This is a genomic window from Streptomyces sp. A2-16 (assembly GCF_018128905.1).
GTDB lineage: Bacteria > Actinomycetota > Actinomycetes > Streptomycetales > Streptomycetaceae > Streptomyces.
The window spans coordinates 9,449,841-9,507,511 of sequence record NZ_CP063808.1 but is presented as its reverse complement, the minus strand read 5'-3'; the positions used below and the strand labels follow the sequence as shown (position 1 = coordinate 9,507,511).

The window sequence follows — 57,671 nt, the reverse complement described above, 5'->3', positions numbered from 1 at the left end:
TCCTGGAGCCGTGAGGCATGGTCTCGGGGTCGGTGAGCCGGGCGGCGATGGCGTCGACCAGGCCGAGCGTGGGGTGCGCGTTCACGAGGCCCTCCCCTTGGTGCGGGCGGTCCAGGCCAGGGCGGCGGCGCGCGCCAGGTAGAGGCACACCTCTTCCTCCGGGAAGTTCACGGCGACGTGGCGCACGAAGTGGACGTGCAGCAGGGATGTCAGGACGTCGTCGACGGCGATGCCCTGGGTGTCCGGGCCGGGCAGGTGCGGCCGGTACGTGGCGAGTGCCGCTTCCCGGTCGACCCATCCGGACACGATGGCGTCTCCGCCAGGGACACTGCGCAAGACCGACCAGTCGTCGCTCGGGTCGGCGAGCCGTACTGCTTCGGTGAACTGCGGGCGCGGAACGGGCACGGGTGCGGTTGGCGAGACATGGTCGATCAGCCACCGCATCCCGGCCTCGGTGGTGCCGAGAAACGCGGAAGCGATGGCGATCGTGTGGGCCGCCACCAGCGTGCGCTGACTGGGGCGCTGTGGCTGTGCGAGCTGGGCCAGGACGGCGCGCGAGTCCGCCCGGAAGACCTCCTCGGCCGCCTCCCATGCGATGGCGGAGCCCCAGCGGCCCATCTCCCGGTACGAGGTGGGATAGCGCAGGTCGGCCAGCAGGCCGATGCCTCGTAGCTCGTCGGCCCAGGCGCTCACCGTTCGGGCCGTGTCGGCGAAGGCTTCCGGGTCGGGGAGGGCGATGCGTACGCGGAGGTGTTGGTCCGGGTCTCGGAAGCGGATGAACCACCACGGCGGGTTGCCGAGCTGTTCGAGGAGGCCGGGCAAATGCCGGGAGAGCAAGACGTCTTGGCGGCGGGGGTCGCCGTACAGGGCCGCCAGAAGAACTGAGGAAGCGGCAGGCGTCTGCATCTGGGGCGAAGACAGGGCACGGGCCCGGCTGGGGTCGGGCAGTGGCGGCCAGGTCGGCGGTCGGGTGGCCTTGAGCGGAACTACGACCTCGTGAGCTCGCCCGCCGCACCAGCCGTACGCTTCCGGTTCCGGGTCCTCGACCAGCACGGCCAGACGCGTGCGGTCGAGGTGCTGACGCAGGAGCGTCCGGTGGCCGGCCTCGTCGAGGTCGAGGAAGAGACGTCGGTCGTCCTCAACGAGATGGACATGGCGCGGCAGCCTCCGCCGGGCACGCCAGTCGGCGAGCGCAGCATCCCACTCGTCCCGAGGGCGGACGTGGCCGGGCAGTTCGGGCGCTTCCAGCCGCCAGCGTGCCGGGGCCAGCACGATGCGGCCGTACCGCAGACGTGGAAGGAACGGCATGGCCGCTGCGGCGCCCCAGTCGAAGACGGTGACCTGCGCGCACTGGGCGCGGGACAGTTCGGTGAGGAACCGCACCAGTGGCGGGGTGTGGGTGCGGAGGTTCAGGGCATGCATCCCGATGGCCTCGATGCGGTGGCCTCGCTCGGGGACGGCGAGGTAGATGCGGCGGCCGTCGCATCCCACGGCCAAGTCCTCCGGGGTGAGGACGGTGCCCTGCGGGGCGCGGTGCTCCTGAAGGCTGATCACGTTGGGTAGAACCTGTGGGGAGCGAGTGACATGGGCACTCGCGGGGAGCAGGGGCGGGAAAGAGAGCTGCGCGGGCATGGTGTTGCCGTCTGCGGCCGGGAGGTCGGCAAGCTCGGCGGCCAGGGCCTTCCGCTCGGCGGGGGCCAGCACGCTGAGGAACCGGCCCGCGGAGACGCCGGCGCCTCGGGACACGCTCATGACCTCCAGCCGGAACCGCCCGCGCTGCAACTCCTCCAGGCTGACTGCATGCACCCGCACCCCGATCTCCAAGTGCGGCGGCAGCCGAGGCTCGTCGGGCCCCACGTCCAGGGCCTCAATCTGTTCGTCCGTGAGGATCGCTTCGTCACGGCCGTCGAGCGCCGCGGCCTGAGCCAGCCGAACGAGGGCATCGTCCCGAGCGGAGACGCGGGGCCTGCGTGCGCCGGCCGGAGCGCCTGGGTAGCTGTCGGGATAGCCGGTGCCGCTGTCCGCCACGACCTCCGCGAGCGGCACCATCGTGCCGATGCCGTACCGCTCGTAGAACCGCTGGTGGTACTCGTTCCAGGCAGCGGTCCCGTACGGGCGGCTGCTCAAGCGGGTCAGGATGAGAGCGGCGCGCTCGATCTCGCGTGCGACCGCTTCCGGCAGAACGATCTGCGCGTCCAAGCGGAGGTCGAGCGCGACGGGGTGGCGGCGCAGGCCGGGGACGAGGTCTCGCATCTGCGCCGCCACGGTGTCCCGGCCGCCGTGCGTGGCGTAATCCTCCAGGCCCGCCCGAGCCGCGTGGAGTTCGCGTACGGTCTCCGCGACCGGGGCGAGGCTTCGGGCGTCGATCGCGTCGAGTTGGCCCAGTAAATACCCGAGGGCGTCGGTCTCGGTGCTTGGTGCGTGCAAGCTCGTGATCAGTACCCGTCGCCGGATCAGCTCCGTCAGCAGTTGACGTGCCTTCTCGGGACCGGCCTCGGGGAACTCCGCTCGGAGCTTGTCCACGAGAGTGCCGAACCGGATCGGCGCCCGGGTCGCGGCAAGGACCGCGCGCACCGGTCCGCTCAGGGCTAGGGACGCCTCGACCGCGCGAGTCCGGTCGTCCTGGACGTCGGGCTGGAACGGCACGATGAGCCGGTCTCCCCGGGACGTCACGGTGTTGTTGATGACGACGGGCAGCCGTTCGAGGAGGTCCAGGCAGGACTCCAACCGTTCGACCAGGGCCGCCAGCCACTCTGCCCCCGCGCGGCCCACGGCCACGTGCTCCTCGCCCCAGTCTGCTTGCGCCTGCGGGCCGAACTCCGCGGTGGCCACGCCGGCGAACAGGCCGAAGGGTGTCGCGCGGTGCTGGGCCCGCAGCAGGTAGCGGGCCACGGACAGCGCCGCACGCTGCACATCCCGGAGGGCGGGATGCTCGGCCGCACACAGGGCCCCTACTTGCGCGGCCAGGACCGGGCTGGAGTGCTGGAGTGCCTCGGCGACGTCCTTGTCCGCCCAGACCGCGCGTAGCCACGCCACACGGGCAGACGAACCATTGGGCGAGCGGTCGTCGAGGTCAGGGCATGGAGGAAACGGCAGCGAGGGTCGGACCACGGCGCGCACGAGAGCAGTGGAACCGGTGCGGAACGCTGCGGGCGGAGCAACCACCAAGTACCTCCGTAGGCGAGGGGGCGGGCGGCTGGTGCCGCCGCGTGGAGACGCGGCGGCACCAGACCGGGATGGCTTGGGGCCGGATCAGGCGACGTTGGTGGTGCAGGCGCCGCAGGTGGACCCGCAGTTGTCGTCGGTCAGGTTGACCAGGCCCGCCGGGTCGGCGATCTCGACGAGGGAGACGTCCAGGTCGAAGCCGTCCGATGCCCCCGGGATCTGCGGGCGTACTTCGGTGCGGCTGGGAACTACGGTGCTGCGCGTCATGCTTCAACTCCTCGTAATCGTTGTGGTGTTACTGGGCTGGAGCGCCCACCAGGTGCCGCCACGGGAGCGTTGCCAGACGGCTGCTCCCCGACGGCTCCTGGCCGCCCGGCACGAGAGGACGGCCTCCGCGTAGGAAGTCCTCGCGGGGTGGCTGCCTCACGCCGGGAAGTCGTGTGCCGGGAGTCTGATCAAGCGGATGCCGGCCGCCGCTCCATGAAGTAGGCGAGCGCCTGGGCCTTGAGGCGATCGAGGCACGGCTCGCACGCGTAGAAGGGGGCGTGCTGCCCGTCCCACTGCACCGGGCCGAGCCAGATCACCAGGACTCCGGTACGTCCGCAGCCGAGCCAGCAATCACCGGTGGTCCACGGCCACTCCATGGAAGGACTTCCCCTTTCTCAGCTGGTCGGGATGGTCGATCTGGCGGCCTGGCAGTGGGGAGCGCAGGCCCAGAGCTGGAACAGCAGGTCCCGGTGGCGTATCTCGCCCAGCCGTCGACCGCTCGCTCCCAGCAGCCGGGCGCAGAGGGCGCAGTCCGTGGCCATCTGCTGCCGGGGCCGGAGTCGAGCGAGATCCGGAAGGGGCAAGGGTGCCGTGGCCGGGCTGCTCACTTGCCGCCCTCGGTACGGAGTTCCGCCCAGACCTCTTTGCCCCAGGGGCGTCTGCCCGAGCCTTGCAGGTCGTAGCCCCAGCGGTCGGCGACAGCATCGACGAGGAGCAGCCCGCGCCCCGACTCGTCGTCGTCAGCCGCCTGGCTGAGTATGGGCAGACGCGCTGGTTCCCGGTCCATGACCCCGACACGCAGTCGTGTCGCGCTCGGCCGCCCAACCGTGAGGCGGATCTCGGAGCACGGAGTGTGCCTGGAGGCGTTCGCGATCAGCTCCGTGACGATCAGCGCGGCACGGTCGGCGAGGCCGTCGAGGTGCCACACACCGAGGACGTCTCGGACGAGTTCGCGGCCGAGCTCGGCCGTGGACGGCTCGCACGGGAAGGTCTGGCTGTACGTGGGGTGGCCGACGGAGAGGGCCTCAACTGGTGTTCTCAGACTCGTCATTGGGGTGGAGCCTTCGTGTCGTCTCGGCGCCCGGCCCGCCCCCGCGGGGGAACCTCAGGGGCGGGCCGGGCCGTCAACAGCCGCCCGCACGGTGGGGCGCGGCGGGCGACCAGCACCCAGACAACTCCCTTTCTCACCAAGCTGGTTAGGGCGTTCAGGCATTCAGCCGACGGACCCGCCTAGGGCGTTTTGACCTGCCCTTTACCTGGTGGGGAGGGATCGCGCGGACTACCGTGCCCGCATGGACACCACCCGCAACACCGTTCTTGAGGCGTGGATGACCGAACACGGCTACAGCTCCAACAGCCTCGCCGAGGCCGTGAACAGCGCCATTGAACGGTTGACCGGGCGCCCTGGAGGACTCGACGGCTCATCGGTCCGGGCATGGAAAGCGGGCCGGGTCACGTGGCCAAAGTCAGCCGCCCGCAAGGCACTTGAGGACGTCACCGGACTACCCGCCGTCGCTTTAGGGTTCGTGCCACGGAGCCGGCCTTCGTCCACCCCGGCCCCACCGCAGCAGGAGGACCCCGACATGAAGCGCCGCACCCTCGTCGGCAGCATCGCGGCGGCTGCCGCAGCAGCAGCCGCACCCGGCACCACATCGCCGCGCCGTATCGGCATGAGCGACGTCAACCGCCTCAACAAGCGCTTCGCCGAGATCATCGCCAGCGACCACCGCCACGGCGGACAACTCGGCATCGAACAGCGGGCCGCCGCCCTCGCCGACGAGGCACTCAACCTCCAGAACGCCGGCAGCGCCACCCAGCGCGTACGCAGCAACCTCTACGCCTCCGCAGCCGCCTTCCGCTCCTCCGCGATGTGGGCCGCCATCGACGGCCGCCGCTACGACATCGCCAAAGCGCACATGCGCGAGGCCCAGGCCCTCGCCGAGATGTCCGGCGACCAGGCAATCAAGTTCCGCATCTGGAGCCACGCGGGCACCATGTACCGGCACATGGGCCGCCCCGCCGACGCGTTCGCCGCCAACGACGTCGCCCGCAACCTGCACCTCACCCGCCGTGACCCTCTGTTCGCGTCCCTCGGCCTGGCCCGTCAGGGCGCCATCCACGGCACGGCACAGGACCGCACGGGCACCCGCCGTGCCTTCGAGCAGGCTCAGGACGCCATGCTGCGCGCCGATCCCGCCGACTACCGGCCGGTGTGGATGCTCGCCTTCTACGACCAAGCCGAGCTGGACTCCCTGGCCCTCTCCGCGCACTTGGCGCTCGGCGACTACTCGACCGCCGAGTACCACGCCCACCGCTGCCTGTCCGCCCTCCGGCCCCACATGATCCGGTCCCGGGCCATCACCACCACCCGACTCGCCCACGCCCAGCTCGCCCAGGGCGCCCCCGACGCCGCCACGGTCACCGCGATGAAGGTCCCCGCCGAAGCCGCCACCCAGCACGCCCGGGTCACGCGCATGCTGCAGGAGTTCGGGGCCGCACTGCGCGCCACCGCACCGGGCAGCTCCACCGTGCAGACCTGGACCGAGCACACCGCCACCTGGAGGATGGCTGCATGACCACGGCTCCCGCCATCGAACTACGCACCTTCACCACCCTCGACACAGCCCGCGGCGACCTCCTCGACGTGTACGCCGACGTACGCGCCCCACTCCTCCACCTGCCGAACTACGCGGTCACCGCGTTCGGCGAGCGCCTGGACCGGCACGGCACCGAGCCGGGGTTCACGGCCGTCCTCGCGTACGCGGACGGCCACCCAGTCGGCTATGCCTACGGCAACACCATCGAGCACGGCGACCGCTACTGGCAGCGCACCAGCCCGACGCCGGCCGAGAAGTACACCCAGCGCCCGGTCGTGGCCCTGAAGGAGATCGGCGTCCGGCCGACCTGGCGGAAGACCGGCACCGCCCGCCGCATCCACGACGCCCTTCTCAGCACGCGCGACGAGCCGTACGTCACGCTCATGGTCAACCCGGCCGCCGGCGATGGAAAGGTTCACGCGCTCTACAAGTCGTGGGGGTACGAGGACATCGGGCAGAGCCAGCCGTCACCGGCTTCGCCAGTCCTCACGGTGATGATCCGCATCATTCGCTGATCCCGACGTCTCTCCATTCGTTACAGAGCCGATCGCAGTAGATCTTGACCGTCAGTTTGGGATCGCTACTCGCTCCTCGGGTCATGGTCTGCTGATCTGCGGGACAATGAACCAGGTCTGCAAGTAGCGCGCATTGCGTGCCCGATCCGTCCGGAGCGAGTCATTTCTGTTCGCGAATCACGAGCCGGGGATGATTTCCACCTTCTATGGGCAGCCCGGCGTGCATTGCAACTCCTGATGCCCCACGCCGACCTGAGGATTCTGCGGTTGGAGGGGCTATCACCAGCTGACGCAGCCGAAGAAGATGATCGCTACTTGGGCTGCGACCTGAGTGAATACTACGGCGGAGACACCTTCGCGACAGCGAATCGTCTGGTTTTGGCTCAGCTGAAATACAGCGTCAAGCACTCAGGTCGAGCCTGGACGGCGGCCAGACTGTGCCAGGCCAAGGCCACTGGCGGTGCACCTCCCCTTCGCCGCTTGGCAGACATGTTCAGCGGGCTAGCAGAAGACTGGGATGCGTCGACCGTAGTAAGCAAGGTCAATGTCGCACTGGTGAGTAACCAGCCAGCCGACGCCGACCTCCTCAATGCGCTGAAATCGGCCCAGGCAGCGCTGGCGGACCGACCGCTAGGTGCGCACGCGGGACGCGCCTTTGCTTCACTGGCCAAGCCTCACCAGCAGATCTTGACCAAGTTGCGTTCGGCGTCCGGGCTGAAGAGTGGTCGGTTCACTGATTTTGTTCGGGTATTGGACCTTTCTGGCTGTGGCGCTGACAGTCGGGCACTGCAGACGCTGACGCTCCACCAGGAGGCATCCGCCTTCCTCGTCGGCTCGTCCCGTCCTGGAGTCATCGGGCTGATAGAACTCATGCGCCAGCAGATGCTCCCAGAAACAGCGGGTGACCCTGGGCTGAGTCGCGCTGACATCATCGTCGCGTTGGGTGCAAGCGGGGAACGATCGCTATTTCCCTATCCCACACTTGTGGCGAAGCCTAAGAAGCTTGTACCAACGGCCCAGCCGCAGAGTCTGGCCGCAGCTGTAACGGGTGCACCGGCCGGAAAGCTTCTGGCGCACGGTGGGCCGGGTGTCGGCAAGACAACCGTTCTGACTGCGTTGGAAGCCGAACTGCCGCCAGGATCGATCCTCGTTGCGTACGACTGCTACGGCGACGGCCAGTACCTCAATCCGGCCAACGACCGGCACAGCGAACGGGCCGTTGTCCAGATCGCAAACGACGTCGCGGTTCGAGGCGGCGCTCTGCCCGTTGTGGTGCCGGATGGGCCAGTCGTCCACAGTGAGCTTTGGCGAGGTCTTGAGAGAACGCTCACCGTGGTGGCAGACGCAATGCCAGAGTCCGCCCTCCTCGTTGTCGCAGTCGATGCTGCCGATAACGCCGTTTTCGCGGCGCACCGTAGTGGAGCTGAACCGTTCGTGCGTGGGCTGTGGCACATGCAACTGCCACCTAACGTGCGAGTGCTGATGACTGCACGCAGCGCTCGTCGCTCGGACGTCCTGGCTGGAGCCGAAGAGACAGGTATCACTGAGACAGCACTTGGCGCATTCGATGCCTCGGCCAGCGCGGCGATGTTGCGTTCGATGTATCCGAACGCAACGGAGAACCAATGCGCGGCCTTCCATGCCGCCAGCAACGGAGTGGCGCGCGTCCAGACATACGCACTGGGCGCTGGGGAGCAGCGGTCACAAGGCACGAGCGAAACCCCAGCCATGCTGGATATCGAGGACGTACTCGTACGCGCGGAAGCCGGCCTGGCAGCCATCTTCGACGAGGTCCTAGATAGCGCCTTCTCCACTGTCCATGACCGCGACGTGCGGCAGCAGCACATGGGCGTCCTTGCTGCCATGGCCCGCCCTGCGCGGCCCTCGACACTCGCCCGGGTACTGAAGACCAACGAAGGCCGCGTGCGGCAGCTGTGCGACGACTTGTTTCCGGCGCTGCGAATTTCCGACGGCGCCGTCGGTTTCGCCGACGAGGACTTCGAGAATCATTTGCGTCAAGAGTTGTCAGTGTCCGATGTACGCCAGGCCCACGATCTCTTTGCTGAGGACTTCCTTCACCACCGCCATGTCGACGAGGAAGCAGCACGACTGGTTGGTGAGCATCTTTTTAACTCCGGCCGCCACGAAGAACTGCTCGCCATAGCACTTGATGAAGGCGCGCCAGCGGCGATCACAGACGGCATAGCACGTGCCCAAGCTCAACGGACCCGGCTCACGCTGGCGCTGCGCGCGGTCATGGAGCGCAATGACAACAACACATCCGGAGATGCGGTCCGACTCCTGCTGGCTGCAGGGGACGCAGCCCGCACCGATTCCAGCCTCGTTGACACGGTCCGTCAGCGGCCGGAACTCGCATTGCTACATGCAGATGCGAGCACAGTCGCCGAGATCTTGTTGCGAGAAGAATCGGGCACTTGGCGAGGCCGCGCTCACTTCCGGGCCGCAGCCATGCTTGCATGGCTGAACGGACGTACGGCAGAGGCGGTCGAGCAACTCGACCTTGCCTACGCGTGGCTGCGGGCCTGGTCGCGGCAGGACGCGGGCTGGGAACTGAGCGCAGAGGACATCGCCTACGGCGTGCATGCAGCATACGTGTTGCGTGGCCTAAATCGCGCCCATCGCCTGGCGGCCGGCTGGAATCCGCCCCAATTCGTTGACAAGGTAACGTGGCACGTGGCCCAACATGCACCTGCGCATGTGCCCGTCAAGCAGGCAATTCGGGACCTGAATCAGGTACGAGCCAGCGCATGGACCCAGGCCCAGTTCGTAGTCGCCTACGCACGGGCTGGGGAAAGTCTGCCCGTCAGGTGGGTACTGCAGGTTGCGAACCGGCTAGACCGGTTGCCTCTGCGCCCGGTGAGCCATCCAGCCGAGTGGGGTATGCCGTTCTGTGAGATCGCGCTGGCGCATGGTGCCGCCAAATCCAAGGTGAGACGTCTACTCCGGCGCTTTGCGCCGCCAGTACCGTCTCACCTCAATAGTTACACCGGCAGCAGCGAGATGCTTAGTCCGTTGAAGGCGGCATGCCTGGAAGCCGCCATCCGCGGCTCCAAAATCACAGCTGAGAAGCTGCTCCCAGACAATTTGCGGCCACCGACCAATAATGACCGCAGTTATGACAAGAATGAGTCCACACGCCGGCTTTTCTTGCAGATTGCTAATGACTTGCTGCCTGTAGTAACTACACAGGCCGAATGTGTGAAAGTTGCTGCCGATCGTAAATCCCGCGCTGACGATGTCGAGCTGACAACTGCAGAGGTCGTACAGGTCGTGCGTAGTCGGGTGGAGGCCCAGGGATCAGAGCATAGATTCGACCGGCCTGGTAATCGCCAACGCGTCTGGTTCATGGCTGCGGTCGAGGCATTGGTATCAGCTGCACGGGCCATGGCCGCGTTCACCAGCATAGAGGCAAATGCCATGCAGATGCAGATCGAAAATCTGTTGGCAGACGTAGGGAAGAGCATCGGACAGCAGTTGGCCGACGGGTCGGCATACGCGTGGGTGCAAATGAGCCGTATCCTCCTTGAAAATGGGGTCGCCCGAGAAGTTGCTCTTCAGCTACTTCAGCGGGTGGGAGACGTCATGGGTGCAGCGACGGTCCCGCCAACAGAACGGCGGGACGTACTCCTGGACGCAGCGGCGGCAGCGCAACACGCTGACACGGCTCTGGCCGCGGACCTGTTCGCTGCCGCAGTAGACGCCGCCAGCGGCGTGGACGTGGATGTCGCCCTGAGGCTACGGGCTCTGCTCACGATTGCCGACCGGATCCCCGATCGGCCAACAGACCCCACAACAGGCGGAGACCGTGCACACATCGCCCGTCGGCTCGCCCACGCAGTTGAAGACGCCACCCCCTTTGTGCCGGACCCTCGGGAACAAGTGCCATACCGGCTCGCTCTCAGCGTGGCGAGCCGACTCCACGGGCCGTCTGGTCTAGCTCTCGCCTGCCGGTGGGAGGACGACGGACACGTGGGCCTATCTGAAGGCATTGGCACGGTCATTCCTCTCCTCGCCGAGACAGGAACAGTCGGCGGCTTTGAGGCGTTCTGGATGCTGCGCCTGCTCAGTCAGCACTCCGATGTGGTAACCCCTGCGGTCACTGTTCTCAGATGCCTCCTCAACCAGGGACCGGCGGGTCGTAGCCAGGCCGTCACGTGCCTCGGAACGCTTGCCGACTGGGTCGTTCGCGATCTACCGCCTCACCAACAAGGTGACGCTGCCCGTAATCTCAATACTGCCATTCAGGAAATGGGACTGGGCCAGATTCAGGCCGCGCAGCGACTGCAATCCCGTGCACAGGAACTCTCCGCCCTAAGCGTAAATAGGCCAGCCATCCGCTCCTCACGGGACTGGGGAGGATCCGGTGAAGAGCAAGCAGTGGACATTGCTGGCCTAGTCAGTGCGGCGAGTTTCATCCGAGCCGATCAGGATCTCCCCGTACTTGTCGCTCATTATGCCTCTGATGAACGCGTAGTCACCTACCTGACGACTGCGGCTCATCGCGCCGGCCCGTCGGGACGTACTACGGCGCTGGAGGAGCTCCTAAAAATCGCCGATCGTGGGGTGCGGGGCGCCCGCGCACCCCAGGTAGCGCGCGTAGTGAGCGGGCTATGCTACGAATGGCGTGCGAGCGCGAGCGTGCGTGACTGGGCTAGCCAGCACCTGCCGATGTGGGTATCGCGACATCTACTCGACCTATTCACCACCGGACTAGATCGGCATGGCAACTACGGCCTATTGCTAAAATTGCCGAGTAATGAACCCGGATGGTCAAATTGGCTTCTTCCGGCAGCATCTGCTCACCTCGATGAGTTGACTGCCAACCAGCTTTACACTCTGGCAGCATCACTGGCAGAAACACTGCCGGCCACGTCCACACTTTCACAAATCATCGAATGGGCTTTGGACTCTCGTCCGTCTCTACCCAACTCCGCCGATATAACACGGATTCCCGCTGCTTCGGCGATCAGTAATTCCGTAGCTGACATCGAGGCCGCCCGAGAGACCTTGCCTGAACCACCAGAGGACTCGAGCACACTCTTTGCAGCGGTATTGTGGGCCCTGCTCGGCCATCCCGACCGGCGCGTGCGATGGCGAGCTGCACACACGGCACGAATTATCCTGACTCAAAGCAGCGACGGCAGCTCTGTGGCTGACGCGCTCTGGCGCTGCGTAACGGAATCCTCCACTGGCGGCAGTTTCCGTTCCGCCACGCTTGAATTCTTTCCGCTATCAGCTCAACAGTGGCTGCTCATCGTCTTCGCGCGGGTAGCCAGTGAAGCCCCACTGGTCCTAGTGCCGCTGGCCACTGAACTAGCCGCAATGGCAGTAGACCGAAGTCAGCCCCATGCAGCTATTCGCGAGTTGGCACGCCAAGCGGCGCTCGACGTGGCCGCAGCTCATCCTGAGGCATTGCCTGCGCACGTTGTCAGCGACCTCGCGTTCGCGAATCGGCCCCGATTGTGCAGCACCTCACGCGACGTACGGAACGTTGGATCGCGTTATGGCGACTACGACACGCGCTTCCAGTTCGACTCTATGGACGTCGTACCGTACTGGTACTCCCCTCTGGCAGAGGCTTTCGACGGAGTGTTTCTCGCCGACGTCATGCAGAGTGCAGACAAGTGGATCAGCGAGCGGTGGGGCCGGAGCTCCGAGGAAACACGGCAGGACCCCAGGGCGGCCCAACACGAGCGGTCGTGGGCGCTGATCAGTGCTGACCATGGTTCCTTGCCGATTGTGGAAACGCTCCAGAAGTACCTGGAGTACCACGCACTCCACATGGTGGCTGGCGAACTTGTCGACGGGGAAAACCCCGTGCTCAGACACTGGCGTGACGACGACGAGTGGACGGGCTGGCTGACCGGTCATCTTCCCCACTCATCAACCCACTGGCTGGCCGATATCCGCGAACCGGTTCCGGCTCGCTCGCTCACCCTCGGTATGTGGGATCGGCTCCAGCTAGACGACGCCATTACCTCAGTGCAAACGGCGACGTCTCAGGATGCTTCCACGTCTGCTGTTGATCCGGATCCAGCAGTTCAGAGGGGATTCGACGGAGCCGCTGTAGCGCGACAGGCATGTCGCGAACTGGACATGCTCGATGACGATCCAGAAATGATCGTAGTGTCCGCATCCATCACCACCTATTCTGACCGCCATTCGTGTACGGCCTGGTTGACCAGTGCTCTAGTAACCCCAGAAGCCAGTACCGCCCTACTCGCTGCTCTGGCAAGCAGCACACGTCCGCAGGGCCTGCCTGGGGCTGGCGAGGGGCCGCCATGGGGAGACGAAATAGATGACCCCAAGCTGCAATTGCTCGGCTGGATCGTTTATCGCGAGTCAGACGAGGGCGGCCTAGACCGCGACGACCCGCTGACGGGTGGCATCACTACCGCTCAACGCTCACTTTTCACGGACTTCTTCACTTGGGCTCATCTGTCCGCTAACGCTGCAGGCACTCAATTCATCGACCCGAAAGGCAAGATCGCCGCCCACATGACGTGCTGGGGAGACGAGAACAAACGCGGTCAGCGCAACACATACGACGACTATTCAGGCTCCTACCTCTCGGTACGTCGCGACCTCTTGATGGCATATCTCAAGGAACGCTGCCTCAGCCTCGCCTTGGCAGCAGACGCCCATGTGTATCTCATGAACCGCAGCCAGCAGGAGGCGAAAGATGAACACCGGCGAGCCCGTTACACCGTCCTCCACGAGGACGGACGGCGAGTCAGCGTCGAGGTTGACCAGACCATCTGAGCCGTACCACTCAGGTGACAAGGCTGAGGCAGAAACATCAACCGCATCCGCTGGCCCGCCGGCGACCAACGAAGCCGGAAAAGAGCCTCAGAACGGCATGGACGAAAGACACACCAACAGTGCCGAGGACACTCAGCGCCAGGCAGCAGAGGATCTCCTCGGAGCTGACACATTCGCCTTGGGTCTGCGCATCACAACTGAGCTCGGCGGAGACGACTCCACGCTGCTGTCGAGGTGGATGGCTCTGCGCATTGCGCAACTCATGCGCGATGTGGAGGAAGCCGATGACGCCTCCGTTCGGGAAGAAGCCGCGCGTACCTGCGAAGATCTGGTCCTGCGAGTTTGGGAAGCACGATCGAATTGGCCGCAGGGCTGGCCTCCCGAATCTGCCAGGCAAGTCGTTAGCGGCTTGGAGGAACCAAGCCCATGGCGAAGGGCACGTATGCCGGAGCAGGACGATGACGTCTCGTGGTGGACGGTACTGCCAGCGGCACTCGACTTGTTGTCGGAAGAGCAAGCGCTTTGGCGACTGACGGCCCTCGCTGACGTCGACCCGAGCGACATCCGCGCGTGGCTTGAGCAGCGGGGAGCAACTCTGGGGGAGGAGGAAAGGAAGCAACTTGAGTCCATCGCTGATGCGGCGGAGCATGCGGAGGAACGACTGGACGAGCGACTGACTGACAGGTCGGCGTCCCTACAACTCGCACGAGGACGTCAGCAAAGGGAACAGGGCACAAGCCTGACGGCACCAGAGCGAGCCGAATCAGCACTGCGGCAAATCAGGAAGCTCTCACGAGCGCGGCTGAAGCTCGCAGAACGCGTGGCGGCCCGTGCCAAAACTAGTTCGTAAGTCGGCGCGAGGGCTGCCGCCCACGCATCACGTCCAGCGGCTGTCCTGGCGACGTGTAACGCGTGAGCGATGCGTGAGCGGACGGTGCGGCACAACCCGCCGCTCGCCGGATCGGCACTCACGACCCACATGCTCTGACCAGGTGGTTCCGGACACCGGACCAGCGTCCGGAACCACCCAGCAAGCTTTGGCCAGGACTTTTAATCCATTGGTTGTGGGTTCGAGTCCCACAGGGCCTACGGTGCGGGTCACGGGGGTACCCCCTCCGACCTGCCGTGCAGCGCCTGAGTCGGCTTCGGTCGGGTCGGGCGCTGCCTTGTTCCCCGGTGCGGACCTGGGCCGTCGCCCTACTGCACCCGCCCCTGGCTGGGCTCAGGGGTGTCCTCGTCCGGCAGGTGGACGTCGTTGACCGCGATGTTCACCTCGACGACTTCCAGGCCCGTCATCCGCTCCACCGCCGCGATCACGTTCTCCCGGACATCCGCGGCGACGTCGCTGATGCTCGTCCCGTACTCCACGACGACCTGGAGGTCGATGGCGGTCTGCTTCTCGCCGACCTCGACCTTGACGCCGCGCCCGGCGCTCGGCTGTCCACCGGGTACCCGGTCGCGCATCGCTCCCATGGTGCGGGAGAAGCCGCCGCCCAGCGCGTGGATGCCGGGGACCTCCCGTGCGGCGATCCCGGCGATCTTCTCCACCACGCCGTCCGCGATGGTCGTCCTGCCGCGCGGCTCCGACGCCGCCGGAAGATGGGTGCCCAGGTGGGTGCGGGGTTCGTCCGGACCGGACTTCTGCAGAGTTGAACCATTCGGCTCCGTCATGCGAGCCACCTCCTCGGGCGGTGCGCGGAGTGCCGACTCGGCGGCCGTCGGCCGCCCGGCTTCATCTCATGAGTACCGTGCGAAGGCTCGGACATGCAGCCGCGCGCGGGGCTTTTCGTTCCGTCCGCATCCTGGGACCGGGCCGCCGCCAACCTTCCGTCGAGCGCTGGGAGCACTACGCTGTCGTAGAGACGTCCCAGACCCTGGCGCCATGCTGTTCGCTGAACACAGATGGCTGCCGGGTGCGGACCCATCGTCTGTCATCCGGCGCATCCCTGGAGGGAACCGGGCGGATCCCCTGTCCTGCCGTGCAGGGCTTCGGACCGGCCGTTGCTCCGCCTCCGCCGTACAGACGCCCCCGCCGGGAGTGCGCCCAGGAAGCCGGGACTCCGGCCCGACGCACCCGCTGACGGACGGCCCTCAGAACCGAGGCGCCATGCCCCAGCCACAGCTCACCGTCTACCGCCACGACCGCAGCACACGAGCGCTGATCACCCTGGCCGGTGAGATCGACCTCGAATCCGCGCCGCTGGTGCGCGCGTCGCTGGAGGAGTGCCTGCGGGACGGTGTCCGCTCCATCGACGTCGACCTCACCCCCGTCGTCTTCTGCGACTGCAGCGGACTCAACGAGTTCCTCCTCGCCGCCCAGCAGACCACCGCGGTCGGCGGAACCCTGCGCCTGCATCATCCGCCGCTGATGCTGGCCCGGATCCTCGACCTCGTCGGCTGCGGGTTCCTGCTCCTGGGCCGGCCGTACGGTCCCGTGCCGCCGCCCGGCGACACCCCGGGCGCACCCGGTCCGGTCCCGCCGCCCAGGTCCTTTCCTCTGGCGTCCGTTCTCTCGGGGGACGCGTGGTGAGTCGTCGGAGCTGACCGGGCATGCGGTCCACCCGCCTCGCGCAGTCCTCGCGAGGCCCACCCACCGAACAACAGCGAGGTCCACATGAACGTTTCACGGAACGCCAGGAACCAGGCACAGGCGATGAAGGGCAGGATCACCGAAGAACTCGGCCGGGTCACCGGCAACCGGCGGCTGCAGCGCCGGGGCCGGGCCGATCGGGTCTCCGGCGGCCTGAAGCAGGCCGTCGAGAAGGCCAAGGGCGCGTTCAGGCGGGACGGAGGCGACTCCCGATCCGTGTTCAGGCGGAAGGGAGGCGACCCCCGATGAGGTACGACCGGACGCGCGCCCGGTAGCCCGCCTCCCGAGCCCGGTTCTCCGCCGAGCGCCGTCGGCCGGGGCCGAAGCCGCTGGTCCCGTCGGACGGACAGGACGAGATCCTCCCGCGCCTGCGGTCCGCCCCCGACACGCAGTCCGGCGAACTCCGGCTCGCGCCGCGGCAGCGCCGTCGGTTCACCCGGTGACCGCTGCACGCCCAGGGCCGCCGTCGCACCCCGTCGCCGCGGCGCGCGGAGTACTGTGGACAGTACCGAGGGCACTTCGCACACCGGCTTCCACGCCGGGTCGTCCTCGGCGAGAGATGAAACCCGGGTCGCCGCAGAGGCGGCCCGGAGACGGGTTCGCGTCATGTCGGCGACCTTGCTCCCCACCTTGCCGCCCCCCGAGCCCGCCGCGGTCCCGGCCGCGCGTCTCGCCCTGAAGACAGAGGGCGCCTCCCGGGGCCTCCTGGACGGTGCCTGGTGGCCCCGCACCCGGGATCTGCCGAGCGAACTGCCCGCGCTGACCGCCGTGTTGGACACCCTGTGGGGCCGCATCACCCGTGTCGCCGTCAACCCGGAGCACTGGCCGGTCATCCCCCGCAAGGTTCCCGTGGGCGGCCACGTCGTCAAGGTCGGCTGGTTCACCCCGGAGATCGACCCGCACAAGCTGCTGCTGCTCTCCTACGGCACCGGCCGCTGGGACCTGCTGATCATCCCGCCCGAGACCGGGGCGGAGTCGGCCTCCCGGCTGATGGCCGCCGCGTCCGGCCACGACGGGCCGCCGCTCACCGCGAGCGCGCTCATCGCCGCGGAGGAGACCCGGTACGGCGGCACCGCCCCGGTGTCCGGCGTCTCCCCCGAACAGGCCGACAGGGCCGGGCCGGTCACGGAGACCGGCCCGGCCGACCGCCTGCTCGCCGACAGGTGAGGGCGGCCGTCATGGACGCCTTCGAGGCGGCGGACGCCTTCATCGTCCTCACCGGAGTGGCTGCCTACGTGCTGCACCGGCTCCACGTCCAGCGCACCGGCAGAATCACCGCGCACCGGTACGGCACCGCCCTGCCGGGTCACAGAGGGCGCGGCACACCGGGGTCACCGGTGCCACTCGTGCCGTCGGTGTCACCCGGCCCAGCCGTGCCATCCGTGTCAGCGGACCGGTCCCGAGGGCGTTGAAAGGCGCCCCACGCCCCACCTGCCTGCCTGCCCGGGATCAGATCCGGATCAGACCCGGGTCAGGCGCACCGCCACCGTCTCGGCGACCGTGACCGGCCGGTCGTAGTCCGGGTCCGTCGCCGTCGCGCGGCCCTCGACCTCGACGTCCCCCTTCTGGAAGGGGACCGAGCCGGTGGGCACGGCCGTACCGGTCCAGGCGACCGGGGCGCCCGGGGTGCAGGACACCGTCGTGGAGAAGGAACCGCGGATACGCCATCCCGAACTCCTCCAAGCTGCTCCAGTTCGGCTACCTGGCGCAGTGGACGGGCAAGGACAGCTATGTCGCGGTGAAGAACACCACGGGCATCCCGACCGCGCCCGGTGGGTCGTACAAGCGGGCGAACCTGGCCACGGTGCGCTTCTCGGTGCGCGGCGGCACACAGATGGCCACGCAGAACGACACCGCGCTCCAGGCGACGCCGAAGACCGAGGACTGCACGACCGACCTGATGGCCGAGGTGCGCGACGACAGCGCCCCGTACAGCGCCGCCGTCCATGTGACGCCCGGGACCTGGCAGCCCCGCGACGACCTCTTCGCGGACAACGGCGACGACGTCGGCGGCGGTTTCCCGAAGGTCAGGACGCTGAAGGCGGGGCAGAGCTTCACCCAGTCCTTCGGGCGGGCCGCGTGGAGTCCGATGCACTACCTGCCGACGGTCGCGGGCAGGTCCGTCTCCTTCATCCCGGACGCCCTGATCGGCGACCCGGACGTCGGGGCGAACGGCGCCGACCCGACCAAGGAGACGGTGGTCCTCACCAAGGGGAGCACCACCGTCAAGAAGCAGACCCTGACCGACTGGGGCACCGGCGACGCCGAGTTCTCCGCCGGGATCCGCTCGGCCGGCTGGTACGACCTGACCGTCGACGCCCACCGCTACCGTCCCGGCATCACCTTCCCGGCCGGGATGCTGTCGTCGCGCGTCACCCTCGACTGGCACTTCAAGGCCGACCCGGCCAGGTCGATGGTCGCGCCGGTGTTCATGACCCGCTTCCTGCCCATCGGGCTCAACAGCCGCAACCAGGCCGCCGCGAACAGCACCACCACGGTCGACGTGAGCGCCGGGCGCGGCTCCCAGGGGGATGTGCGGTTCACGACGGTGACCGCCAAGTCCGTCCGGGTCTGGTCGTCCGCCGACGGCGGCAGGACCTGGAAGGCGGCGACCGTCAGGCACTCCGGTTCGACCTGGCAGGCGTCGGTCCGCAACCCGGCCTCCGGCGCCGTCGCCCTGCGCTCGGAGGTGACCGACGCGGCTGGGGACCGCTCGGTGGAGACGGTGTACCGGGCTTACGCCATCGGCTAGTTCACGGCAGGAGGTGGCGGTTGGGTGCCGTCGCCCGCTCCTCGAACTCGCCGAGCACCACCACGTCCACGCCGGCCGCCGTCAGCATCCCCGTCCCGTCCGCCGCCGCCACGAACGTGTCGGGCTCCCGCCACGCCGTCACCACCCGCCCCACCCCGGCCTCCAGGATCAGCCGGGCGCAGGGGGCTGGACGGGAGGCCCGGCGGGTGCAGGGTTCCAGGCTGGTGTAGACCGTGGCGGTGGCGAGGCGGGGGTCCGTCGGGGAGATCTTCGCCAGGGCCGCCTCCTCGGCGTGCACGACGGGGTCGCCGGACTCCCGGGAGTGGCCGCGGGCCAGCTCCGTGCCGTCGGCGGCCACCACCACCGCGCCCACGCTGAAGGCCGTCCGGGAGGGCGGGCACTGGGCCGCCAACTCGCAGGCCAGCGCGAGCCAGTGGTGGTCGGCGGCGGAGGGTACCGGGCCCGTGCCGGGGGCCGTGGGTTCGTAGCGCATCAGCACCACGTCCTCGATACGGCGGGTCTCCACGAGGCGCAGCCGGCCGCCCTGGTAGGTGCCCGGGCCGAAGAGCCGCGGGGCGTCCGGATCGCCGACGAACAGCGGGGCCAGGACCAGCTGCACCTCGTCCGCCAGGCCCTGCTGGAGGAGCTGGGTGTGGATACGGCCGCCGCCCTCGACCATGAGCCGTTCGACGCCGTACACCGAGTTCAGGTGCTCCAGCAGGCGGCGCCAGTCCAGCGCCGGGCCGAGGGGAACCACGTCGGCTGCCAGACCCGCCTTGCGGGCCCGCTCTGCGCCCTGGTCCGTCGTGTAGACGACCTTCTCGCCGCCCGTGTGCCAGAAGTTCGCCGCCGGGTCCAGTTCGCCCGAGCCGCTGACCGTGACCTTCAGGGGGTACGGCGGTTTCCCGGCGGCGACACGGGTCGCGCGGCGCTCCTCGGAGTTCACCAGCAGCCGGGGGTTGTCGGCGCGGATCGTGCCGGCGCCGATCAGGATCGCGTCCACGGAGGCGCGGACCTCGTCGACGCGGTCGAAGTCGGCCGGGCTGGACAGGAGGAGCCGGTCGGGGCCGGTGTCGTCGAGGTAGCCGTCGAGGGAGACCGCGGCGGAGAGGAGAACGTAGGGGTGGGGCATCGGTGCGGTCCCTCTCGGAAACGGGTGCGGGAGCTTCAGGAGCGGCGGGTCTTGGTTCAAGTTTGAAGCAAACCTACACTGGGGGCATGACGACCCGCTGGCTCAGCCCCGACGAGCAGCGAGCCTGGCGTGCCTACATCGCCGCCTCGCTCCTCCTGGAGGACACCATCGACCGGCAGCTCCAGCAGGAGGCCGGCATGCCCCATGTGTACTACTCCATCCTGGCCAACCTCTCCGAGACCCCGGAGCGGCGGCTGCGGATGACCGATCTCGCCGAGGGGCTGAAGATCACCCGGCCCCGGCTCACGTACGCCGTCGCCCGGCTGGAGAAGGACGGGCTGGTGCGGCGCGAGAGCTGCCAGTGGGACAAGCGCGGCAGTGTCGCGGTCCTCACGGACGAGGGCATGGCGGTGCTGGAGCGGGCGGCGCCGGGCCATGTGGAGACGGTCCGGTCCGCGCTCTTCGACCGACTCACCCCGGAGCAGGTGGGACAGCTGGAGGAGATCTTCACCAGCATCACCGAGGGGCTCCAGGGGGACGAGGGCGCCTCCGAGGAGGTGCCCTGGCGGCGGCGGTCGTCCTCGTCCTGTTCCTGAGGAACCCGGCGTGACGCGCGCCATAAACCCGTTGCTTCAAATTTAAAGCATGGGGTAGGGTCACGATCAGTAGAACTGCTTCAAATCTGAAGCAGGTATGCCTACGGACCGGAGTACCCGCATGACCGACCTGCCCGCCGCCACCCAGCGCTCCCGCGTCCGCGTCCCGCTGCGCTTCGGGGACGGTTACCGCGTAGACGCCGAGCTCGTCACCTTCCACGGCCTGGCCGACGGGCAGGAGCACCTCGCCGTCGTCCTCGGCGACCCCGCCCCCGGTGCCGTCCCGCTCGTGCGCCTGCACTCCGAGTGCCTCACCGGCGACGTCTTCGGCTCCGCCCGCTGCGACTGCGGCCCGCAGCTGCGCGAGGCGGTCGAGCGCATAGCCGAGCGCGGCGGGATCCTGCTGTACCTGCGCCAGGAGGGCCGCGGCATCGGCCTCTACAACAAGCTCGACGCGTACGCCCTCCAGGACCAGGGTCTCGACACCTACGCCGCGAACACCGCGCTGGGACTGCCCGAGGACGCCCGCGACTACACGGCGGCCGCGCAGATGCTGACCGCCCTGGGGATCGGCGAGCTCGACCTGCTCTCCAACAACCCCGACAAGGCGGGCCAGTTGCGCGACCTCGGCATCGGCGTCCGCGACCGGGTCCCCACCGGTGTCTTCACCACCGCCCACAACGTCCGCTACCTGCGCGCGAAGGTCCTGCAGACCCAGCACACGCTGCCGCTGGGCGAGTTGACCGAACTCGGCGTCGGCTGAACGTCATCTGGGCGTGTGCGCCAGATGGGCCAGAACGGCCAGGACGCGCCGGTGGCCGCTGTCGCTCGGCGGGAGGCCCAGCTTGAGGAAGACGTTGCCGATGTGCTTGCTGACCGCGCGCTCGGTGACGACGAGGGTCCTGGAGATGGTCGCGTTGTCGTGGCCCTCCGCCATCAGCTTCAGCACCTCGCGCTCGCGAAGTAGGCCGCCGCCTTCACCGCCGCGGGCGCCCGGGTCCCGTCGTCCAGGCCCTCCTCCACCACCCGCACCGAGAGCCCGCCGGCGGCCGCCAGAGCCCGCACCGCGCCGACGAGACCCCGGTCGGTGAGGATCGGCGGATGGATGCCGCGGACCACCTGCCGCAGCTCCGTCAGCGCCTGTTCGGCCTGGTCCTGGGCGTCGTCCAGCAGCTTGCGGGCGGCGTCCGGGTCCCGGTCTCAGGCCCGCTTGGCCAGTCCGATCCGCATCGACAGCGCCACCAGGTTGGCCTGGGCGCCGTCGTGCAGATCCCGCTCGATGCGGCGCAGTTCGGCCTCGTGCGCGGCGATCGCGTCGGCCCTGGTCTCCTTCAGTTCCTCGACCCGCCGGGCCCACCTGGCCTTCGGGGAGGGCATCAGCAGCACGGTCGACCAGCGGGCCTCGGTGTCCGCGAGCCGCACGATCAGCGGCAGGACGACGGGGTCGCGGCGCAGCGCTCCGGCCCACACCCCGTCGACTACCAGGCCGAGGGGCCACAGCGGGAGCGCGAGGACGAGGAGGGCGCCGTAGAGGTAGGAGGCGACCATCCAGCGCAGGTCGGTGAGCGTGCCGGGGTCGCGCACCGAGGTGCGCAGCCGTTCGCGGAGCGTGCCGGTCATGGGCGTGTACGCCTCGGGGATCTCCCGGCCCGTCCACAGGGCGGTCAGGTTCCGCTTGGCGCCGGCGATCCGCCGGATCAGCAGCACGGCCTCGGGCAGCAGCCAGCAGCCGACCACCGCGAGCGTGCCGATGGCGGCGATGAGCAGCACCGTGACGAAGAGGTACATGCCGAAGCACATGGCCGCGGCCACGACCAGGTGCACGGTCGCCGTCGCCGCACGCTGCCCTGCCTTCCACATGCGGCTCACGCTGGAGGACCGGTCCCGGGATGCGCGGTGCAGCCAGCTACACCATCGGGGCCCGGACGCGGCTGACTCCCGGCGGGCCTCCGCCCTGTCCGGCCCGGACGCGGCTCACTCTCGGCGGTCCTCCGCGCCGTCCGGCCTGTACGCGGCTCACTCCCGGCGGTCCTCCGCGCCGTCGCCGTGGTCGCGGACCCAGTTCCGGTGGGCGTTCGACCCCTCGCGGCCGGGCGAGAGCCTCAGAACGGCTCCGCCGTCGATCTGCTCCAGGCTCGTGATCACGTAGGGCGAGCCGGTGTGCACCGCCAGCCGGATGCTCCCGTTGGCGAACTCCGTCACCCGCAGGGTCCGGCCGCCGGAGAGCGGGATGTCCCGCTTGTCGATCTCCACCGGCCGTTCGTCGGCTGCCGTCATGGTCCCCTCCTCGTTTCCCGTGAGAGGCGTCACGGTACGCCGGACCCGCCCGGCCGATCGGCCCAACCGGACCTGCGCCGCACCCCCCGCCGTCCCACCCTGGCCCCATGGCCCCCAGACACACCGCCGCCCTGCTGCTCGCGCCCCTGCTCGGCCTCCTGCTCGCCTCCTGCGGCACGGTCGACCCCGGCACCCGCACGATGGCCCGCGCCCTCCCCGCGGACGCGCACTTCACCCATCCGGGGGTGCTCGTCGGCAAGCGGCAGCTGGACACCGTGCGGGAGCGGGTCACGGCGGGGAAGCAGCCGTGGCTCACGGCCTATCTGGCCATGCGGGACAGCAGGTACGGGTCGTACAAGTACCGGCCCGAGCCGTACGCGAGCGTCGACTGCCCTGGCGGCGCCCACGCCGACCGGCCCGCGCACGGCTGTGTGGAGGAGCGCGAGGACGCCATCGCCGCCTACACGCAGGCCCTCCTGTTCGGCGTCACCGGCAAGCGGGAGCACGCCGTGAAGGCCAGGGAGATCATGGACGCCTGGTCGGCGCGCATGCGGCGGCACACGGAGGAGGACTCCGGGCTCCAGACCGGCTGGGCCGGGTCCACCTGGGCCCGGGCCGCCGAGATCATCCGCCACGGCGGGACCGCGGGCTGGCCCGAGGGGCGGGTCCGGCGGTTCGAGCGCATGCTGCGGACCGCCTATCTGCCGGCCGTCACCCGGAAGGTGCCCGACTACAACGGCAACTGGGACCTCGTGATGACGGACGCGGCCATCGGCATCGCCGTCTTCCTCGACGACCACAGGGCCTTCGACCACGCCCTGCAACGGTTCCGCGAGCGGGTGCCGGCGTACTTCTATCTGGAGAAGGACGGCAGGGTCCCGCTCACCCCGCCGGGCAGCACGGTCGACACCCCGCGGAAGCTGACCACCTACTGGTTCGGGCAGACGGCCTTCAAGGACGGCGTCTCCCAGGAGACCTGCCGCAACTTCCAGCACGTGGGGTACGCGCTCGCCGCGACCGCCCATGTCGCCGAGACCGCCTGGCACCAGGGCGTCGACCTGTACGGCGAGGTCGCCGACCGGCTCGAGGCGGCGCTCGCCCTCCACGCCCGCTACCAGTCGGGCGAGTCAGCGCCCGCCTGGCTGTGCGGCGGCAAGGTGGTCCGCACCATGGGCCCCGATCTGGAGGTCGCCCTCGACCACCTGGAGAACCGGCTCCACGTCCCGGTCCCGGCCGCGCACAAGCTCGCCGAGGAGACCCGGCCGGCCGGCACCGACAACCTGTTCGTCGCCTGGGAGACCCTCACCCACGCCGGGAACCCGGGCCTGTGAGACAACCCTGGCGCGAACCGCCCCGCGGATGGCGTACAGTAGTGAACACAACGGCGCGGGGTGGAGCAGCTCGGTAGCTCGCTGGGCTCATAACCCAGAGGTCGCAGGTTCAAATCCTGTCCCCGCTACTCAAGGCTCAGGGCCGGAGTCCAGTCACTGGACTCCGGCCCTGAGTGTTTCCCCCGACCGGAGCACCCGGCTCGCCCGCGGACCGCAACCGGGCGAACCTGGACGTGTGGAGCAGGAGGGGCGGATCTCGCACGCGCGCAGCTTCGTCCGCGTGCTCCCGATGCTGCTGCTCGTCGCCGGGGCGTTCTACGACTACCTGACCCCGACCCAGTTCTCCGCGGCGCCCCTGTTCACCGCCACCCCCCTGGTCGCGGCCCCGCTCTACTCGCGGCGCGGCACCGTCCTCACCGGCGTCGCCACCGTCCTCGTCGTCCTCGCGGTCCACCTGCAGCTCGGCATCGTCCTCGAAGCCGACGCCGTCACCGAGACGGTGACCGTGATCACGGTCGCCGTCCTCGCGGTCCTCATCAATCTCCTCGTCCGCCGCAGCAGCGAACAGCTCGCCTCCCAGCGCGAGATCGCCGAGGCCGCCCAGCGCGCGGTGCTGCCCGGTCCCCCGGGACGGATCGGCGGGTTCGACATCGCCGTGCGCTACGAGGCGGCCCAGGAGGACGCGTTCATCGGCGGCGACCTGTACGCCGTGCAGGACAGCCCGCACGGGGTACGGCTGATCGTCGGGGACGTGCGCGGCAAGGGGATGGGGGCGGTGGCGGCCGTCGTGATCGTCATCGGGGCGTTCCGGGAGGCCGCCGAGCAGGAGACCACCCTGGAGGCCGTCGCGCAGCGCCTGGAGCGGGCGCTGGAGCGGGAGGCGGCGCGGCGGGACAGCGTCGACATCCTCGAGGGGTTCGCGACGGTCGTCCTCGCCGAACTCCCGCACGGCGACGGGATCGTACGGATCGTCAACCGCGGCCACCCGCCTCCCCTGCTGCTGCACGGCGACGGCACGGTGGACGAACTGCCCGCCTGCAGCCCCGCGCTGCCGCTCGGCATGGGCGACCTCGGTACCTGGCCCGACCTGGCGGAGGAGCACCGCTTCCCGGGCGGGGCCACGCTGCTGCTGTACACCGACGGACTGTCCGAGGCGCGGGACGGGCGCGGGCGGTTCTACGACCCCGAGGCGCGGCTGACCGGCCGGGCCGTCCCGGAGCCGGGCGCACTGCTCGCCGCCCTCGCGGGCGAGGCGCGCCGGCATTCCGGGGGCTTCCTCACCGACGACATGGTCCTGCTCGCCCTGAGAAGGCCTGTGTGACGCGGGGTGATCGGACGACCGCCCTCCGCATAGCGTCTGACGTGCCGTCAAGGTCCGTGGGTTACCCGAGGTCAGGCCAACTCGCCCGTTTTTAGCCGTTCATGGGCCGTAAGTCCTGCGGGATTTCGTTAATGATCAAGCGGAACAGCTTGGAATCGGCCCCCCGGGTCTATTAACGTTCGATAACGCAGCGCGGTCGTCCCAGCCGTCACAAGAGACGGCTCCGTGCTCACGCGCCGAATTCCGCAAGGGAACCGGGGAACCACCAACTTGGGGTGAATCGCTCGTACTCCGCCGTGGCAGCACGGCGGGTATACGCGCGTAGGAGACCTTCCTGCTCCGAACCCGTCAGCTAACCCGGTAGGCGAGAAGGAAGGAAAGGAGCGCGCCCACGTGGCGTCCAACCCGCCTGCCCCCGAGGCCCCGTCCGTACCACGCAGCACTCTCGTGTACGGCGGCTACCGCGCCGACGACGAGGCCCCGCTCGGCGAGTGGAACCCGACCGCGGACTCCCTGGCCCCGGTACGAGGCCGGCACCGCGTCGCCAAGCAGCGCGGCGGAGGATTCGCCCGCAGCTCCACCGTTCTCGGCGTCGGTGTCATAGCCGCCGTCAGCGCCGGCGGTATGGCCAGCGCCAACACCGGCAAGCCGCCGGTCTCCATCTCGATGCCCGACCTGCCGAACGTCGGCTCGCTCATCTCGGACGACGCCGACTCGGCCGCGGACGACACGAGCGCCTTCAGCAGTGTCGGCGCCACCACCGCGGACACCGCGCAGGGCGCCTCGGACGCCGGTGAGGCGCTGCGTTCGCGCATCCTGGCCCAGGCCGAGCAGCAGCAGGACCAGATCGACACCAAGGCCGCCCAGGCCGTCGCGGCCGCCGCCGAGAAGGAGGCCGACGCGGCCGCCGCCAAGGCGGAGAAGGAGGCCCAGGAGCAGGCCGCCGCCGCGAAGAAGAAGGCGGAGGAGGCGGCCGCGAAGGTGGCCGAGGCCGCGCGCCTGGCCGAGCTCGCCAAGCAGTACACGCTGCCGACCTCGTCGTACACCATCACCTCGACCTTCGGGCAGGCCGGTTCGCTGTGGTCCTCCGGCTACCACACGGGCCTCGACTTCGCCGCCCCCACGGGCACGCTCATCAAGGCGATCCACAGCGGCACCATCACCGAGGCGGGCTGGGCCGGTTCCTACGGCTACCGCACGATCCTCACCCTCGACGACGGCACCGAGCTGTGGTTCTGCCACCAGTCCTCGATCAGCGTCAGCGTCGGCCAGAAGGTCGGCACCGGTGACGTCATCGGCCGCGTGGGCGCCACGGGCAACGTGACCGGCGCGCACCTGCACCTGGAGGTCCACCCGAACGGCGCGGCCGACGGGATCGACCCGATGGCGTGGCTGCGGGGCAAGGGGCTCAACCCCTGAGGTTCCCTCTTCCTACGGTTTCCGACGGCCCTGACGACGTCCCCCCGACGCCAGGGCCGTCGGCGTGTGTGGGGGCAGAGTTCCGGAGGGGGTGATTCCGGTTGTTTACGAGGACTTTGCGGCCGTAGCGGAAGAGCGGCGTCCCGGACGGGCGTTGACGTATGGCATGACTTCTCTGCGCAAGCTCGGCTCCTCCGACCTCGAGGTCTTCCCGCTCTCCCTCGGCGGCAACGTCTTCGGCTGGACCGCCGACGAGGCCACCTCCTTCGCCGTCCTCGACGCGTACACCGCGGCCGGCGGCAACTTCGTCGACACGGCCGACTCCTACTCGGCGTGGGTCGACGGGAACTCCGGCGGCGAGTCCGAGACCGTCATCGGCAAGTGGCTGGCGGCCCGCGGCAACCGCGACGACGTCGTCATCGCCACGAAGGTCAGCCAGCACCCCGACTTCCCCGGCCTGACCGCCGGGAACATCAAGGCCGCCGCCGACGCCTCGCTGCAGCGTCTGGGCACCGACCACATCGACCTCTACTACACGCACTTCGACAAGACCGAGGTGCCGGTCGAGGAGATCATCGGCGCGCTGGACGAGCTGGTGAAGGCGGGCAAGGTGCGGGCGATCGGCGCCTCCAACATCTCCGCCGCGCGGCTTTCGGAGTCCCTCGCCTTCTCCGACCGCGAGGGCCTGGCGCGCTATGTCGCCCTCCAGCCCCACTACAACCTGGTCTCGCGTGACACCTATGAGGGCGAGCTGGAGTCGGTGGCCGCCCGCGCGGGCCTGGCCGCCGTCCCGTACTACGCCCTCGCCTCCGGGTTCCTCACCGGCAAGTACCGCCCGGGCGCGACGGTCGCAAGTCCGCGGGCCGCGGGCGCCGGAAAGCACCTGGACACCGACCGCGGCCGGAAGGTCCTCGCGGCCCTGGACGACATCGCCGAGGCCCACACGGTCCCGGTCGCCACGGTCGCCCTCGCCTGGCTCGCGGCCCAGCCGACGGTCGCAGCCCCGATCGCCTCCGCACGGACGGTGGAACAGCTCCCGGCACTGCTGAAGGTGGCGGACCTGACCTTGACGGAGGAGGAACTGGAGCGCTTGACGGCGGCGTCGGCGTAGGGCGACGGCGCTCGGCGGCGCTCGGCGGTGCCGAACCCCGCGCAGCCCTACGTCCGGTACGGGTTGTACGCGGGATACGGCACCGTCGGCTGGGGGTGGACCGGGTGGACCGGCTGGACCGGGTAGGCAGGATGGGTCGGCTGGGTCGGATACCCGTACACCCCGTACACCGGCCAAGGCGGCGCGGCCACCGGTACCGGCGGGGCTGTCGTCCGGGCCGCGTGGTCCAGGGCCTGCCGGGCCACGTCCCGCCGCCGCCACAGCTCGTGCAGCAGCTCCCGCTCCCGTACGACGAAGTCGGCGTTCGCCCGCCCGAGCCGCCCCCGGCGCCGCAGGAACGCGAGCGACGTCGCGTACGCCTCGTACTGCGCGACCGCCCGCCCCGCGGGCCGCCCCCCGAGCTGCCGTCGCGCGTACTCCCGCGCCACCCGCCGCGCCCGCATCGAGCCCAGCACGTACGGCTCGGTCGGTGTGAGCCACCCGGCGACGGCGTACGCGGGCAGTTCCTCGCGCACGGTCCTCAGCTCCCGCTGCCGCGTCCAGATGACCAGCCAGGTCAGCAGCGCGAACGCCGGCACCATGAACATCGCGTACACCGCGAAGAACCCGTACTCCCCGAACGTCGACGAGCCGTTCCACGTCGCGTGCATCCCCATCGCGAGCAGCAGCCCGGACAGCGGGACGAGCACCCGCCGGATGTGCTGGCGCTCCGCCGACAGCGCGGAGATGCCGAAGCCGATGCCGGTGAGGACGGTGAACAGGGGGTGCGCGAACGGCGACATGACCACGCGCACGAAGAAGGTCGCGGCGGTGACGGAGGCGATGCCGCGGTCCCCGCTGAGCTGGTCGGTGCCGAAGGCGGTGCCGAGGTAGAGGATGTTCTCGGTGAAGGCGAATCCGGTGGCGGTGACCCCCGCTATCACCACCCCGTCGACGATCCCGGTGAAGTCCCGTCTGCGGAACAGGAAGACGAGCAGGACGGCGGCGGCCTTGGCCGACTCCTCGACGATCGGCGCTATCACCGTGGCGCCGAGGGTGTCCGCACTGGACGGGTCGGCGGTCGCGGTCGCTATCCACTTCGTCGCGAAACTGTTGGCGATGATCGCTATCAGGGCGGCCGCACAGGCGCCCCAGGCGAAGGCGAACAGCAGATTGCGCCAGGGGCCCGGTTCGACCCGGTCGAGCCAGCGGAACGCGGCGATGAGCAGCGGCACGGGCAGGACGGCGAGCCCCAGCCCGACCAGGAAACCCTGGGTGCCGGTCTGCTGGCGGACCAGGGCGAGGATGACGAGCCCGGACAGCGCCAGGAGCGTGATCAGCGCGCCGTAGCGCACCCACTTCCGCTGCCACCAGTGCGCGTGCCGCAGCACGGCGCCACCGGTGGGGTCACCGGGGTGCGTCGGATACGGGGGACAGGTGGCCACAGCATCGACCTTAACGAGACGGAGGCGCCGCCCGCAGCCGGGTGGGACGCTCAGGCGCCGGTGGGGGGTTGAGCGGATCGGTCGGTTCGGTCGCCGTGCTGTACGCGATGGAACAGCAGGTCGTTCACGACATGTCCCTTCTCCAGTCCCTGCCCCTCGAAACGGGTCAGCGGCCGGAAGTCGGGACGCGCCGCGAAACCGCCGCCCGCCTGTGTGTTCTCGAACGCCGGATGGGCGGTGAGCACGTCGAGCATCTGTTCGGCGTACGGCTCCCAGTCGGTCGCGCAGTGCACCAGCGCGCCGGGCCTGAGACGGGTCGCGGCCAGGTCCAGGAACTCCGGCTGGATCAGCCGGCGCTTGTGGTGGCGCTTCTTGGGCCAGGGGTCCGGGAAGTAGACGCGCAGCCCGTCGAGCGCGTCCGCGGTGAGCATCTCGCGCAGCAGGATGATGGCGTCGCCGTTGCCGACCCGGACGTTGCTCAGTTTCTGCTGTTCGGCGAGGTTGAGCAGGTTTCCCTGGCCCGGGGTGTGCACGTCGACGGCGAGGATGTTGGTGCCGGGGTCCGCGGCGGCCATCTGTGCGGTGGCCTCGCCCATCCCGAACCCGATCTCCAGCACGACGGGGTTGTCGTTGCCGAACATCTCGTCGAGGTCCAGCGTGCGCTGCCCGTCGATGTCGAGGCCCCAGGTGGGCCACAGCCGCTGCAACGCGTCCGCCTGCCCCGCCGTCACCCGGCTCCGCCGGGGCTGGAAGCTCCGGATCCGCCGCTCGAAGTGCGACCCCGCGGGATCGGCACTGGGTCCGTCGGGAAACCGCGGCTCCCCTTTGGCCCGGGTGTGCCGGACGGAGACACCGGGGGCGTGCGGGCCGGACTCGCCGGCGTCGGCGGGCAGGGGGGCTTCGGGGGCGTGGGAGTCAGACACAGTGGGGTCGATTTTACGGTGACCTCGAGGCCGGACACGGCTCAGGGCTGTTCCGCTCGTCACGTCCTCGCGGCCCGGGTCCCGGTGGCGCGCTCGGATGGGCAAGGCACCCGGACCCGTCACACCGAGCGAAGCGACTCCAGGGCCCGTCGGGCCACCTCCCGCCCGATCGGCAGCGAGGCCGTCGCCGCGGGCGAGGGCGCGTTCAGCACGTGCACCGCCCGGGCGCCCTCCTTGATCAGGAAGTCGTCCACCAGCGTCCCGTCCCGCAGCACCGCCTGCGCCCGCACCCCGGCCGCCGCGGGCACCAGGTCGTCCGCCGTCACCGCGGGCAGCAGCCGCCGTACGGCCGTCGTGAACGCCCCGCGGGAGAGCGACCGCCGCAGCTCACCCGCCCCGTACCGCCAGTGTCTGCGCGCTATCTGCCAGGACCCCGGCCAGGCCAGTGTCGCGCCGAGCTCCCGGGGCCGTACGACGCCCCAGTCGTACCCCTCCCGGGCCAGCGCCGGCACCGCGTTCGGCCCGATGTGCACGCCTCCGTCGATCCCGCGCGTGAGGTGCACCCCGAGGAACGGGAACGCCGGGTCAGGCACCGGATACACCAGTCCCCGCACCAGCTCGGGCCGCGCCAGCGTGTAGTACTCCCCTCGGAACGGCACGATCCGCATCTCCGGGTCGTCACCGGTCATCCTGGAGATCTCGTCGCAGTGCAGCCCGGCGCAGTTCACCAGGACCCGCGCCCGTACGACATCCCCGGCGCCCGTCAGGACGGCGACCCCGAGCTCCGGGCGGCGGTCGATCCGGCGCACCTCGGCGCCGTAGCGGATCTCCGCGCCCGAGGCCTCGGCCAGCTGCCGCGCGACCCCGACGAAGTCGCACACCCCGGTCGTCCCGACGTGGATGGCGGCGAGACCCTCCACCTCGGGTTCGTACTCCGCGATCTGGGCGGCGCCCAGCTCCCGCACCGGAATGCCGTTCTCCCGGCCGCGCTGGACCAGTCCGTGCAGTCGCGGCAGCTCGTCGCGCTCGGTCGCGACGATCAGCTTGCCGGTGACGGCATGGGCGATGCCGTACTCGGCGCAGAACTTGACCATCTCGGCGGCCCCGCGCACGGCGTACCGCGCCTTGAGCGAGCCCGGGCGGTAGTAGATCCCGCTGTGGATCACCCCGCTGTTGCGCCCGGTCTGATGCCGGGCGGGCCCGGCCTCCTTCTCCAGCACGACGACCCGCGTCCCGGGCGCGGCCCGAGTGATCGCATACGCCGTGGACAACCCGACGATGCCCCCACCGATCACGAGCACGTCACAGTCGTAAGCGATCCCGGACAACACCTGCACCACCTCCCACCCCCGATAGTGCACTGCACCACTGACAGTCACTTCAAACGCGGGGGGCGGTGCCGTCGTCCGGGACTCAAGCCGGAGCCATCAGCAGCGGCCTGGCGCGCTCCCTGAGCTCCACCACCCGGGGCTCGTCCCCGTACGGCTCCAGCCGGTGCAGGAGATCCTTCACGTACTCGGTGGTGCGGGCCGAGGAGATGCGCCCCGCGACCTCCACCGCCCGTACGCCCTGCTCGCACGCCGCGTCGAGATTGCCCGACTCGAGCTCGGCGACCGCCGAGACGACGAGCCGGAGGCCGTGCGAGCGCACGAACTCCTCCGTCGGCTTCGACAGTGCCTGCTCCGTGAACCGTCGCACCTGACGCGGCGCCTTCAGATCCCGGTAGCACTCGGCCGCGTCCGCCGCGAACCGGTCGTACGAGTAGAAGCCGAGCCACGACGGATCGTTGTCCCCGTCCCGGGACCGCTCCAGCCAGCCCTCGGCCGCCTTGAGCGCCGCTCCGGCCGCGGCCGCGTCACCCGCACGCGCGTGTGCCCGCGCCTCGACGAGCCGGAAGAAACTCATGGTGCGGGCCGTCGCCAGGCCCCGGTTGCGTTCGAGGGCGGCCTGCGCGAGGTCGACGCCCTCGTCGCCGAAGCCCCGATAGGTCGCCTGCAACGACATCGACGCCAGCACATACCCGCCGAGCGGCACGTCCGCCGCCGCGCGGGCCAGCCGCAGCGCCTGGATGTAGTACCGCTGCGCGGCCTCCTGCTGTCCCGTGTCGAAGGCCATCCAGCCCGCGAGCCGGGTGAGCTCGGCGGAGGCGCCGAACAGTGCCCTGCCGACCTCGTCGGAGTACGAGCCGAGCAGCAGCGGTGCCGCCTCCACCCGTAAACACTCGGGCACCATGGACGAACGCCAGTCGCCGCCTCCGTACTTGGAGTCCCAGCGCCTGGCGTCCTCGGCGGCCTCACGCAGCTTCTGCACATCGCTGTGGCCGACTTTGAGCGGTGCGCCCGAGCCCTCGGAGTGGTTCACCTCGCGCGCGACCGAGCTGTCGGCCGGGGTTATCAGCCACCGTGAGGCGGGCGTTGCGTATGCGCTGACTGCGAACGAACCGGCGAGGGACTGCCAGATGCCGCCCGTGCCGGCCCGGCGGCCGGCGAGGTCCAGGCGGTAGAGCTCGGTGGCCGATCTGACGGCCTGTCCGACGTCCCTGGGGAAGGCGAGGCCCACCTCCGGCGCGGGATCCGCGTCCGCCAGGCCGATCTCGTGGAGCGGCACCGGGCGGCCGAGCTTCTGGCCGATGGCGGCGGCGATGAGGTGCGGCGCCGCACCCTGCGGAACCATCCCCTTCGACACCCAGCGCGCCACCGACGTCTTGTCGTAGCGAAGAGTCAACCCGCGTTGAGCGCCAAGATCGTTGACGCGACGCGCGAGTCCTGCGTTGCTGATTCCCGCGAGGGCGAGAACGGCGCCGAGTTTTTCGTTCGGCCCGCGTTGCTCCCTGGACATGCGCCACCCCTCGACACAGACGGCTGCCGCGCTGGCATAACCACGCGGCATTCGTAAACCCAGCGTAGTTCGCCGCATCCCAAGCGTTAAGGGGCATTGTTCCGGATGGCGGGATTGTGGTCCGTACTGAAGTGCGGGTCCGATACGCGCAGTTGCGTCGTGCTCCCGTTGTGTGGCCGTGCGCCCGTCCGTGCGCTCTTCTCCGGCCAAGAGGGGAGCGCTTCCATGGATGATGCGTGGGTCGGCCCGCTGTACTGGATCCAGTGGGCTGGGGGACACCGCCGCCTCCATCCCCGCGGGCGGCGGAAGGGCCCGGGGGGCGAAGTGGCGTCTCCCGGGCTGCGCGCCCGTCGGCGGCGCGCCACCTGTGTACGGAGCGTGCGCGAGCCTGCTTCGGTGCCGCCGATTTGGCCGAAAATCGACCCTCGTTCTCGCGGGCGATCAGCCCTCCTACCATGGCAGTTGAGGGCGCGTTAGGCGTTTTTGGGGAGCGTATCGGGGGCGCATTCGCGTCGCACACCCCTTGCCCTGTACGGGTGTTCGCAGGCGTACGCGGGTGTTCCCGGGGGCGCGTTCCCCACATCTCCAGCGGCTCCACCGGCCCTCCGGCAGGCGTCCTTCATGGCAGCATGGTGACCGGTTCGAACGGTGCACTGGTTGTCCACAGCCTGTGGAGGCGTCGATGCGGTGGTTGGTGGGATGGAGCAGCACCGCCGCGGGTGTCTCCGAAATCGGGGCGGCGGGGGCAACCGGAAGCGACGGCGAGACCGTGCACCCGGTGGGCTCACACCTCCTGTGGGGCGACCCGGATCCCCTCTGGGCGGTCGGCGACTGGCGCCCGGACGAGGTGCGCGTGGTCATGGTCGACGCGCAGACCCGGATCGCGGTCCTGGGCACCTGCGGGGCCTCCGACGAACAGCTGAGGATCGGACTGCTCGCCGCGCGCGGAGGGGCACTTCGGCATCTGACGGCCTGGTCGGGGGCGTACACGGCGGTGGTCCAGGTGGGCCGCCGGATCACCGTGGGCGGCGATCTGGCGGGCGCACGGCCGGTGTTCTACACCCCCTGGGCCGGCGGTACGGCCTACGCGACCGCCGCCCTGCCCCTCGCCGACCTCATCGAGGCCAACCTCGACTTCGGGCATCTCGCCGCGCTGCTCGCCGCCCCCGACGTGCCGGCCGCGCTCCACGACTCCACGCCCTACGAGGGCGTCCGCCGCATTCCGCCGGGGCACGCGCTGATCCTGCGCAACGGCGCCCGCGAGATCGCCGGCTACGAACCCGTCGCCTCCCTCGCGGTCGCCGCGCCCACCGCCGACGCGGACAGCGCGGTCGACGGGGTGCGCGACGCGCTCGTCGAGGCGGTACGCGCGCGTCTGTCCGCGCCGCGCCATGTGCCCGACATCGATCCCGGCCCGGTGCCCGGCATGGGGCCCGCCGAACGGCGTGCCGCGCGCGGGATGCCGGTGCCGGGGATCGGGGCCGACCTGTCCGGGGGGCCCGCGTCGGGGACGCTCGCCCTGCTGGCCGCCGGGCTGCCCGGGATGCCGGGGACCGTCCTCGGACACGGCACCGGGGCCGGCGAACGGCTGCTCGCGGTCACCTTCAACGACCTCGCCGTGCGCGGGCGGGAGGCCGAGGTGGAGCGGGCGGGGACGCTCGCGGCCAATCCCCGGCTGCACCACGTGGTGGTGACCGGGGGCGAGGAAACACTTCCCTACGCCGAACTCGACGGGCCCCTGACGGACGAACCCGGACCGTGCCTGGTGACGGCGGCACGGCACCGGGCGCGGCTCGCCGCGGGCAGCGCCGACCACTTCACGGGCTACGGGGCCCGGCAGGTGCTCGACGCGCACCCGGCGCGCCTGGCGGACCTGCTGATGGACCGCAAGCGGCGCCATCTGGTCCGGCCGGTGGCCGCCCTCGCCAAGGCGGACGGTTCCGTGCTCGTCCCCGCGCGCGTGTACGGCGCCGCGCGGAAGCTGGCCCGTACGCCGTACCGGGCCGGTCTGGAGATCCTTGCCGACCGGCTCATGCACCGGCGGTTCGACGAGCCCGGGGGTGCGGTGGGGGCGTCTCTCGCCGCGCTCACCTGGGCCAGACCTGGGCCCGCGGCGCGGTGGCTGACGGGTGAGGCGCTCGCTGAAGTATCGGTTCGCCTGCAGGGTGCCACGCATCGCTCCGGGGTCGGTCCAGGGCAGCATCCCGGCGACTTCCGGGCGCGGGCGGCGCTCGCCCGTCACGCCTCGGACCTGCGCGTGCTGGAGCAGGCCGTGGAGATCCGCTCGCAGCGGCTGCACGCGCCGTTCCTGGACAACCAGGTGGTGCGGGCCTGCCGTGCCCTCCCCGAGGCGCTGCGGGTCAGGCCGGGGGCCCGCGCGGAGATCCTGCGCACGGTGCTGGAGGGGTCGGGCGTCCCCGAGCTCCCGCCGGGCTGGGGTGCCCCGTCGCACGCCTCCTCGGCCGCGGCGACGCGCACGGGGTTGCGGGTGGCGGCGGACTCCCTGATGGCCCTGTTCGGGACGCCGTTGCTGGCGCAGGCGGGGCTGGTGGAGGCACGGGTGGTCCGCAAGGCCCTGCGGGCGGCGGCGGAGGGCGAGCCGCTGCCGCTGGACGGGCTGGCCGACCTGGTCTCGCTGGAGCTGTGGCTGGGCCGGCTGCTGGCCCGCCGAGGCACCTGCTGGACCGGCACCCCGGCACGCGCGCGTGCGGTGCCGGCGGGGATTCGGCCGCAGCGGGGGGCGTTGGGGGCGGGGGCCTCCGGCGGTTGAGCCGGGTTCGGGTGCGGGTTCGGTGGGGGCGGGGGTTTTTGCGCCGTTCCCCGCGCCCCTGATGCCTGCGGCGCAGCTGCGGGTTCGGTGGGGCGTGCGTAGCGCATGGGCCCCGGTGGTGGGGTCGGGGCCGGGGTGGGGGGTGTCCGTCCTCGGTCCGGCGGTAGCTGTCGATTGAGCAGGGCCCGGTAACGGACGCCGGCCGCTGCGGGCGGACACCCCCCACCCCGTCCCCTTGCCGCCGTACGCGGCTTGCGGCCCGTCGTGGGCGCGCGTCCCGGCCACCGGCCCGTGGTGCCGCGCGGTCCGGCGAGCGGCCCGTGGTGCCGCGCGGTCCGGCGAGCGGCCCGTGGTGGCCTTCGGTCCGTGGTGGCGAACGGTTCGTCGTGGCGTCGGGTCACTGCAACTCCCCAGGGGTGCGGGGAACTGCGCGACCAGCCACATCGCAGCTGTGGCCGCCCGACAACCGGACCCGGCACCCCCATAGGCGCCCGACCGCCTCTCCGTTCGAATGCGTACCGGTGACAATGAACCGGTGCGGTACAGAATTCTGGGTGTCTCTCAGGCGGCGGACGGCGACGGCACCGTCGTACCCCTCGGCGGCCCCCGTGTCCGCGCTCTGCTCGCCGCGCTGGCATGGCGAGTCGGTCGTGCCGTGAGTTCCGAGACTCTGATCGACGAGGTGTGGGGGGAGGATCCGCCGCAGGACGCCCCCGCCGCGCTCCAGGCTCTGGTGGGCCGTCTGCGTCGTGCCGTCGGCAGGGACGCGATCGAGTCCGGCCCGGGCGGCTACCGGCTGGCCGCCACCGAGGACGACGTGGATCTGTACGTCTTCGAGCAGCTCGTACGGCGAGGAACGGGCGCCCTGGCCCACGGCGACGCGCTCAAGGCTGCCCAGGACCTCACCGCCGCCCTCGCCCTGTGGCGCGGTGACGCCCTCGCCGACCTCCCCGACCGCACCGCCGCGACCCGCCCCGAGGCACTGCGCCTGGAGGCCACCCGGGCCCGCGTCGAGGCGGATCTGCTGCTCGGGCGGGCCCAGGACGTCGTACCGGAGCTGAAAGAGCTGGCGGGAGCGCATCCGTACGACGAACCACTGCGTGTTCTGCTCATCCGGGCGCTGCGCGACAGCGGCCGTGGCGCCGACGCCCTCGCCGCGTACGAGAGCGCCCGCCTGGCCCTCGCCGACGGCCTCGGCACTGATCCGGGGCCGCAGTTGCGCGCTCTGCACGGCGAGTTGCTGACAGGTCTGCCGACCCGCTCGCCGTCCGAACGCACCGGCAACATCCGCCCCCGCCTTACCTCTTTCGTGGGCCGGGAACCCGAACTCGACGCCATCCGTTGCGAATTGCACAGGGCCCGTCTCGTCACCCTCACCGGACCGGGCGGCTCCGGAAAGACCCGTCTCGCCGAGGAAGCCGCCGCCGGGCTCCCGCAGGCGTGGCTCGTCGAGCTCGCCCCGCTCGACCGGCCGGAGGCGGTGCCCGGCGCGGTGGTCAGCGCGCTCGGTCTGCGCGGGACCGTGCTCATGACCACCGAGCTGACGGCCCCGCAGGACGACCCGCTCGCCCTGCTCGTCGAGTACTGCGCGCCCCGCAGCCAACTCCTGATCCTTGACAACTGCGAACATGTCATCGAGGCGGCCGCCCACCTCGCGGAGACCCTCCTCACCCGCTGCCCGGGGCTCACCGTCCTCGCCACCAGCCGTGAACCCCTGGGCGTGCCCGGCGAGTCGGTGCGCCCGGTCGAGCCTCTCCTCCCCGAGCAGGCAGGCCGCCTCTTCGCCGAGCGTGCCGCCGCCGTCCGCCCCGACGCGGCCGACGTGCTCGCCGACCAGGAGTCGGTCGCCGAGATCTGCCGCCGTCTCGACGGGCTCCCGCTGGGCATCGAACTCGCCGCGGCCCGGCTGCGGATGCTGACTCCGCGTCAGATCGCGGACCGGCTCGACGACCGCTTCCGTCTGCTCACCTCCGGCAGCCGTACCGTCCTGCCCCGCCAGCAGACCCTGCGGGCCGTCGTCGACTGGTCCTGGGACCTGCTCGACGAGCGGGAGCGGACGTTCCTGTGCGAGGTGTCCGTCTTCGCGGGCGGCTGGGACCTGGAGGCCGCGGAGGCGGTGTGCGGCGGCCCGGCCGCCGAGCTCCTGGGGGCGCTCGTGGACAAGTCCCTGGTCGTGGCGGTCCCGTGGGAGCGGGACGGCTCCGACGGCATGCGCTACCGCATGCTCGAGACCATCCACGAGTACGCCGTCGAGCGCGCCGCCGAGTCCCCCGCGCCGCGAGCCGCCGCCGAGCTCCGACACCGCGCGTGGGTGCGCGCACTGGTCGAGGAGGCCGAGCCCCGACTGCGTTCCGCCGACCAGCTCCCCTGGATCGCTCGCCTGGAGACCGAACTCGACAACATCCGCGCCGCCCTCGACCGGGCGATCACGGCGGGTGAGGAGCAGGAGGCCTCGGCCCTGGCCCTCGCCGTGGGCTGGTTCTGGTGGCTGCGCAACTACCGCAGGGAGGGCATGTCCTGGGTGGTCCGGGTGCTGGGTCTCGGGGCGGCCCCGGACGGGACGGAAGCCTACCTCGCCGACCGGCACGCGGAGACACCCGACCGGATGAACCTCCGCATGCTGTACCTCTTCCTCAGAGCCGAGACGGAGCCCATCGACGGCCGCCTGGACCCGCGCCTGCACCGTTATGCCTCCCATGTGCGCGACCACTTCGAGCGGGGCGGCCCCGACGCGGCTCGCCTGCCCGGCATGATCTGGCCCCTGGTGGGCGTCATGCTCGGAGACTCCACGGACATCCGCCCCCTCATGGAGGCCGCCCTGGCCAACTGCCGGGCGCACGGCGACGACTGGTCCGTCGCCGTGACCCTGATGTTCCGCACACACATGATCGTCGACTCCCCGGGCGGCATGGCCGGCGTGGACGACGACCTGGACGAGCTGCGCACTCTCAGCCGCCGCGTGGGCGACCGCTGGCTCCGCGCCCAGGTCAGCAGCGCGGCCGGCGAGGCGGCCATGGCCCGGGGCCGCCCGGCGGCGGCCAAGGAGGAGTACGAGACGGCGCTCCAGCTCGCCTACGAGGTGGGGGCGTACGCCGAGACCCCGTTCCTCATCGCCCGGCTCGCCGAGGTCGCGTACCGCACGGGCGAGCGTACGACCGCGCTGACCACCCTGGAGGAGGCGAGCGAGGCCGGCGACCGGTACGGCGTCCCGGAGACCCGGGCGTTCGTGCGGCTGCTGCGGGCCCACATGGCCCTGGACGACAAGGACCCCGTACGCGCGCGTGCGCTGGTGGACGAGGTCCGCGCGGAGCTGGGGCAGGTGGTGCCGCCCCCTCAGTTCACCGTGATGCTGAACTCGGTCGACGCGATGGTGACGGCCGAGGAGTCGGGCCCCGAGCACGGGCTGCCGCTGCTGGCCGACACCATCCGCGAGGCGATCGACAAGCGGTGCGCCGACGCGGTCGTCGCGGCCCTCGTGGACGCGGCGGCGACCCTGCTCCACGACCTGGGCGACCTTCCACGCGCGGTCCGGCTGCTCGCCGCCGCCGATCGCCGGCGCGGCGGCGATCCGCGTCCGCACCCCGAGCGCGTGGCGGTGGAGCGCGCGGAGACAGCCGCCCGCACCGGCCTGGGACCCGTGCGCTACGCGGCCGAACACACCCGGGGCGCGGATCTCACCCCGGTCGAGGTCCTGGCCGAGCTCGACGAGGCGCTCGATGCGCGGCGCGCTAGGAGCAACTGAACTTCGACTCGGCCCAGTCCGCGAGCATCAGGTCGTCGAAGTGGCTGTGCGGCTCGACCACCAGCCGTACGGTCTTGCGTCCGCCGAGGTTCACATGGACGGGCACGGCCGGGTCCCCGCCCTCGACCAGCCCGGATCTCCACAGCCGGACCCCGTCGGCGTAGACGGAGAAGTGGACCTTGCCGAGGCCCAGCGTCATGTCGTCGACGCCGACCATCGCGTCGTAGGAGGAGCACGCGCGGTTGAGGTCGATCGTGACGGAGGAGCGGCCGTGCACGGTCACGCCGTGGGCGTACTTCTTCCCGGCGACCGAGACGCCGTAGCGCTGCCACACCCAACTGCTCTCGCCGATCCGCATCTCGGGCGCGCTGCCGTCACCGGAGACGTCGTAGGCGAGCTCGCTCCACTGGTAGACGGCCGGCGGGGGCGGTGGCGGGGGAGTCGGCGCCGGTGTGGGCGTGGGGGCCGGCTCGGGGGGAGGTGTCGGTTTCGGGGTGGGGGAAGCCTTGGGAGGCGGGGTGGGCTTCGGGGTCGGTGTGGGTGTGGGGGTCGGCGTCGGTTTCGGCTTCGGGGTCGGGGCGGCCGCGACGGGGATCAGGGGGGGTGCCGGCTCGGGCTTCTTCGGGGGAGGCGTGGACGCGGGGTCGGCGGGCTCGACCACGGGTGCGGACGCCGGCGGCTTCGCGTCCGGCTTCCTGGCCGGGCTGTCGTCGCCGATCAGCGCGAGGGCCACCGCAGCGGCGGCCACGGCGACCACACCGGCCGCGATACCGGCCTTGACCGGCGCGCCGAGCCCTTCCGAGGCCGCGGCGCCGCCCGCGCCGGCCCCGCCCGAGGAGCCTCCGCTCGCCGCGGCGGCCGCGCCCGCGGCACCGGCCGCTCCCGCTCCTGCACCGCCGGCGACGAGACCGATGGCCTTGGCGTATCCGGCGGCCCCGAACCATCCGATGACCGCGAGCGGTACGACGGCGGGGATGCCGCCGGCGACTTCCTTGATCTGGCCCGCGGCCAGCCGGCACTTGGCGCACTCCTCCAGGTGCTTGCGCAGTCCGCGCTCGGCCCGGGTGCGCAGGCCGCCGCGGGCGTAGGCGCCGAGCCGGTCGGCGTAGCGGGCGCACTCCTCGTCGGCGGCGAGGGTCGCGCTGACATGGGCCTGCAGGTAGGCCTGCTTGAGGCCCTCGCGGGCGCGGCTGGCCAGCACGCGGGTGCCGTTGGCGTCGAGCCCGAAGAGGGTGGCGACCTCGCTCGGCGACTCGTCCTCGACCTCGGTGTGCCACAACACGGCCTGCCAGCGTTCGGGCAGGGAGCGGAAGGCCTGCATGGCCATGGACTGCTCGGCCTCGTGCATCGCGCGCACGTCGGCGCCGAGGTCCAGCGTGTCGTCGTCGGAGACCTCGGCCGAGCGTGAGGCCTGGGCGGCGAACACCGCGAAGTCGTCGACCAGCTGCTCGCGCTTGGCCGACTTCGTCCAGCCGGCGGCGACACGGCGCACGCTGGTGAGCAGATAGGCGCGTACGGCGTGCTCGGGGCCGTGGCCGCCGCGCACGGCCTGGAGCATGCGGGCGAAGACCTCGGCGGTGAGGTCGTCCGCGGTGTGGCCGTCGCGGCAGCAGGTGCGGGCGTAGCGGCGCACCGCCTCCGCGTGGCGCCGGTAGAGCGCCTCGTAGGCCGTGTCGTCGCCGGAGCGCATCCGCTCGATCAGGTCGGCGTCGGACGGCGGCGTCTCCCGGGGCGGCGGCAGGATGCTGCCGTCCTCACGCCGGTCGCGCTGCGCCGGGACGCTGCCCTCGACGGGTTCGCCGCCCTGTGCCGGGATGCCGCCCTGCGGAATGCCGGCCCGGCCGCCTTGGCCCGGCACCTGCGGGCTGCCCCCGGCCTCCCCGTCGCCCTCACCGCGGGGTTCGTTCCGCCCGTCAACGCTCATCGCGGAATGCCCCCGCCGCCGGCCCAACCTGTCCCGAACACCGGGTCAGCGTGCCATATTGGCTTTTGTTCAGTGCCCCGCGGTACGGCCCATCCACTCGTCCGTGGGGACTTCCCGCACAGCAGTACTGAGCATCACCCGAATGGGGAAGACTCAACTGTCACGGCCGGTGCCGGCGGTGCTTCACGCGCCCGGAAAACCCGGAATGTCGCGGGGCGCGGACGACAGGCGCCCGCGCCCCGCTGTCACCCTTACGAGTCACACCGGCCGGGACCGCAGCCCCTCCAGCAGGATGTCGAGCAGCCGTGCCGAGGCAGCCGCCTGCTGCGCCGCGTCCGGCAGCGAGGGCGCCGCCGTGGCGATCACCAGCAGGACGTCCGACACCGACACATCGGTCCGCAGCTCACCGGCCGCACGCGCGCGGTCCACGAGCTGCCCCACGACCTCCAGCAGCGCCGCCGCCCCGGCATCGTCGTCGGCGGAGACCAGCGGGGCCTCCTCCGACACCAGCCGCAGCTCGCCCGAGCCCGGTGTCGTCCGCTGCTGCGGCACCCGAGCCCCGTCGTAGCCGTCCTCGTCGGCGACCCCGACCCGCAGCACCTGCGGCGGCAGCAGCCGCCCGGCACCGGACGCGACCGAGGTGCGCAGGAAGCGCGACAGCGCCGACCACGGCTCGTCCTCCTGACCGAGGGCCGCCCGTGCCTGGTCGGTCAGCCGGGAGGTCTCCTCCTCGGCTATCCGCCGGACCAGGACGTCCTTGCTCGGGAAGCGCCGGTACACGGTGCCGACACCGACCCTGGCGCGCCGCGCCACGTCCTCCATCGGCGCGCCGTAGCCCAGCTCGCCGAAGACTTCGCGCGCCGCGCGCAGTACGTGTTCCAGGTTGCGCTGTGCGTCCACGCGCAGCGGGGCCGAACGCGATCCGTCGCGTCCGTTGCCCGCCGCGCTCATCGCCGAGCCCATCGCGCCGCCCATCGCCCCGCCACCGGGTGCGATGGCGGACGCGGTAGACCAATGAGAGTCCTGAATGTGCATGAATGATCCCCCGGTAATGACGTCTCCCCCCGGAGACTCTCCCCGCCATCGAAAGCCGGAGCGTGCGGAACAAGCCCGTTTCGCGAGTCCGCCCGTCGCGGACCCGGAGCGCATCCCCCTACACCCCGTCGACACACGAACATAGTTGAGTGGGGGTCAATTCAGAAGGGGCAGGTTCCGCACGGAGCGCCCCCCGATCGGAGTACGAGTGCCAAACGCCCCGATTGCACCCCCTCCGCCCGCCCGGCGCACACCCGTTGACCTGCGCACCTTCCCCGCGCGCCGAGGATTCGGCCAACCCGGCGCGCCGATGAACTCCGGTCACACAATTTGTCGAGGCTGTGGACAAACTCAAGCGACGGGTGCGTCATGGGATGGTGAAGGAACGTGCGCGCATTCTGGTTGTCGGCGGCGGCTACGTCGGGATGTACACGGCTCTGCGTCTGCAGCGGAAGCTGAAACGGGAACTCGACCGGGGCGAGGTCGAGATCACGATCGTCACGCCCGATCCGTACATGACCTATCAGCCGTTCCTGCCCGAAGCGGCGGCCGGATCCATCTCCCCGCGCCATGTCGTCGTACCGCTGCGCCGCGTCCTCGACCGCTGCCGCGTCGTCGTCGGCGAGGCCACCGCGATCGACCACGCCAAGCGCACGGCCTCCGTCACCACCCTCGCCACCGAGGAGGACAGGACGGGCAGCGAGCAGCTGCCGTACGACGAACTGGTCCTCGCCCCGGGTTCGATCGCGCGCACGCTGCCGATCCCCGGGCTCGCCGAACACGGCATCGGGTTCAAGACGGTCGAGGAGGCCATCGGCCTGCGCAACCACGTCATCGAGCAGATGGACATCGCCTCCTCCACCCGCGACCCCGCGGTCCGCGACGCGGCCCTCACCTTCGTCTTCGTCGGCGGCGGCTACGCGGGCGTGGAGGCGCTCGGCGAGCTGGAGGACATGGCCCGCTACACCGCGCGCTACTACCACAACGTCCCCGCCGAGGACATGAAGTGGATCCTCGTCGAGGCCTCCGACCGCATCCTTCCCGAGGTCGGCGAGGAGATGGGCCGCTACACGGTCAGCGAACTGCGCCGCCGCAACATCGACGTACGGCTGAACACCCGCCTGGAGTCCTGCGCGGACCGCGTCGCCGTCCTCAGTGACGGCAACCGCTTCCCCACCCGTACGGTCGTGTGGACAGCCGGCGTGAAACCCAGCCCGCTCCTCGCCGCCACCGATCTTCCGCTCAATGAGCGAGGTCGGCTGAAATGCACCCCCCAGCTCACCGTCGAGGGCACCACGCACGCGTGGGCGGCCGGAGACGCGGCGGCCGTCCCCGACGTCACCGCCGAGGAGCCCGGCAAGGAGACCGCCCCCAACGCCCAGCACGCCGTGCGCCAGGCCAAGGTCCTCGGCGACAACATCGCGCACGCACTGCGGGGCGAGCCCCTGGAGACGTACTCCCACAAGTACGTCGGCTCAGTGGCCTCCCTGGGCCTGCACAAGGGTGTCGCATACGTCTACGGGCGCAAACTGAAGGGCTACCCTGCCTGGTTCATGCACCGCGTCTACCACCTCAGCAGGGTTCCCACCTTCAACCGCAAGGCCCGCGTCCTGGCCGAATGGACCCTGTCGGGGCTCTTCAAGAGGGAGATCGTCTCCCTCGGTTCACTCGAACATCCCCGAGCGGAGTTCGAACTCGCGGCCGGTGGAAAGCATCCTCACGACCCGGCGAACGACCCGAAGGGGTCGTCCTGACCGGACCGAGGAACTCCACGGACCGCCCCGGCGTCTGACGAATGTCGACCCGGTCGGTCACCCTGCCAGACTGGTGCCCGACTTCGGACGGGCAGCCGCCCGCCCCTCGAACCAAGAGGTTCCCACCGTGCTGCACCCCCGGGCTGCCGTCCCCAGCCCCCCGGCCGGGCCCGGAGCCGGCCCGACGACGCCGAAGACGACGACACGAGGCAAGGATTCGTGAACTTCACGCGCTGGAGCGCCCGCCTCCCCGGAACGCAGCGCCGCGCCGCAGCGCGGACCGACGAACTGGTCACCGAGGACCGCCTGAGCGAGGGCGCCGTCCCCGCGGCCCGCGCCGAACAACTGACCGTGCCGGTCCCCGCCGTCGACGAACTCCCCGTACGCGAGGTCCTCGACCGTGTCCCCGCCCTCGTCGCCCTCGTCCACGGCCCCGACCACCGCCTCGCCTACGTCAACGACGCCTATGTGGTCGCCTTCGGCCTGCGCACCACGGGCGAACCGGCCCGCGAAGCCCTCCCCGAACTCGAGGAGATCGGCCTGCTCCCCCTGCTCGACCAGGTCCTGCGCAGCGGCAAGCCCCGCACGGTCAAGTCCCGCAAGGCCCCCGACGGCCGCTCCTACACCTTCACCTGCACCCCGGTGACGCAGGGACACGGCGGCGGGGGCGGCGGCGGTGTCCTCGTCTTCGCGACCGACGTCACCGACCATGCCGAGGCCGCCGAACGCCTCAGAGCCAGCGAGCGCCGCCAGCGCGAGACCGCGGTCACCCTCCAGCGCTCCCTGCTCCCCCAGGAGCTCGAGGAACCCGACGACCTGCGCATCGCCGCCACCTACCACCCCGGCGGCACGGAGGCGGCGGTCGGCGGCGACTGGTACGACGTCATCACCCTCGGCGGCGGCCGCACAGCCCTGGTCATCGGCGACGTCATGGGCCGCGGGGTCCGCGCGGCGGCGGTCATGGGCCAGCTCCGCACGGCGGTCAGGGCGTACGCCCGCCTCGACCTGCCCCCGCACGAGGTGCTCCAGCTCCTGGACGGCCTCGCCACGGAGATCGACGCCAACCAGATCGCCACCTGCGTCTACGCCATCCACGACCCGAACGAGGGCAAGCTCGTCTACGCCTCGGCCGGTCACCTGCCCATCCTGGTCCGCGACGAGAGCGGTGTGGTCCTGCGCGCCGACGAACCCACCGGCCCGCCGCTCGGCACCGGCGGCTGGATGCACACCTCGGGCTCCATCCCGCTCGGCCCGGGTTCCACGGCCGTCCTCTACACGGACGGCCTGGTCGAGCGCCGCAACGAAGACCTGGACGAGGGCATCGCGGCCCTGGAGCGCGCCCTGGCCGGCGCCACCGGCACCCCCCAGGTGATCTGCGACCGCCTGGTCCGCTCCGCCGGCGTCACCGCGGAACACGACGACGACGTGGCCGTCATGGTCCTCCAGCACCCGGCCCACACGGGACCCGAGGGCGAACTCTTCCGCAACGCCGCGCTGGAACTGCTGGGCGGCGTCGAGGCGGCTCCACGCGCGCGTGCGTTCGCCTCCGGCGTGCTGACCAGCTGGCGGTTCCCGGTCGAGCTGCACGACCTGGGCGTACTGGCGGTGAGCGAGCTGGTCGCCAACTCCCTCCAGCACGGCACCCCGCCCATGCGCTTGCGCCTGCGCCGCACCGACCGGCGGCTCATCGTCGAGGTGACGGACGGGGACGACCACCTCCCCCGGCGCCGCAGGGCGGAGCCGGGGGACGAGTCCGGTCGCGGGATCGCCATCGTGGCGACCATCGCGTCGAACTGGGGGTCGCGGAGGACGCCGGGGGGTGGCAAGGCGGTCTGGTGCGAGTTCGTGCTGCCGAAGGGGTAGCGCCGCAGGGGTCCTGACCGATCCCGGGCGCGGGTTGCCGGTCGCTGGTCGCGCAGCTCCCCGCGCCCCCGGGTGGGCTGCAGCTAGGCGGCCAGAGACTTCGCCGCTGCTCCGCCCTGTGCCACCACTCGGCTCTTCCGCAGGGACGGCTGGTTCTGCACCGGCGTCAGCTGCTTGCCCAGGCGCAGCGCGAGGTACGTGATGCCCAGCGAGAACAGCAGGAACGTCACGATGTACGGCGCGTGCAGGGAGGCTCCCATCGGGCCGCCCACTGCCGGACCGACGGCCAGGGCGAGCTGCTTCACCAGGGCGAAGGCCGAGTTGTACTGGCCCGCCATCCCCTCCGGCGCCAGGTCGGCGACCAGCGGGGCCACCGTCGGCGACAGCATTGCCTCACCCAGTCCGAACAGGGCGTACGTCGACACGAACGCGGCCGTGGCCATCTCCCGACTGCCGTGTCCGAGCCCGGCATAGCCCGCGACGACCCAGGCCACCGCCCAGATGAGCCCGACCAGGGCGATCACCCGGGACCGCCTCCGCCGCTCGACGAACCTCAGCACGGCGAACTGCGCGACCACGATCATTGCGGTGTTGGCGGCCAGGGCCGTGCCCAGCGCGGAGGTGGAGATGCCGGCGGCCTCGACGCCGTACGCGCTCAGGCCGGACTCGAACTGTCCGTAGCAGGCGAAGAACAGCACGAAGCCCAGCACGCTCAGCTGCACCATGGCCCGGTTGCCGAGCAGCTGCTTCCAGCCGCCCTTGGCGGACCGCGTCGGCGCGCCTTCGATACGCGGCGAGTGCGGCAGCCGCAGGGTCGCCATCACCACCACCAGCAGCAGGAACATCGCCGCCTCGATCGCGAACAGCACGGTGAAGGACGCCGCGCTCGACGTGTCCACGAGATGCCCGCCGATGAGACCACCGACGCCGAGCCCGAGGTTCTGCAGGAAGAACTGCGTCGCGAAGGCCCGGGACCGCGTCTCCGAGGGGGAGCAGTCCACGATCATCGTGGCCAGCGCCGGCTGCATGACGGCCTGGCCCGCCCCGAGCGCGGCCGCCGACAGCAGCACGGTCGACGCATGGCTGGACAGTCCGAGGCTCAGCGCTCCGAGCGCGGCCGTGAGCAGAGCGATGAGCAGCACCGGCAGCGGTCCCCGCCGGACGATGGCCCGCCCGGCGAACGGCAGCACGATCAGCGCCGCCACGGCGAAGACGGCGAGGACCGACCCAGCCGTCATGGCACCGAGACCCCGCACCTGCGCCACGTAGACGTACAGGTAGGGGACGGTGAAACCGAGCCCGAACGCGCTGAGTGCGTTGCCCACGTGGATCCGGCGCATCGCTGCGCCCATCGCCCTGGTCACGTTCACCTCTCTCACTAGTTAGATGTGAAGACTTCAAAGCTAAAGTTCGAAGCTAAAGAGTACATACCGAAGGACTTCAAGGCAAAGCAGGTGCGTGCCATACTGCGGCCATGGCCGAGACCCCTGGCATGCCCGAGCCGACGCTCGAAGAGCAGATCGCCGCCTACCAGCGCGAGTTCCAGGACCTCGACCCCCAGGTCGAGCAGATCGTCACGGCGCTGTCCCGGCTGAACCGCCGCATGAACGTCGCCTACGGCCGTCAGACCGCCGCCCTCGGCATCAGCAACGCCGAGTGGGAGGTCCTCAAGGCGCTCGTGCTGTCCGGCGCCCCCTATCGGATGGGCCCCAGCGACCTCGCCAAGCGCCTCGGTCTCACGCCGGCCGCGATGACCCACCGGATCGACCGCATGCTCGTCGAGGGACTGGTGACCCGGGAGCGGGACGAGTCCAACCGTGTCCGGGTGATCGTGGAGCTGACCGCCGAAGGCCGAGAGAAGTGGCTGGAGGCGATGCGCCTCGCCACGGTCTTCGAGGAGGACCTGCTCCAGGACCTGTCCGCGGACGAGCGCAACACCCTCGGCGACGTCCTCACCCGGCTCCTGCGTAGGGTGGAGCACGCACAGCCGGATGCCGGCGGGCGACTCAGCGACCTCGACTGAAAAGATCTTGACAGAGGGTGCTTGACAGCCCCCTGCTGGATCCGTAAAGTTCTTCGGGTTGCCACCGGGCCGTAACGGTTCTGCGGTAGCGCCTCCGCCGCGAGAGCGGCCACTCAAACCATCAAAACGATCTCCCAGCCGGGATGAATTCGGCGTGCCCGAATTCAATTCGATTTGGATGCGAGCCCTCGATTTGGGACCGCAGCGAGAGTCCGCTAAGGTTTGAGACGTCGGAACGGCCCAACAGCCGGGAAGGCAAGCCCCTCTGACTGGGAATCAGGCCCGAAAGGATCTGATAGAGTCGGAACCGCCGGAAAGGGAAACGCGAGAGCGGGAATCTGGAAAGCACCGAGGAAATCGGAACCGGAAACGGTCTGATAGAGTCGGAAACGCAAGACCGAAGGGAAAAGCCCGGAGGAAAGCCCGAGAGGGTGAGTACAAAGGAAGCGTCCGTTCCTTGAGAACTCAACAGCGTGCCAAAAATCAACGCCAGATATGTTGATACCCCGTCTCTCTCGGTTTCGAGAGGGCGAGGTTCCTTTGAAGAAAACACAGCGAGGACGCTGTGAACGACCGCCTTATTCCGGTGGTTGTTCCGCTCTCGTGTGTGTGCACCCGATTACGGGTAAACATTCACGGAGAGTTTGATCCTGGCTCAGGACGAACGCTGGCGGCGTGCTTAACACATGCAAGTCGAACGATGAACCACTTCGGTGGGGATTAGTGGCGAACGGGTGAGTAACACGTGGGCAATCTGCCCTTCACTCTGGGACAAGCCCTGGAAACGGGGTCTAATACCGGATACCACTACCGCAGGCATCTGTGGTGGTTGAAAGCTCCGGCGGTGAAGGATGAGCCCGCGGCCTATCAGCTTGTTGGTGAGGTAATGGCTCACCAAGGCGACGACGGGTAGCCGGCCTGAGAGGGCGACCGGCCACACTGGGACTGAGACACGGCCCAGACTCCTACGGGAGGCAGCAGTGGGGAATATTGCACAATGGGCGAAAGCCTGATGCAGCGACGCCGCGTGAGGGATGACGGCCTTCGGGTTGTAAACCTCTTTCAGCAGGGAAGAAGCGAAAGTGACGGTACCTGCAGAAGAAGCGCCGGCTAACTACGTGCCAGCAGCCGCGGTAATACGTAGGGCGCAAGCGTTGTCCGGAATTATTGGGCGTAAAGAGCTCGTAGGCGGCTTGTCACGTCGGGTGTGAAAGCCCGGGGCTTAACCCCGGGTCTGCATTCGATACGGGCTAGCTAGAGTGTGGTAGGGGAGATCGGAATTCCTGGTGTAGCGGTGAAATGCGCAGATATCAGGAGGAACACCGGTGGCGAAGGCGGATCTCTGGGCCATTACTGACGCTGAGGAGCGAAAGCGTGGGGAGCGAACAGGATTAGATACCCTGGTAGTCCACGCCGTAAACGGTGGGAACTAGGTGTTGGCGACATTCCACGTCGTCGGTGCCGCAGCTAACGCATTAAGTTCCCCGCCTGGGGAGTACGGCCGCAAGGCTAAAACTCAAAGGAATTGACGGGGGCCCGCACAAGCAGCGGAGCATGTGGCTTAATTCGACGCAACGCGAAGAACCTTACCAAGGCTTGACATACACCGGAAAGCATTAGAGATAGTGCCCCCCTTGTGGTCGGTGTACAGGTGGTGCATGGCTGTCGTCAGCTCGTGTCGTGAGATGTTGGGTTAAGTCCCGCAACGAGCGCAACCCTTGTTCTGTGTTGCCAGCATGCCCTTCGGGGTGATGGGGACTCACAGGAGACCGCCGGGGTCAACTCGGAGGAAGGTGGGGACGACGTCAAGTCATCATGCCCCTTATGTCTTGGGCTGCACACGTGCTACAATGGCAGGTACAATGAGCTGCGATACCGTGAGGTGGAGCGAATCTCAAAAAGCCTGTCTCAGTTCGGATTGGGGTCTGCAACTCGACCCCATGAAGTCGGAGTTGCTAGTAATCGCAGATCAGCATTGCTGCGGTGAATACGTTCCCGGGCCTTGTACACACCGCCCGTCACGTCACGAAAGTCGGTAACACCCGAAGCCGGTGGCCCAACCCCTTGTGGGAGGGAGCTGTCGAAGGTGGGACTGGCGATTGGGACGAAGTCGTAACAAGGTAGCCGTACCGGAAGGTGCGGCTGGATCACCTCCTTTCTAAGGAGCATCTAGGCCGCCAAGCGTGCTTGGTGGTCCAGGGCCATTACGCAGGCAAACGTTCTGCGGTGGTTGCTCATGGGTGGAACGTTGATTATTCGGCCGGTTTCACGGGTCGGAGGCTGCAAGTACTGCTCGCAAGAGCGTGGAAAGCATGATCTCCGGACGGGATCTGGTCGGGCACGCTGTTGGGTGTCTGAGGGAATGAACCCCCTCGATGCCGGCCCCAGTGAACTCGGAGTGTTGCTCCGGGGTGATGGGTGGCTGGTCGTTGTTTGAGAACTGCACAGTGGACGCGAGCATCTGTGGCCAAGTTTTTAAGGGCGCACGGTGGATGCCTTGGCACCAGGAACCGATGAAGGACGTGGGAGGCCACGATAGTCCCCGGGGAGTCGTCAACCAGGCTTTGATCCGGGGGTTTCCGAATGGGGAAACCCGGCAGTCGTCATGGGCTGTCACCCATACCTGAACACATAGGGTATGTGGAGGGAACGCGGGGAAGTGAAACATCTCAGTACCCGCAGGAAGAGAAAACAACCGTGATTCCGGGAGTAGTGGCGAGCGAAACCGGATGAGGCCAAACCGTATGCGTGTGAGACCCGGCAGGGGTTGCGCATGCGGGGTTGTGGGATCTCTCTTTCACAGTCTGCCGGCTGTGAGACGAGTCAGAAACCGTTGATGTAGGCGAAGGACATGCGAAAGGTCCGGCGTAGAGGGTAAGACCCCCGTAGTCGAAACATCAGCGGCTCGTTTGAGAGACACCCAAGTAGCACGGGGCCCGAGAAATCCCGTGTGAATCTGGCGGGACCACCCGCTAAGCCTAAATATTCCCTGGTGACCGATAGCGGATAGTACCGTGAGGGAATGGTGAAAAGTACCGCGGGAGCGGAGTGAAATAGTACCTGAAACCGTGTGCCTACAAGCCGTGGGAGCGTCGGAATGAAAGCTTGCTTTCATTCTCGTGACTGCGTGCCTTTTGAAGAATGAGCCTGCGAGTTTGCGGTGTGTTGCGAGGTTAACCCGGGTGGGGTAGCCGTAGCGAAAGCGAGTCCTAATAGGGCGTTTGAGTAGCACGCTCAAGACCCGAAGCGGAGTGATCTAGCCATGGGCAGGTTGAAGCGGAGGTAAGACTTCGTGGAGGACCGAACCCACCAGGGTTGAAAACCTGGGGGATGACCTGTGGTTAGGGGTGAAAGGCCAATCAAACTCCGTGATAGCTGGTTCTCCCCGAAATGCATTTAGGTGCAGCGTCGTGTGTTTCTTGCCGGAGGTAGAGCACTGGATAGGCGATGGGCCCTACCGGGTTACTGACCTTAGCCAAACTCCGAATGCCGGTAAGTGAGAGCGCGGCAGTGAGACTGTGGGGGATAAGCTCCATGGTCGAGAGGGAAACAGCCCAGAGCATCGACTAAGGCCCCTAAGCGTACGCTAAGTGGGAAAGGATGTGGAGTCGCAGAGACAACCAGGAGGTTGGCTTAGAAGCAGCCACCCTTGAAAGAGTGCGTAATAGCTCACTGGTCTAGTGATTCCGCGCCGACAATGTAGCGGGGCTCAAGCGTACCGCCGAAGTCGTGTCATTGCAGCAATACGCCCAACGGCGGCTGTGATGGGTAGGGGAGCGTCGTGTGCCGGGTGAAGCTGCAGCGGAAGCTAGTGGTGGACGGTTCACGAGTGAGAATGCAGGCATGAGTAGCGATACACACGTGGGAAACGTGTGCGCCGATTGACTAAGGGTTCCTGGGTCAAGCTGATCTGCCCAGGGTAAGTCGGGACCTAAGGCGAGGCCGACAGGCGTAGTCGATGGATAACCGGTTGATATTCCGGTACCCGCTGTGAAGCGTCAAACATCGAACCAGGCGATGCTAAGTCCGTGAAGCCGCCCCGGAGCCTTCGGGCAAAGGGGAGTGGTGGAGCCGACGAACCAGACTTGCAGTAGGTGAGTGATGGGGTGACGCAGGAAGGTAGTCCAGCCCGGGCGGTGGTTGTCCCGGGGTAAGGGTGTAGGCCGTGCGATAGGCAAATCCGTCGCACTTGTGGCTGAGACCTGATGCCGAGCCGATTGTGGTGAAGTGGATGATCCTATGCTGTCGAGAAAAGCCTCTAGCGAGTTTCATGGCGGCCCGTACCCTAAACCGACTCAGGTGGTCAGGTAGAGAATACCGAGGCGTTCGGGTGAACTATGGTTAAGGAACTCGGCAAAATGCCCCCGTAACTTCGGGAGAAGGGGGGCCATCACCGGTGATTGAATTTACTTCATGAGCTGGGGGTGGCCGCAGAGACCAGCGAGAAGCGACTGTTTACTAAAAACACAGGTCCGTGCGAAGCCGTAAGGCGATGTATACGGACTGACGCCTGCCCGGTGCTGGAACGTTAAGGGGACCGGTTAGTCACATTTCGGTGTGGCGAAGCTGAGAACTTAAGCGCCAGTAAACGGCGGTGGTAACTATAACCATCCTAAGGTAGCGAAATTCCTTGTCGGGTAAGTTCCGACCTGCACGAATGGCGTAACGACTTCTCGACTGTCTCAACCATAGGCCCGGTGAAATTGCACTACGAGTAAAGATGCTCGTTTCGCGCAGCAGGACGGAAAGACCCCGGGACCTTTACTACAGTTTGATATTGGTGTTCGGTTCGGCTTGTGTAGGATAGCTGGGAGACTGTGAAGCTTGGACGCCAGTTCAGGTGGAGTCGTCGTTGAAATACCAGTCTGGTCGTGCTGGATGTCTAACCTGGGTCCGTGATCCGGATCAGGGACAGTGTCTGATGGGTAGTTTAACTGGGGCGGTTGCCTCCTAAAGAGTAACGGAGGCGCCCAAAGGTTCCCTCAGCCTGGTTGGTAATCAGGTGTTGAGTGTAAGTGCACAAGGGAGCTTGACTGTGAGACCGACGGGTCGAGCAGGGACGAAAGTCGGGACTAGTGATCCGGCGGTGGCTTGTGGAAGCGCCGTCGCTCAACGGATAAAAGGTACCCCGGGGATAACAGGCTGATCTTCCCCAAGAGTCCATATCGACGGGATGGTTTGGCACCTCGATGTCGGCTCGTCGCATCCTGGGGCTGGAGTCGGTCCCAAGGGTTGGGCTGTTCGCCCATTAAAGCGGTACGCGAGCTGGGTTTAGAACGTCGTGAGACAGTTCGGTCCCTATCCGCTGCGCGCGTAGGAATATTGAGAAGGGCTGTCCCTAGTACGAGAGGACCGGGACGGACGAACCTCTGGTGTGCCAGTTGTTCTGCCAAGGGCATGGCTGGTTGGCTACGTTCGGGAGGGATAACCGCTGAAAGCATCTAAGCGGGAAGCCTGCTTCGAGATGAGTATTCCCACCCCCTTTGAGGGGTTAAGGCTCCCAGTAGACGACTGGGTTGATAGGCCGGATCTGGAAGCCCAGTAATGGGTGGAGGTGACCGGTACTAATAGGCCGAGGGCTTGTCCATATTTGCTCGCGTCCACTGTGTTAGTTCTGAGGCAACGACCGTGTTGTGTTTCCGGTCTAACTTCATAGTGTTTCGGTGGTCATAGCGTGAGGGAAACGCCCGGTTACATTCCGAACCCGGAAGCTAAGCCTTTCAGCGCCGATGGTACTGCAGGGGGGACCCTGTGGGAGAGTAGGACACCGCCGAACAATTTTTGGGAAAACCCCCGTGCCATTCGGCACGGGGGTTTTCTGCGTTTCATGACAGATTAAGTCAGGACGGCTCAACCAATCTCGTGTCGTACGCCAGGATCACCGCCTGGATTCGGTCCCGGGAGCCCGTCTTCGCGAGGATGCGGCCCACATGTGTCTTCACGGTCGATTCGGCCAGGTGCAGGCGGGCGGCTATTTCCGTGTTCGTCCAGCCGCTGCCGATGACGGTGAGGATCTCGCGTTCGCGGTCCGTGAGGCAGGCCAGACGTGGGTCGAGGCCGGGGGAAGTGACTGTCGTGTCCGTCGGCAGATGGTGTGCGTAGGCGTCCAGGAGGCGGCGGGTCAGGCTCGGGGCGACCACCGCGTCGCCGGTCGCCACCGCGCGGATGCCGGACAGGAGGTCCTCCGGCTGGGTGTCCTTGACCAGGAAGCCGGAGGCTCCGGCGCGGAGGCCGGCGTAGGCGTACTCGTCGAGGTCGAAGGTCGTGAGGATGAGGACGCGGGTGCGGTCGCCGGTGGCGACGATGCGGCGGGTGGCCTCGATGCCGTCAAGGCCGGGCATGCGGACGTCCATCAGCACCACGTCGGGATGCAGCTCGGCCGTCATACGGACCGCCTCGGTGCCGTTCGAGGCCTCGCCGAGGATCGTCAGGTCGTCCTGGCTCTCCAGCAGCATGCGGAAGCCGAAGCGCTGGAGGGGCTGGTCGTCGGCGATCAGGACGGTGGTCACTGCGGGGTTTCCTCCGGGAGGTGGAGGCTGACGCGCCAGCCTCGTTCGGGATGCGGTCGGGGGCCGGCCTCGAGAGTGCCGCCGTACAGGGACGTCCGTTCGCGCATGCCGGGCAGGCCGCGGCCGTCGGTCCCGCTCGGCTCGCCGCCGCGGCCGGTGTCGGTCACCGTGACCGTGACGGCGCCGCCATCGCCGTAGGACATCTCGATGGTCGAAGTGGCGTCGGGGCCCGCGTGCTTGAGGGTGTTGGTGAGGGCTTCCTGGACGACTCGGTAGACGGTGAGCTGGCGGCCCGGGGGGAGGGTCGGGGTGCCGTGGACCGTGGTGCGGACGGGGAGGCCCGCGCCGCGTACGCCCTCGATGAGGTGGTCGAGGTCGGCGAGTGCGGGCTGCGGGGACAGGGCGGCCTCCTGCTCTTCCTCCTCGCGGAGGACGTCCAGGAGGCGACGGAGCTCGGTGAGGGCTTGGCGGCTGGTCGTGGAGATGGCGTTCAGCGCATCCGCCGCGCGGTCGGGGGACTTGCGGGCGGCGTACCGGCCGCCGTCGGCCAGGCCCGTGATGACGGAGAGGTTGTGGCCGATGATGTCGTGCATCTCGCGGGCTATGCGGGCGCGTTCGGCGGCGGCGGAGAGGCGGGCCTGCTGGTCGCGCTCGATCTCGAGACGGTGGGCGCGGTCCTCCAGGGCCTCGGTGTGGTTGCGGCGCGTGCGAACCGTGATGCCGATCGCCGCTGCCGAGACGAAGAACAGCAGGGCCGGGAAGACGTCCTGGTCCGGGCTGCCTTGGGGATGGCGTACGGCGGTCACGACGACCGGGGTGAGGACGACCGCCACCGCCCACCACAGGGAGCGGTGGGGGCGGCGCAGAGCGATGTGGAAGACCACCAGCATCTGGAGCAGGGCCGCCTGGAGCACGGCTCCGCTCCAGGCGTTGGCCAGGGTGAACGGGACGAGGGCGAGGAGCACCGTGCGGGGGTGGCTGCGGCGCCACAGGAGCGGGACGGACAGGCCCAGGCTCAATGCGAGGACGAGGCCGCCGGGGAGGTCGGTGTTGCGGGCGATGTTGCGCCAGCCGTCGCCGAGGTAGTCGATGAGGGCCGCCGTCACCCAGAAGCCGGTCAGGTGCAGGTCCCACAGGAGGGGGTGGCGCCGGTCGAAGGCGCGCACCCGCCTGGTGACGCGCTGGACGTACTCGGTGAGGGGCTCCGTCACCCGTTCCTCCGCCACCCGGGGCGTCCGCTCTTCCGTCACGGGGTCCATGGTGGGGGCTCGAACCGTCATCCGTCAGACGTCCCGTCGCTTCAGGGTCAAGGCGGCTGCCGCCAGGGAGGCCGTCGTCCACAGGGACATGGCCAGCAGGGCGGTGCCCGAGGAGGCCGAGTCCGCGGCGGTGAGGGTCTCCAGGGCGCGGTTCGGGAAGTGGCGGACGGCGTCGTCGACGATGTCGTACGGCAGCATGGCCAGCACCTCGGGCAGGATCATGACCAGGCCGATGAACACGCCCGTCGCGATCGGGACCGAGCGGGCCAGTGCGCCGAGGCCCAGGGCCAGGACGGTGAGCAGGGCGAGGCCGGCCGCGTTGCCGGTGAGGGCGCGCAGGACGCCCGGGTCGCCGAGGGCGGCCTCGTGCTCGGTGCCGTCGAGGAAGGACTGGGCCAGCGGGAAGGTGAGGAGGTTCGTCCACAGACTGAGGACGAAGGTGATCGTGCCGAGGACCGCGGCCTTCGACCACAGGACGGGCAGACGGGTCGGCACCGCTGTCATGGTGGCGCGGATCTGGCCGGTCGAGTACTCGCCGGCGGTGGAGAGGATGCCCAGTACGCCCAGGTTGACCGTGGCGAACTGGGTGCCCAGGAGGACGAGGACGACCGTGTCCATGTGGGCGCCGTCGCCGGCGTCGTAGGCCGCGCTGACGCCCGCGCCCATGGCGAGGGTGAGGACGCTGGTGGCGACGAGGGTGATCCAGGTGGAGCGCAGGGTCCAGAGCTTGTGCCACTCCGAGTGCAGGACTCGGGCCGGGGTGACCCGGTAGGGCGTCGTCGCGGTGGTCATGCGATCGCTCCTTCCAGGGGCGTGGCGAACTCGACGGAGTCGTGGGTGAGTTCCATGAACGCCTGCTCCAACGAGACCTGGCTTGGCGTGAGTTCGTAGACGGGGATGGCGTGGGCTGCCGCGGTGCGGCCGATGTGGCAGGCGTCGGTGCCGCGGACCTCCAGCGTTTCGGGGCCGGTCCGGGCGATGTCCACCCCGGGCGCGGCCAGTCGGTGCACGAGGGTGTCGGCGTCCGGGGTGACGACCTTGACGGTGCCCGCGCCGGACCGTCGTACGAAGTCGTCGACCGTGGTGTCGGCCAGGAGGCGGCCGCGGCCGATGATGACCAGGTGGTCGGCGGTGAGGGCCGTCTCGCTCATCAGATGGGAGGAGACGAGGACCGTACGGCCCTCTGCCGCGAGAGACTTGAGGAGGTTGCGGATCCACAGGACGCCCTCGGGGTCGAGGCCGTTGACCGGTTCGTCGAGGACGAGGACGGCGGGGTCGCCGAGCAACGCGGCCGCGAGGCCGAGGCGTTGGCCCATGCCGAGGGAGAAGCCCCGGACCCTGCGGTGGGCGACCTCGGTCAGGCCCGTGAGGTCCAGGACCTGGTCGACGCGGGTTCGGGGGATGCCGTGGGTGTGGGCGAGGACGCGCAGGTGGTGGTAGGCGGTGCGGCCGGGGTGGACCGAGCGGGCCTCCAGGAGGGCGCCGACCTCGGTGAGGGGTGCGGGGTGGGTGACGTAGGCGCGGCCGCCGACGGCGGCGCGGCCGTGGGTCGGGGCGTCCAGGCCGAGGATCAGGCGCATGGTGGTGGACTTGCCGGCGCCGTTCGGGCCGAGGAAGCCGGTGACGGTGCCCGGTCGCACGGTGAAGGAGAGGTCGGCCACGGCGGTCCTGTCGCCGTACCGCTTCGTGAGGTCCTGTGCCGTAATCATGCTTCGATGCTCGTGCGGGCCGGGTCGGCGGGCGTCGGACCG

Annotated in this window: 39 protein-coding genes, 1 tRNA gene, 3 rRNA genes, 2 pseudogenes and 1 riboswitch (1 of these 46 only partly in view); of the genes and pseudogenes, 23 read left to right on the top strand and 22 right to left on the bottom strand. The window is 69.3% G+C overall.

The window, feature by feature from the left end; translation table 11 throughout:
- The 5 genes from IOD14_RS42660 to IOD14_RS42640 form a co-directional block, all read right to left on the bottom strand.
- On the bottom strand, positions 1 to 85 hold the start of the coding sequence (locus tag IOD14_RS42660; RefSeq protein WP_212673047.1) for a lanthionine synthetase C family protein. 1,190 nt of this gene lie to the left of the window's left edge; 85 of the gene's 1,275 nt are visible here — the first part of the coding sequence; it begins with the start codon at positions 83 to 85; the stop codon falls past the left edge of the window.
- The gene (locus IOD14_RS42655; protein ID WP_212673046.1) at positions 82 to 3,036 is read right to left on the bottom strand and encodes a lantibiotic dehydratase; all 2,955 of its coding nucleotides are present in this window, start codon (positions 3,034 to 3,036) and stop codon (positions 82 to 84) included. Before IOD14_RS42655 ends, IOD14_RS42660 begins: the two co-directional genes overlap by 4 nt.
- Positions 3,037 to 3,252: 216 nt before the next feature.
- Positions 3,253 to 3,432 carry an FxLD family lanthipeptide gene (locus tag IOD14_RS42650; RefSeq protein ID WP_016825826.1) on the bottom strand — a complete coding sequence of 60 codons (180 nt, stop codon included), beginning with the start codon at positions 3,430 to 3,432 and terminating at the stop codon, positions 3,253 to 3,255.
- Positions 3,433 to 3,620: 188 nt separating this feature from the next.
- Complete coding sequence (locus IOD14_RS42645) at positions 3,621 to 3,809, bottom strand: hypothetical protein (protein ID WP_054242262.1); 189 nt, start codon at positions 3,807 to 3,809, stop codon at positions 3,621 to 3,623.
- 227 nt (positions 3,810 to 4,036) lie between these two features.
- Positions 4,037 to 4,483 carry an ATP-binding protein gene (locus tag IOD14_RS42640; RefSeq protein WP_212673045.1) on the bottom strand — a complete coding sequence of 149 codons (447 nt, stop codon included), beginning with the start codon at positions 4,481 to 4,483 and terminating at the stop codon, positions 4,037 to 4,039.
- Between the two features lie 241 nt (positions 4,484 to 4,724).
- On the opposite strand from IOD14_RS42640, the gene IOD14_RS42635 reads away from it, so the two are divergent.
- The 4 genes from IOD14_RS42635 to IOD14_RS42620 all read left to right on the top strand — a co-directional run bounded on the left by IOD14_RS42635 (position 4,725) and on the right by IOD14_RS42620 (position 14,177).
- Positions 4,725 to 6,008, top strand: a complete 1,284-nt coding sequence (locus tag IOD14_RS42635) for an XRE family transcriptional regulator (protein ID WP_212673044.1) — start codon at positions 4,725 to 4,727, stop codon at positions 6,006 to 6,008.
- Complete coding sequence (locus tag IOD14_RS42630) at positions 6,005 to 6,544, top strand: GNAT family N-acetyltransferase (protein WP_212673043.1); 540 nt, start codon at positions 6,005 to 6,007, stop codon at positions 6,542 to 6,544. The genes IOD14_RS42635 and IOD14_RS42630 overlap by 4 nt, the downstream gene beginning before the upstream one ends.
- Positions 6,545 to 6,781: 237 nt before the next feature.
- Entirely contained in the window at positions 6,782 to 13,327 is a 6,546-nt protein-coding gene (locus IOD14_RS42625) for a hypothetical protein (RefSeq protein ID WP_212673042.1), read from the top strand.
- A 97-nt stretch (positions 13,328 to 13,424) separates the two neighbouring features.
- Positions 13,425 to 14,177, top strand: coding sequence for a hypothetical protein (locus IOD14_RS42620; RefSeq protein ID WP_212673041.1), 753 nt, complete (start codon positions 13,425 to 13,427; stop codon positions 14,175 to 14,177).
- Between the two features lie 347 nt (positions 14,178 to 14,524).
- Here the strand turns inward: IOD14_RS42620 and IOD14_RS42615 are convergent, their stop codons facing one another.
- Entirely contained in the window at positions 14,525 to 15,007 is a 483-nt protein-coding gene (locus IOD14_RS42615) for an Asp23/Gls24 family envelope stress response protein (protein ID WP_249126214.1), read from the bottom strand.
- A 427-nt stretch (positions 15,008 to 15,434) separates the two neighbouring features.
- Here IOD14_RS42615 and IOD14_RS42610 point away from each other — a divergent pair, with 427 nt between their 5' ends.
- The 3 genes from IOD14_RS42610 (at position 15,435) to IOD14_RS42600 (ending at position 17,084) form a co-directional block, all read left to right on the top strand.
- On the top strand, positions 15,435 to 15,857 hold the full coding sequence (locus IOD14_RS42610; RefSeq protein WP_123990225.1) for an STAS domain-containing protein: 423 nt from the start codon (positions 15,435 to 15,437) through the stop codon (positions 15,855 to 15,857).
- An 84-nt stretch (positions 15,858 to 15,941) separates the two neighbouring features.
- Positions 15,942 to 16,166: a CsbD family protein gene (locus IOD14_RS42605; RefSeq protein WP_212673039.1), complete on the top strand. Its 225-nt coding sequence runs from the start codon at positions 15,942 to 15,944 to the stop codon at positions 16,164 to 16,166.
- Between the two features lie 249 nt (positions 16,167 to 16,415).
- The gene (locus IOD14_RS42600) at positions 16,416 to 17,084 is read left to right on the top strand and encodes a DUF5994 family protein (protein WP_249126213.1); all 669 of its coding nucleotides are present in this window, start codon (positions 16,416 to 16,418) and stop codon (positions 17,082 to 17,084) included.
- Positions 17,085 to 17,377: 293 nt separating this feature from the next.
- Here the strand turns inward: IOD14_RS42600 and IOD14_RS42595 are convergent, their stop codons facing one another.
- Positions 17,378 to 17,554, bottom strand: coding sequence for a hypothetical protein (locus tag IOD14_RS42595; RefSeq protein WP_249126212.1), 177 nt, complete (start codon positions 17,552 to 17,554; stop codon positions 17,378 to 17,380).
- A 101-nt stretch (positions 17,555 to 17,655) separates the two neighbouring features.
- On the opposite strand from IOD14_RS42595, the gene IOD14_RS42590 reads away from it, so the two are divergent.
- On the top strand, positions 17,656 to 18,669 hold the full coding sequence (locus IOD14_RS42590) for a hypothetical protein (RefSeq protein ID WP_212673541.1): 1,014 nt from the start codon (positions 17,656 to 17,658) through the stop codon (positions 18,667 to 18,669).
- Between the two features lies 1 nt (position 18,670).
- Here the strand turns inward: IOD14_RS42590 and IOD14_RS42585 are convergent, their stop codons facing one another.
- Positions 18,671 to 19,801 carry a dihydrofolate reductase family protein gene (locus IOD14_RS42585; RefSeq protein ID WP_212673038.1) on the bottom strand — a complete coding sequence of 377 codons (1,131 nt, stop codon included), beginning with the start codon at positions 19,799 to 19,801 and terminating at the stop codon, positions 18,671 to 18,673.
- 86 nt (positions 19,802 to 19,887) lie between these two features.
- On the opposite strand from IOD14_RS42585, the gene IOD14_RS42580 reads away from it, so the two are divergent.
- Both IOD14_RS42580 and ribA read left to right on the top strand, forming a co-directional pair.
- On the top strand, positions 19,888 to 20,397 hold the full coding sequence (locus IOD14_RS42580) for a MarR family transcriptional regulator (RefSeq protein WP_212673037.1): 510 nt from the start codon (positions 19,888 to 19,890) through the stop codon (positions 20,395 to 20,397).
- A 121-nt stretch (positions 20,398 to 20,518) separates the two neighbouring features.
- A complete protein-coding gene (gene ribA, locus IOD14_RS42575; RefSeq protein ID WP_123990219.1) occupies positions 20,519 to 21,160 on the top strand; it encodes a GTP cyclohydrolase II in 642 nt (213 codons plus the stop codon).
- A gap of 3 nt (positions 21,161 to 21,163) precedes the next feature.
- Here the strand turns inward: ribA and IOD14_RS42570 are convergent.
- The 3 genes and pseudogenes from IOD14_RS42570 to IOD14_RS42560 all read right to left on the bottom strand — a co-directional run.
- A pseudogene (locus tag IOD14_RS42570) lies at positions 21,164 to 21,358 on the bottom strand (helix-turn-helix transcriptional regulator); the annotation flags it as partial.
- A pseudogene (locus IOD14_RS42565) lies at positions 21,358 to 22,257 on the bottom strand (histidine kinase); the annotation flags it as partial. The pseudogenes IOD14_RS42565 and IOD14_RS42570, both read right to left, overlap by 1 nt.
- Before the next feature lie 156 nt (positions 22,258 to 22,413).
- Entirely contained in the window at positions 22,414 to 22,674 is a 261-nt protein-coding gene (locus IOD14_RS42560) for a hypothetical protein (RefSeq protein ID WP_123990218.1), read from the bottom strand.
- Between the two features lie 107 nt (positions 22,675 to 22,781).
- Between IOD14_RS42560 and IOD14_RS42555 the strand changes: the two genes are divergently transcribed.
- From IOD14_RS42555 to IOD14_RS42535, 5 genes are all read left to right on the top strand, one after another.
- Positions 22,782 to 24,005, top strand: a complete 1,224-nt coding sequence (locus IOD14_RS42555) for an alginate lyase family protein (RefSeq protein WP_123990217.1) — start codon at positions 22,782 to 22,784, stop codon at positions 24,003 to 24,005.
- A 54-nt stretch (positions 24,006 to 24,059) separates the two neighbouring features.
- Positions 24,060 to 24,133, top strand: a tRNA-Met gene (locus tag IOD14_RS42550).
- 107 nt (positions 24,134 to 24,240) lie between these two features.
- The gene (locus IOD14_RS42545) at positions 24,241 to 25,326 is read left to right on the top strand and encodes a PP2C family protein-serine/threonine phosphatase (RefSeq protein ID WP_212673036.1); all 1,086 of its coding nucleotides are present in this window, start codon (positions 24,241 to 24,243) and stop codon (positions 25,324 to 25,326) included.
- Positions 25,327 to 25,550: 224 nt separating this feature from the next.
- Positions 25,551 to 25,708, top strand: a riboswitch (cyclic di-AMP (ydaO/yuaA leader).
- 11 nt (positions 25,709 to 25,719) lie between these two features.
- Complete coding sequence (locus tag IOD14_RS42540) at positions 25,720 to 26,745, top strand: M23 family metallopeptidase (RefSeq protein WP_123990215.1); 1,026 nt, start codon at positions 25,720 to 25,722, stop codon at positions 26,743 to 26,745.
- 166 nt (positions 26,746 to 26,911) lie between these two features.
- A complete protein-coding gene (locus IOD14_RS42535; RefSeq protein WP_123990214.1) occupies positions 26,912 to 27,856 on the top strand; it encodes an aldo/keto reductase in 945 nt (314 codons plus the stop codon).
- 47 nt (positions 27,857 to 27,903) lie between these two features.
- Here IOD14_RS42535 and IOD14_RS42530 read toward each other — a convergent pair whose 3' ends face one another.
- From IOD14_RS42530 to IOD14_RS42515, 4 genes are all read right to left on the bottom strand, one after another.
- Positions 27,904 to 29,280 (bottom strand): PrsW family intramembrane metalloprotease, encoded by a 1,377-nt coding sequence (locus tag IOD14_RS42530; protein ID WP_212673035.1) that lies wholly within the window; start codon positions 29,278 to 29,280, stop codon positions 27,904 to 27,906.
- A 50-nt stretch (positions 29,281 to 29,330) separates the two neighbouring features.
- On the bottom strand, positions 29,331 to 30,173 hold the full coding sequence (gene trmB, locus IOD14_RS42525) for a tRNA (guanosine(46)-N7)-methyltransferase TrmB (protein WP_249126343.1): 843 nt from the start codon (positions 30,171 to 30,173) through the stop codon (positions 29,331 to 29,333).
- A 149-nt stretch (positions 30,174 to 30,322) separates the two neighbouring features.
- Positions 30,323 to 31,543 (bottom strand): L-2-hydroxyglutarate oxidase, encoded by a 1,221-nt coding sequence (gene lhgO, locus IOD14_RS42520; protein WP_123990212.1) that lies wholly within the window; start codon positions 31,541 to 31,543, stop codon positions 30,323 to 30,325.
- 73 nt (positions 31,544 to 31,616) lie between these two features.
- Entirely contained in the window at positions 31,617 to 33,041 is a 1,425-nt protein-coding gene (locus IOD14_RS42515) for an MFS transporter (protein WP_123990211.1), read from the bottom strand.
- A 682-nt stretch (positions 33,042 to 33,723) separates the two neighbouring features.
- Between IOD14_RS42515 and IOD14_RS42510 the strand changes: the two genes are divergently transcribed.
- Together IOD14_RS42510 and IOD14_RS42505 are read left to right on the top strand one after the other, a co-directional pair.
- Positions 33,724 to 35,811: an asparagine synthase-related protein gene (locus IOD14_RS42510; RefSeq protein ID WP_212673033.1), complete on the top strand. Its 2,088-nt coding sequence runs from the start codon at positions 33,724 to 33,726 to the stop codon at positions 35,809 to 35,811.
- Between the two features lie 535 nt (positions 35,812 to 36,346).
- On the top strand, positions 36,347 to 39,553 hold the full coding sequence (locus IOD14_RS42505; RefSeq protein ID WP_212673032.1) for a BTAD domain-containing putative transcriptional regulator: 3,207 nt from the start codon (positions 36,347 to 36,349) through the stop codon (positions 39,551 to 39,553).
- On the opposite strand, the gene IOD14_RS42500 is transcribed toward IOD14_RS42505, so the two are convergent.
- Complete coding sequence (locus IOD14_RS42500; protein ID WP_123990208.1) at positions 39,540 to 41,477, bottom strand: sigma-70 family RNA polymerase sigma factor; 1,938 nt, start codon at positions 41,475 to 41,477, stop codon at positions 39,540 to 39,542. The two genes, IOD14_RS42505 and IOD14_RS42500, sit on opposite strands and share 14 nt — an antisense overlap.
- 258 nt (positions 41,478 to 41,735) lie before the next feature.
- On the bottom strand, positions 41,736 to 42,512 hold the full coding sequence (locus IOD14_RS42495) for a helix-turn-helix domain-containing protein (RefSeq protein ID WP_123990207.1): 777 nt from the start codon (positions 42,510 to 42,512) through the stop codon (positions 41,736 to 41,738).
- Between the two features lie 374 nt (positions 42,513 to 42,886).
- Between IOD14_RS42495 and IOD14_RS42490 the strand changes: the two genes are divergently transcribed.
- Positions 42,887 to 44,266, top strand: a complete 1,380-nt coding sequence (locus tag IOD14_RS42490) for an NAD(P)/FAD-dependent oxidoreductase (RefSeq protein WP_123990206.1) — start codon at positions 42,887 to 42,889, stop codon at positions 44,264 to 44,266.
- A gap of 219 nt (positions 44,267 to 44,485) precedes the next feature.
- A complete protein-coding gene (locus IOD14_RS42485; RefSeq protein ID WP_212673031.1) occupies positions 44,486 to 46,129 on the top strand; it encodes a SpoIIE family protein phosphatase in 1,644 nt (547 codons plus the stop codon).
- An 83-nt stretch (positions 46,130 to 46,212) separates the two neighbouring features.
- On the opposite strand, the gene IOD14_RS42480 is transcribed toward IOD14_RS42485, so the two are convergent.
- Positions 46,213 to 47,481 (bottom strand): MFS transporter, encoded by a 1,269-nt coding sequence (locus tag IOD14_RS42480; protein WP_123992729.1) that lies wholly within the window; start codon positions 47,479 to 47,481, stop codon positions 46,213 to 46,215.
- Positions 47,482 to 47,603: 122 nt separating this feature from the next.
- On the opposite strand from IOD14_RS42480, the gene IOD14_RS42475 reads away from it, so the two are divergent.
- The 4 genes from IOD14_RS42475 to rrf all read left to right on the top strand — a co-directional run bounded on the left by IOD14_RS42475 (position 47,604) and on the right by rrf (position 53,928).
- A complete protein-coding gene (locus IOD14_RS42475) occupies positions 47,604 to 48,152 on the top strand; it encodes a MarR family transcriptional regulator (RefSeq protein ID WP_123990204.1) in 549 nt (182 codons plus the stop codon).
- A gap of 632 nt (positions 48,153 to 48,784) precedes the next feature.
- Positions 48,785 to 50,310, top strand: a 16S ribosomal RNA gene (locus IOD14_RS42470).
- 307 nt (positions 50,311 to 50,617) lie between these two features.
- Positions 50,618 to 53,740 (top strand): 23S ribosomal RNA (locus tag IOD14_RS42465).
- 71 nt (positions 53,741 to 53,811) lie between these two features.
- Positions 53,812 to 53,928: ribosomal RNA gene (gene rrf / locus IOD14_RS42460) — 5S ribosomal RNA — on the top strand.
- Together the 16S, 23S and 5S rRNA genes form the textbook arrangement of a ribosomal RNA operon.
- A gap of 64 nt (positions 53,929 to 53,992) precedes the next feature.
- Here the strand turns inward: rrf and IOD14_RS42455 are convergent.
- Genes IOD14_RS42455 through IOD14_RS42440 form a run of 4 tightly spaced genes read right to left on the bottom strand, consistent with a single transcriptional unit; the run spans position 53,993 to position 57,629 of the window.
- Positions 53,993 to 54,661: a response regulator transcription factor gene (locus IOD14_RS42455; protein WP_212673030.1), complete on the bottom strand. Its 669-nt coding sequence runs from the start codon at positions 54,659 to 54,661 to the stop codon at positions 53,993 to 53,995.
- Positions 54,658 to 55,920: a histidine kinase gene (locus IOD14_RS42450; protein ID WP_212673515.1), complete on the bottom strand. Its 1,263-nt coding sequence runs from the start codon at positions 55,918 to 55,920 to the stop codon at positions 54,658 to 54,660. Before IOD14_RS42450 ends, IOD14_RS42455 begins: the two co-directional genes overlap by 4 nt.
- A 24-nt stretch (positions 55,921 to 55,944) precedes the next feature.
- Entirely contained in the window at positions 55,945 to 56,712 is a 768-nt protein-coding gene (locus tag IOD14_RS42445; protein WP_212673029.1) for an ABC transporter permease, read from the bottom strand.
- A complete protein-coding gene (locus IOD14_RS42440) occupies positions 56,709 to 57,629 on the bottom strand; it encodes an ABC transporter ATP-binding protein (protein WP_212673028.1) in 921 nt (306 codons plus the stop codon). The genes IOD14_RS42445 and IOD14_RS42440 overlap by 4 nt, the downstream gene beginning before the upstream one ends.
- Positions 57,630 to 57,671: the final 42 nt, after the last annotated feature.

Bases quoted from the DNA above. Each gene is read 5' to 3' on its own strand.
- IOD14_RS42650 (WP_016825826.1), bottom strand. From the start codon at position 3,432: ATGACGCGCAGCACCGTAGTTCCCAGCCGCACCGAAGTACGCCCGCAG.
- IOD14_RS42645 (WP_054242262.1), bottom strand. From the start codon at position 3,809: ATGGAGTGGCCGTGGACCACCGGTGATTGCTGGCTCGGCTGCGGACGT.
- IOD14_RS42605 (WP_212673039.1), top strand. From the start codon at position 15,942: ATGAACGTTTCACGGAACGCCAGGAACCAGGCACAGGCGATGAAGGGC.
- IOD14_RS42580 (WP_212673037.1), top strand. From the start codon at position 19,888: ATGACGACCCGCTGGCTCAGCCCCGACGAGCAGCGAGCCTGGCGTGCC.
- IOD14_RS42445 (WP_212673029.1), bottom strand. From the start codon at position 56,712: ATGACCACCGCGACGACGCCCTACCGGGTCACCCCGGCCCGAGTCCTG.
- IOD14_RS42475 (WP_123990204.1), top strand. From the start codon at position 47,604: ATGGCCGAGACCCCTGGCATGCCCGAGCCGACGCTCGAAGAGCAGATC.
- IOD14_RS42640 (WP_212673045.1), bottom strand. From the start codon at position 4,483: ATGACGAGTCTGAGAACACCAGTTGAGGCCCTCTCCGTCGGCCACCCC.
- IOD14_RS42620 (WP_212673041.1), top strand. From the start codon at position 13,425: ATGGACGAAAGACACACCAACAGTGCCGAGGACACTCAGCGCCAGGCA.
- IOD14_RS42635 (WP_212673044.1), top strand. From the start codon at position 4,725: ATGGACACCACCCGCAACACCGTTCTTGAGGCGTGGATGACCGAACAC.
- IOD14_RS42555 (WP_123990217.1), top strand. From the start codon at position 22,782: ATGGCCCCCAGACACACCGCCGCCCTGCTGCTCGCGCCCCTGCTCGGC.
- IOD14_RS42500 (WP_123990208.1), bottom strand. From the start codon at position 41,477: ATGAGCGTTGACGGGCGGAACGAACCCCGCGGTGAGGGCGACGGGGAG.
- IOD14_RS42480 (WP_123992729.1), bottom strand. From the start codon at position 47,481: ATGGGCGCAGCGATGCGCCGGATCCACGTGGGCAACGCACTCAGCGCG.
- IOD14_RS42610 (WP_123990225.1), top strand. From the start codon at position 15,435: ATGCCCCAGCCACAGCTCACCGTCTACCGCCACGACCGCAGCACACGA.
- IOD14_RS42450 (WP_212673515.1), bottom strand. From the start codon at position 55,920: ATGGACCCCGTGACGGAAGAGCGGACGCCCCGGGTGGCGGAGGAACGG.
- IOD14_RS42490 (WP_123990206.1), top strand. From the start codon at position 42,887: ATGGTGAAGGAACGTGCGCGCATTCTGGTTGTCGGCGGCGGCTACGTC.
- IOD14_RS42585 (WP_212673038.1), bottom strand. From the start codon at position 19,801: ATGCCCCACCCCTACGTTCTCCTCTCCGCCGCGGTCTCCCTCGACGGC.
- IOD14_RS42510 (WP_212673033.1), top strand. From the start codon at position 33,724: ATGCGGTGGTTGGTGGGATGGAGCAGCACCGCCGCGGGTGTCTCCGAA.
- ribA (WP_123990219.1), top strand. From the start codon at position 20,519: ATGACCGACCTGCCCGCCGCCACCCAGCGCTCCCGCGTCCGCGTCCCG.
- IOD14_RS42560 (WP_123990218.1), bottom strand. From the start codon at position 22,674: ATGACGGCAGCCGACGAACGGCCGGTGGAGATCGACAAGCGGGACATC.
- IOD14_RS42515 (WP_123990211.1), bottom strand. From the start codon at position 33,041: ATGTCCAGGGAGCAACGCGGGCCGAACGAAAAACTCGGCGCCGTTCTC.
- IOD14_RS42625 (WP_212673042.1), top strand. From the start codon at position 6,782: ATGCCCCACGCCGACCTGAGGATTCTGCGGTTGGAGGGGCTATCACCA.
- IOD14_RS42440 (WP_212673028.1), bottom strand. From the start codon at position 57,629: ATGATTACGGCACAGGACCTCACGAAGCGGTACGGCGACAGGACCGCC.
- IOD14_RS42535 (WP_123990214.1), top strand. From the start codon at position 26,912: ATGACTTCTCTGCGCAAGCTCGGCTCCTCCGACCTCGAGGTCTTCCCG.
- IOD14_RS42495 (WP_123990207.1), bottom strand. From the start codon at position 42,512: ATGCACATTCAGGACTCTCATTGGTCTACCGCGTCCGCCATCGCACCC.
- IOD14_RS42630 (WP_212673043.1), top strand. From the start codon at position 6,005: ATGACCACGGCTCCCGCCATCGAACTACGCACCTTCACCACCCTCGAC.